Source organism: Blautia sp. DFI.6.71, from assembly GCF_020593585.1.
GTDB lineage: Bacteria > Bacillota > Clostridia > Lachnospirales > Lachnospiraceae > Blautia_A > Blautia_A wexlerae.
This window is the reverse complement of record NZ_JAJDMJ010000031.1, coordinates 1-44,808: the sequence shown is the minus strand read 5'-3', so window position 1 is coordinate 44,808 and position 44,808 is coordinate 1. Positions and strand designations below refer to the sequence as shown.

50 protein-coding genes and 1 pseudogene are annotated in these 44,808 nt (G+C 45.1%); 47 read left to right on the top strand and 4 right to left on the bottom strand.

The features are described from left to right. Positions 1-848, top strand: an 848-nt coding sequence (locus LJE12_RS13080) for a rhamnulokinase (protein WP_255610841.1), incomplete at its 5' end; no start/stop codon positions are given. A 177-nt stretch (positions 849-1,025) separates the two neighbouring features. Here the strand turns inward: LJE12_RS13080 and LJE12_RS13075 are convergent. After that, positions 1,026-1,271, bottom strand: a complete 246-nt coding sequence (locus LJE12_RS13075) for a helix-turn-helix transcriptional regulator (protein WP_227226734.1) — start codon at positions 1,269-1,271, stop codon at positions 1,026-1,028. On the opposite strand from LJE12_RS13075, the pseudogene LJE12_RS13070 reads away from it, so the two are divergent. From LJE12_RS13070 to LJE12_RS12990, 17 genes and pseudogenes are all read left to right on the top strand, one after another. Continuing rightward, positions 1,258-1,335: pseudogene (locus LJE12_RS13070) on the top strand (Maff2 family mobile element protein); the annotation flags it as partial. The gene LJE12_RS13075 and the pseudogene LJE12_RS13070 overlap by 14 nt on opposite strands. 11 nt (positions 1,336-1,346) lie before the next feature. Further along, complete coding sequence (locus tag LJE12_RS13065) at positions 1,347-2,213, top strand: VirB6/TrbL-like conjugal transfer protein, CD1112 family (protein WP_173758476.1); 867 nt, start codon at positions 1,347-1,349, stop codon at positions 2,211-2,213. A gap of 15 nt (positions 2,214-2,228) precedes the next feature. Continuing rightward, positions 2,229-2,960, top strand: a complete 732-nt coding sequence (locus LJE12_RS13060; protein ID WP_227226705.1) for a septation protein SpoVG family protein — start codon at positions 2,229-2,231, stop codon at positions 2,958-2,960. Then, entirely contained in the window at positions 2,950-3,729 is a 780-nt protein-coding gene (locus LJE12_RS13055) for a DNA-methyltransferase (RefSeq protein WP_120041463.1), read from the top strand. Before LJE12_RS13060 ends, LJE12_RS13055 begins: the two co-directional genes overlap by 11 nt. 2 nt (positions 3,730-3,731) lie before the next feature. After that, positions 3,732-4,301 carry an MT-A70 family methyltransferase gene (locus tag LJE12_RS13050; RefSeq protein ID WP_330416877.1) on the top strand — a complete coding sequence of 190 codons (570 nt, stop codon included), beginning with the start codon at positions 3,732-3,734 and terminating at the stop codon, positions 4,299-4,301. Positions 4,302-4,304: 3 nt separating this feature from the next. Then, complete coding sequence (locus LJE12_RS13045; RefSeq protein ID WP_227226706.1) at positions 4,305-4,694, top strand: PrgI family protein; 390 nt, start codon at positions 4,305-4,307, stop codon at positions 4,692-4,694. Then, positions 4,651-7,011 carry a VirB4-like conjugal transfer ATPase, CD1110 family gene (locus LJE12_RS13040; protein ID WP_331466168.1) on the top strand — a complete coding sequence of 787 codons (2,361 nt, stop codon included), beginning with the start codon at positions 4,651-4,653 and terminating at the stop codon, positions 7,009-7,011. Before LJE12_RS13045 ends, LJE12_RS13040 begins: the two co-directional genes overlap by 44 nt. Continuing rightward, a complete protein-coding gene (locus LJE12_RS13035; protein ID WP_227226707.1) occupies positions 6,992-8,710 on the top strand; it encodes a C40 family peptidase in 1,719 nt (572 codons plus the stop codon). The genes LJE12_RS13040 and LJE12_RS13035 overlap by 20 nt, the downstream gene beginning before the upstream one ends. A 14-nt stretch (positions 8,711-8,724) precedes the next feature. Then, a complete protein-coding gene (locus LJE12_RS13030) occupies positions 8,725-8,976 on the top strand; it encodes a DUF4315 family protein (RefSeq protein WP_015563850.1) in 252 nt (83 codons plus the stop codon). Positions 8,977-8,978: 2 nt separating this feature from the next. Beyond that, positions 8,979-9,728 (top strand): DUF4366 domain-containing protein, encoded by a 750-nt coding sequence (locus LJE12_RS13025; protein ID WP_227226708.1) that lies wholly within the window; start codon positions 8,979-8,981, stop codon positions 9,726-9,728. Between the two features lie 29 nt (positions 9,729-9,757). Further along, positions 9,758-9,901, top strand: a complete 144-nt coding sequence (locus LJE12_RS13020) for a hypothetical protein (protein WP_187016090.1) — start codon at positions 9,758-9,760, stop codon at positions 9,899-9,901. A 4-nt stretch (positions 9,902-9,905) separates the two neighbouring features. Beyond that, positions 9,906-10,259: a cysteine-rich VLP domain-containing protein gene (locus LJE12_RS13015; RefSeq protein WP_110104192.1), complete on the top strand. Its 354-nt coding sequence runs from the start codon at positions 9,906-9,908 to the stop codon at positions 10,257-10,259. A 179-nt stretch (positions 10,260-10,438) separates the two neighbouring features. Continuing rightward, complete coding sequence (locus LJE12_RS13010; protein ID WP_227226709.1) at positions 10,439-11,398, top strand: hypothetical protein; 960 nt, start codon at positions 10,439-10,441, stop codon at positions 11,396-11,398. Between the two features lie 13 nt (positions 11,399-11,411). Beyond that, on the top strand, positions 11,412-11,996 hold the full coding sequence (locus LJE12_RS13005; protein WP_227226710.1) for a hypothetical protein: 585 nt from the start codon (positions 11,412-11,414) through the stop codon (positions 11,994-11,996). A gap of 12 nt (positions 11,997-12,008) precedes the next feature. After that, positions 12,009-12,173, top strand: a complete 165-nt coding sequence (locus LJE12_RS13000) for a hypothetical protein (protein WP_014080207.1) — start codon at positions 12,009-12,011, stop codon at positions 12,171-12,173. Continuing rightward, positions 12,170-12,517 carry a plasmid mobilization protein gene (locus LJE12_RS12995; RefSeq protein ID WP_227226711.1) on the top strand — a complete coding sequence of 116 codons (348 nt, stop codon included), beginning with the start codon at positions 12,170-12,172 and terminating at the stop codon, positions 12,515-12,517. The genes LJE12_RS13000 and LJE12_RS12995 overlap by 4 nt, the downstream gene beginning before the upstream one ends. Positions 12,518-12,675: 158 nt before the next feature. Next, complete coding sequence (locus LJE12_RS12990) at positions 12,676-14,022, top strand: relaxase/mobilization nuclease domain-containing protein (protein ID WP_227226735.1); 1,347 nt, start codon at positions 12,676-12,678, stop codon at positions 14,020-14,022. A 201-nt stretch (positions 14,023-14,223) separates the two neighbouring features. Here the strand turns inward: LJE12_RS12990 and LJE12_RS12985 are convergent, their stop codons facing one another. Then, the gene (locus LJE12_RS12985; protein WP_054754179.1) at positions 14,224-14,583 is read right to left on the bottom strand and encodes a helix-turn-helix domain-containing protein; all 360 of its coding nucleotides are present in this window, start codon (positions 14,581-14,583) and stop codon (positions 14,224-14,226) included. A gap of 150 nt (positions 14,584-14,733) precedes the next feature. Between LJE12_RS12985 and LJE12_RS12980 the strand changes: the two genes are divergently transcribed. The 16 genes from LJE12_RS12980 (at position 14,734) to LJE12_RS12905 (ending at position 32,955) form a co-directional block, all read left to right on the top strand. Next, positions 14,734-14,922, top strand: a complete 189-nt coding sequence (locus LJE12_RS12980; protein WP_015560012.1) for a helix-turn-helix domain-containing protein — start codon at positions 14,734-14,736, stop codon at positions 14,920-14,922. After that, positions 14,915-15,613, top strand: coding sequence for a response regulator transcription factor (locus LJE12_RS12975; protein ID WP_012741667.1), 699 nt, complete (start codon positions 14,915-14,917; stop codon positions 15,611-15,613). Before LJE12_RS12980 ends, LJE12_RS12975 begins: the two co-directional genes overlap by 8 nt. After that, complete coding sequence (locus tag LJE12_RS12970) at positions 15,610-16,839, top strand: sensor histidine kinase (RefSeq protein ID WP_155175846.1); 1,230 nt, start codon at positions 15,610-15,612, stop codon at positions 16,837-16,839. Before LJE12_RS12975 ends, LJE12_RS12970 begins: the two co-directional genes overlap by 4 nt. A gap of 64 nt (positions 16,840-16,903) precedes the next feature. Then, a complete protein-coding gene (locus LJE12_RS12965; RefSeq protein WP_041254460.1) occupies positions 16,904-17,599 on the top strand; it encodes an ABC transporter ATP-binding protein in 696 nt (231 codons plus the stop codon). Beyond that, positions 17,583-19,943 (top strand): ABC transporter permease, encoded by a 2,361-nt coding sequence (locus LJE12_RS12960; protein WP_227226712.1) that lies wholly within the window; start codon positions 17,583-17,585, stop codon positions 19,941-19,943. Before LJE12_RS12965 ends, LJE12_RS12960 begins: the two co-directional genes overlap by 17 nt. A 122-nt stretch (positions 19,944-20,065) precedes the next feature. After that, positions 20,066-20,932: a metallophosphoesterase gene (locus LJE12_RS12955; protein WP_155175850.1), complete on the top strand. Its 867-nt coding sequence runs from the start codon at positions 20,066-20,068 to the stop codon at positions 20,930-20,932. A gap of 459 nt (positions 20,933-21,391) precedes the next feature. After that, entirely contained in the window at positions 21,392-21,802 is a 411-nt protein-coding gene (locus tag LJE12_RS12950; RefSeq protein WP_015560007.1) for a sigma-70 family RNA polymerase sigma factor, read from the top strand. A 596-nt stretch (positions 21,803-22,398) separates the two neighbouring features. Continuing rightward, on the top strand, positions 22,399-22,665 hold the full coding sequence (locus LJE12_RS12945; RefSeq protein ID WP_007884026.1) for a DUF6870 family protein: 267 nt from the start codon (positions 22,399-22,401) through the stop codon (positions 22,663-22,665). A gap of 118 nt (positions 22,666-22,783) precedes the next feature. Further along, positions 22,784-24,466: a recombinase family protein gene (locus tag LJE12_RS12940; protein WP_227226713.1), complete on the top strand. Its 1,683-nt coding sequence runs from the start codon at positions 22,784-22,786 to the stop codon at positions 24,464-24,466. Between the two features lie 162 nt (positions 24,467-24,628). Further along, positions 24,629-26,008: a hypothetical protein gene (locus LJE12_RS12935; protein WP_227226714.1), complete on the top strand. Its 1,380-nt coding sequence runs from the start codon at positions 24,629-24,631 to the stop codon at positions 26,006-26,008. An 18-nt stretch (positions 26,009-26,026) separates the two neighbouring features. Further along, positions 26,027-26,941, top strand: coding sequence for an ABC transporter permease subunit (locus LJE12_RS12930; protein WP_118411225.1), 915 nt, complete (start codon positions 26,027-26,029; stop codon positions 26,939-26,941). A gap of 13 nt (positions 26,942-26,954) precedes the next feature. Further along, complete coding sequence (locus LJE12_RS12925; RefSeq protein WP_118411193.1) at positions 26,955-27,866, top strand: carbohydrate ABC transporter permease; 912 nt, start codon at positions 26,955-26,957, stop codon at positions 27,864-27,866. A gap of 173 nt (positions 27,867-28,039) precedes the next feature. Further along, a complete protein-coding gene (locus LJE12_RS12920; protein WP_118411192.1) occupies positions 28,040-28,495 on the top strand; it encodes a hypothetical protein in 456 nt (151 codons plus the stop codon). After that, a complete protein-coding gene (locus LJE12_RS12915; RefSeq protein WP_227226715.1) occupies positions 28,455-29,750 on the top strand; it encodes a right-handed parallel beta-helix repeat-containing protein in 1,296 nt (431 codons plus the stop codon). The genes LJE12_RS12920 and LJE12_RS12915 overlap by 41 nt, the downstream gene beginning before the upstream one ends. A gap of 11 nt (positions 29,751-29,761) precedes the next feature. After that, positions 29,762-32,011, top strand: a complete 2,250-nt coding sequence (locus LJE12_RS12910; protein WP_227226716.1) for a glycoside hydrolase family 95 protein — start codon at positions 29,762-29,764, stop codon at positions 32,009-32,011. Between the two features lie 311 nt (positions 32,012-32,322). After that, positions 32,323-32,955, top strand: coding sequence for a PBECR4 domain-containing protein (locus tag LJE12_RS12905; protein WP_227226717.1), 633 nt, complete (start codon positions 32,323-32,325; stop codon positions 32,953-32,955). Positions 32,956-33,091: 136 nt separating this feature from the next. On the opposite strand, the gene LJE12_RS12900 is transcribed toward LJE12_RS12905, so the two are convergent. Both LJE12_RS12900 and LJE12_RS20295 read right to left on the bottom strand, forming a co-directional pair. Next, complete coding sequence (locus LJE12_RS12900; RefSeq protein WP_227226718.1) at positions 33,092-34,621, bottom strand: response regulator transcription factor; 1,530 nt, start codon at positions 34,619-34,621, stop codon at positions 33,092-33,094. Then, on the bottom strand, positions 34,618-35,769 hold the full coding sequence (locus LJE12_RS20295; protein WP_227226719.1) for a sensor histidine kinase: 1,152 nt from the start codon (positions 35,767-35,769) through the stop codon (positions 34,618-34,620). The genes LJE12_RS12900 and LJE12_RS20295 overlap by 4 nt, the downstream gene beginning before the upstream one ends. 79 nt (positions 35,770-35,848) lie before the next feature. Between LJE12_RS20295 and LJE12_RS12890 the strand changes: the two genes are divergently transcribed. The 13 genes from LJE12_RS12890 (at position 35,849) to LJE12_RS12830 (ending at position 44,568) form a co-directional block, all read left to right on the top strand. Then, positions 35,849-36,409 (top strand): hypothetical protein, encoded by a 561-nt coding sequence (locus LJE12_RS12890; protein ID WP_227226720.1) that lies wholly within the window; start codon positions 35,849-35,851, stop codon positions 36,407-36,409. Positions 36,410-36,502: 93 nt separating this feature from the next. Then, complete coding sequence (locus LJE12_RS12885) at positions 36,503-36,907, top strand: hypothetical protein (RefSeq protein ID WP_227226721.1); 405 nt, start codon at positions 36,503-36,505, stop codon at positions 36,905-36,907. A gap of 380 nt (positions 36,908-37,287) precedes the next feature. Then, positions 37,288-37,620, top strand: coding sequence for a DUF3784 domain-containing protein (locus LJE12_RS12880; protein ID WP_227226722.1), 333 nt, complete (start codon positions 37,288-37,290; stop codon positions 37,618-37,620). Positions 37,621-37,720: 100 nt separating this feature from the next. After that, entirely contained in the window at positions 37,721-37,924 is a 204-nt protein-coding gene (locus LJE12_RS12875; protein ID WP_227226723.1) for a PF20097 family protein, read from the top strand. Positions 37,925-38,009: 85 nt separating this feature from the next. Then, on the top strand, positions 38,010-38,990 hold the full coding sequence (locus LJE12_RS12870; protein WP_227226724.1) for a hypothetical protein: 981 nt from the start codon (positions 38,010-38,012) through the stop codon (positions 38,988-38,990). A gap of 58 nt (positions 38,991-39,048) precedes the next feature. Next, a complete protein-coding gene (locus LJE12_RS12865; RefSeq protein ID WP_227226725.1) occupies positions 39,049-39,237 on the top strand; it encodes a hypothetical protein in 189 nt (62 codons plus the stop codon). 59 nt (positions 39,238-39,296) lie between these two features. Continuing rightward, positions 39,297-39,578 (top strand): DUF1648 domain-containing protein, encoded by a 282-nt coding sequence (locus tag LJE12_RS12860; RefSeq protein WP_227226726.1) that lies wholly within the window; start codon positions 39,297-39,299, stop codon positions 39,576-39,578. Positions 39,579-40,010: 432 nt separating this feature from the next. Further along, entirely contained in the window at positions 40,011-40,391 is a 381-nt protein-coding gene (locus tag LJE12_RS12855) for a DUF4825 domain-containing protein (protein WP_227226727.1), read from the top strand. 280 nt (positions 40,392-40,671) lie between these two features. Continuing rightward, the gene (locus LJE12_RS12850) at positions 40,672-41,151 is read left to right on the top strand and encodes a hypothetical protein (RefSeq protein WP_227226728.1); all 480 of its coding nucleotides are present in this window, start codon (positions 40,672-40,674) and stop codon (positions 41,149-41,151) included. 623 nt (positions 41,152-41,774) lie between these two features. Next, positions 41,775-42,125 (top strand): DUF2500 domain-containing protein, encoded by a 351-nt coding sequence (locus LJE12_RS12845; RefSeq protein WP_227226729.1) that lies wholly within the window; start codon positions 41,775-41,777, stop codon positions 42,123-42,125. Then, positions 42,119-43,609 (top strand): UDP-glucose--hexose-1-phosphate uridylyltransferase, encoded by a 1,491-nt coding sequence (gene galT / locus LJE12_RS12840; RefSeq protein ID WP_227226730.1) that lies wholly within the window; start codon positions 42,119-42,121, stop codon positions 43,607-43,609. Before LJE12_RS12845 ends, galT begins: the two co-directional genes overlap by 7 nt. Positions 43,610-43,899: 290 nt before the next feature. After that, entirely contained in the window at positions 43,900-44,013 is a 114-nt protein-coding gene (locus LJE12_RS12835; RefSeq protein WP_227226731.1) for a helix-turn-helix domain-containing protein, read from the top strand. Between the two features lie 102 nt (positions 44,014-44,115). Next, positions 44,116-44,568 carry a hypothetical protein gene (locus LJE12_RS12830; protein WP_227226732.1) on the top strand — a complete coding sequence of 151 codons (453 nt, stop codon included), beginning with the start codon at positions 44,116-44,118 and terminating at the stop codon, positions 44,566-44,568. Positions 44,569-44,808 lie beyond the last annotated feature (240 nt).

The following is a 44,808-nucleotide window of genomic DNA, read 5'->3' as shown; positions in this document are numbered from 1 at the left end:
CTAAGGACTGGGATTATGAACTGATCGATATGCTCGGTTATCCGAGAAAAATGTTCCAGAAGCTGATCATGCCTGGCACAGGCATCGGACATCTGTCAGATAAGATCAGGGAAGAAGTGGGATTTGATGTGGAAGTAGTTGTACCTGCAACACATGATACAGGATCTGCTGTACTGGCAGTTCCTGCAAATGATGATGACTTTATCTACATCAGTTCCGGAACATGGTCACTGATGGGTATTGAAAGAAAAGAAGCAGACTGTTCTGAGAAAAGCTGTGAGATGAACTTCACAAATGAAGGCGGTTATGCAGGCCGTTTCCGTTATCTGAAGAATATCATGGGACTCTGGATGATCCAGTCTGTACGTCATGAAGTGAATGATGCATACAGTTTCGCAGAAATCTGTGCAATGGCAGAGAAAGCAAAGGATTTCCCGTCAAGAGTAGACGCAAATGATGAGTGTTTCCTTTCTCCTGACAATATGACACAGGAAGTTAAGGATTACTGCCGCAGAACAGGACAGAAAGTTCCGGAAACTCTGGGAGAGATTGCAACAGTTATCTACACAAGTCTTGCAGAATGCTATGCAAAGACAGCAAAAGAGCTGGAAGAGATGACCGGCAGGACTTACACCCGTATTCATATCATAGGCGGCGGTTCCAATGCAGGATATCTCAATGAGCTGACTGCAAAGGCAACAAAGAAAGAAATCCATGCAGGTCCAGGAGAGGCAACTGCAATCGGAAATATCACAGCACAGATGCTGAAAGCAGAAGAGTTTAAAACAGTCGAAGAGGCTCGTGCTATCATTCATGAGTCCTTCGGTGTAAAAGTCCATAAAGAATAGAAACTGTCTCAGATATATTATTTAAAAGAATTGCAATAGAAAAAGAATCCTGGAATTTTCAGGATTCTTTTTTGCAAAAAAATAAATACATTTAGAGTGCCGCTGGCAGTAGCGTCCACATTTCGATTATAACAGTTAAAAACTACAGGAGATAAAGCTGATAGAGAAGACGCCGTTTTACTGAAAGTGCTCTGTATTCAGTACCAGCTGTTTGCGGAACTGCGAAGGTGACATGCCACACTGTTTCCGGAAAAATCTACTGAAATACAATGGGTTTTCATACCCGATCAGATTGGATATTTCCGTAATATTATAACTGGTTGTTTCCAGAAGCATTTTTGCATTGGTAACTCTTAATGACTGGATATACTGAGCTGGTGTGGTATTGGCATATTGACGAAAGTTTTGTATGAACCAGCTCATGGCGGGTGGCGGCATCATCGTCATTGGCACTACACTGATCCCGCTGCTGTCTGGCCTGTTTTAAGGTAGGCGCTTATGGATTTTCTCACCGACTGGCTCACAAACTGGCTCAAAGAGCTTCTGATTGGCGGGATCATGGGAAACCTCGAAGGTCTTTTTGATACCGTCAATACCCAGGTCGGAGAGATTGCGGCACAGGTAGGGACTACCCCGGCGGCGTGGCACGCCGGGGTTTTCTCCCTGATCCGACAGCTTTCCGAAACGGTGATCCTGCCGATTGCCGGAATGGTGCTGACCTTTGTTGCCACTTATGAGCTCATACAGATGCTTTTGGAAAAGAACAATATGCACGAGGTTGACGTTGCGAACCTCTATAAATGGATGTTCAAAACAGCCTGTGCAATCTTAATCCTGTCAAATACATTCAATATCGTCATGGCTGTGTTCGATGTGTCGCAGAGCGTTATCGCGCAGGCAGGCGGGCTCATTCAAGGTTCTACCGATGTTTCGGCGGATATGCTTGCCGAACTGGAAACCTCGCTGGAGACGATGGACTTAGGGCCGCTGTTGGGGCTGTGGCTGCAGTCTGCGCTCATTGGCTTCACAATGAAGGCGATGGGAATTATCATTTTCATTTTGGTGTATGGCAGGATGCTGGAAATCTATCTGCTGACCAGTCTGGCCCCCATCCCCGTTGCTACGCTTTCCAACCGGGAGCTTGGCGGCACCGGACAGAACTACATCAAGTCCCTGTTTGCCGTGGGCTTTCAAGGGCTGCTGATTCTTGTATGTGTTGCAATTTACGCGGTGCTCATTCAAGGCATCGCAACAAGCGGCGATCCCATTGGGGCGATTTGGGGAACTGTGGGCTACACGGTTCTGCTTTGCTTCATGCTCTTTAAGACCGGGAGCATTGCCCAGCGTATCTTTGGCGCTCATTAACAGGAGGAGGTGCTTATGCCGAGAAGATACGGGGCGGATGGAACGCGCTTATGGAATGGAAAAACGCCGGAGGAGTTTACTGAAGCGGACGCTTACCGCTTTATGGCGGAAACGGAGGCCGTCCTGCAAAAAAAAGAGCTGATGGACGACCCCGCCCAGCCTGCTCCGGCAAGCGGAAAGGAGGAATTTTATCTGAGTAAGAAAGACGATGTATTGCTGACCCCGGAGCAGATTGCTGCGGAGGAGCGGCGCTGGCTGTTTGATGCTCCCATCGCGGAGCTTGCAGAAGTCAAGGGCGTTAGCATTGATGAGGCAGTAAAAATGCGGACAGATGCTGTCTTGCAGGAGGCGGTTGTTCCGATCACGGTATCTGTCCGTCCGATTGAGCCGCAGGGTAAACTGATCGGCTTCGCCAGCGTCAATTTTGGCGGTGTGGTCATCGACGATTTTAAGGTTGTGGACGGGAAAAATGGGATTTTCCTCGGCGCTCCCTCTAAACCTGATCCTGCCAGCCGGACGGGATACCGGGCTACGGTTCGGATTCCTGACCGCGCCACACAGGAACGGATCAATGCGGCTGGTGTGGAGGCGTATCATGCGGCGGTGGAACAGCTTGTTGCACGGGCCCAGGCGGTACGGCCTGCCCCGATCAAGGAGCAGATGGCCGAGGCCGCGAAACAAGCTGGAAAAGAAAATGCCGCCCGACCTGCACCTGCCAAAGCAAAGGAGGCCCGCAATGACCGATAGCCGCACTTTGGGACAACGTGTCCCGAAGGAGGGCTTGTTTCTCATGGACGGCATCGAGGGCTTGCGTTCTTTGCCAAAACATAGCGTGGATATGCTGCTGACTGATCCGCCCTACGGTACAACCCGGAATTATTGGGATGTGCCCCTGCCGCTCCCGGAGCTGTGGGAGGCGGTGAAATGGGCAGTCAAGCCGAATGGCGCAGTGCTGTTTTTCGCACAGTGCCCCTTTGACAAGGTGCTGGGCGCATCCAACCTCGCCATGCTCCGCTATGAGTGGATTTGGTACAAGGAGCGCGGAACGGGCTTTCTCAATGCAAACCGGGCTCCACTGAAAAAGTCCGAGAATATCTTGGTGTTTTACCAGAAGTCCCCGGTCTACAATCCGCAGTTTACTTATGGCAAGCCTTATGCCCGCGTTCATTCCCGAAGCGGTACAAGCTCCAACTATGGGAAATTTGAACGGCAGGGATCGGAGTCCAACGATGGCCGCCGCTATCCCGGAAATGTACTTTTTGTGCCTACGGTGTCCGGCGGCATCCACCCCACGCAGAAGCCCGTGGAGCTCTGCGAGTATCTGATCCGCACCTATACCCACCCCGGAGAACTGGTCGCGGACATTTGCGTTGGCTCCGGCACAACCGCGATTGCAGCCATCAACACAGAACGCCGCTTTGTATGCTTTGAAACGGCCCCGTCCTTTTATGCCGCCGCCAGTGAGCGCATCCGTGCGGCGCAGGCAGTAAAAAGCTCCGGCGAGAAAGGAGTGTAATTATCCAGCAGTATTCTATCATTTACGCCGATCCCCCTTGGCGCTACTCGGCTAAGAAAGTACAGGGCGCGGCGGAAAATCATTATCCCACTATGAGCATTGAGGATTTATGTGCGTTGCCTGTGGCTGATCTTGCAGCCCCGGACAGCGCACTCTTTTTATGGGCCACTTTCCCGCAGCTCCCGGAGGCGCTCCGGCTGATCGAGGCTTGGGGCTTCACCTACAAAAGCGTTGCTTTCGTCTGGCTGAAAAAGAACAAGAAAGCGGATAGCTGGTTCTATGGCCTTGGCTTCTGGACAAGGGGCAACGCGGAAATCTGCCTGCTGGCTACCAAGGGACACCCGAAGCGGCAGGCTGCCAATATCCATCAATTTATCATTTCCCCGATTGAGGCCCACAGCAAAAAGCCGGACGAGGCCCGCGACAAGATTCTTTCCCTGATGGGCGATCTGCCCCGCGTGGAGCTCTTTGCCAGGCAGACCCCGCCCGGCTGGGCTGTATGGGGAAATGAAGTAACACCAACCATCCCGGACTTTGGGACACATTGTCCCGAAGTACAGAAAGGAGTGTGATCTATGCCCTATGTAAACGTACCAAACGATTTATCCAAAATCAAAACAAAGATGGCTTTCAACCTCACCAAACGCCAGCTTGTCTGCTTCGGCAGCGCGGGCGCAGTGGGGATTCCGGCCTATCTGCTGACCCGTGGCACCCTCGGCAATACCGGGGCGATGTTTCTCATGCTGGGAATTATGCTCCCGGCGTTCCTGCTGGCCATGTATGAAAAGGACGGCTTACCCTTTGAAAAGGTTGTGCGGAACATCATCCGGGCCAAGTTTCTAAGGCCGGGGATCAGGGCCTACCGAACCGAAAACATTTATGCGCCCTTTGCCGGGCCGGGCGCTGGAAAGGAGGATGTGATTGAAAAACACAAAGAAAAAAACCGGAGCCGCCGCCAAGGGTAAAGGCCGGGCGGCCCTGTCTGCCCAACAGACAATCCCGTATCTGTCCATGCACCCGGACGGTGTGTGCAAGCTCCCGGGTGGGCTCTATACAAAAACCGTGGAATATGAGGACATCAATTACTCCGTGGCATCCACCGAGGATCAGACCGCCATATTCAGCGGATGGAGCTCATTCCTCAACTATTTTGACAGTTCGCTGCCGTTCCAGCTTTCCTTTATCAACCGCCGTTCCCATTCCCGCAGCCGCTATCAGGTCAATATCCCGAAAGCGGATGACAACTATAACAGTGTCCGGGACGAGTTTACCGGGATGCTGAAAAATCAGATTGCCAAAAGCAATAACGGCATTGAACGCTCAAAGTACATCACCTTTGGCATACCCGCCGAGGGGATTGCGGAGGCTCGGCCCCGTCTGGAGCGTGTGGAGGCCGATGTCATGGGGAACTTTAAGCGGCTGGGCGTTCCCTCGGAGCCTATGGACGGGCGGGCCCGCCTTGCGCTGCTTCATAGCCAGATGCATCCGGGGAGCCGCGAAGCGTTCCGCTTTTCGTGGAAAGACATCCCGCAGACCGGGCTTGGCACAAAAGACTTTATTGCCCCGGACAGTCTCGACTTCCGCCAGTCCCGCACATTCCGCATCGGCCAGTATTGGGGTGCGGTGTCCTACTTGCAGATTATGGCATCAGAGCTTTCGGATAAGCTGCTGGCGGAAATCTTGGAACTGGATGCGGAAATGACCGTGACCATGCACATTCAGACCGTGGATCAGCTCAAGGCAATCAAGACCATCAAGGGGAAAATCTCTGACATCGGAAAAATGAAGGTGGAGGAACAGAGAAAGGCTGTGCGCTCCGGCTATGACCCGGATATTCTTCCCCCTGACCTGATCACATTCAGCAAGGACGCGGCGGAGCTTCTTGCCGATCTGCAGTCCCGCAATGAGCGAATGTTTCTGCTGACCTTTACGGTGGTAAACCTTGCGCCTACCCGCCAGCGGTTGGAAAATGATGTGTTTACCGTGGGCGGTATCGCACAGAAATACAACTGCGCTCTGCGCCGTCTGGACTGGCAACAGGAACAGGGCTTTGTTTCCTCGTTAGCTCTTGGCTACAACGAGGTAGAAATCCAGCGCGGTATGACAACCAGCTCCACCGCCATCTTTATCCCCTTTATGACAAGGGAGCTCCGCATGGCTGGGCAGGCCCTCTACTATGGCATGAACGCACTTTCCCACAATGTCATCATGGCTGACCGCAAAAAGCTGAAATCGGCAAACGGGATGTACTTGGGCTCTACGGGCTCCGGAAAGAGCTTTGCCGCAAAGCGCGAGCTCTTGAATGTGTTTCTCACCATCCCGCAGGATCGGATCATCGTGGTTGACCCGATGGGCGAATACGCGCCGCTGGTGCGAAGGCTGGGCGGTCAGGTGATCGAGATTGCCCCGGACAGCCCGCACCATCTCAATCCGATGGATGTGGAGCTCAATATGGCTGCCGGAGAAAGCCCGCTTTCCATGAAGGCGGATTTTCTTTTGTCCCTGTGCGAGCTGGTGGTCGGCGGCAAGGAAGGCTTGCAGCCCATTGAAAAGACGGTCATTGACCGCTGTGTGCGTTTGGTGTACCGGGAGCAGGCGCTCGGATTGGAAACCGCAAAAACGCCGCTGTTGCAGGATTTGTACGAAGAGCTCTTACGCCAGCCGGAGCCCGAGGCCCGGCGCGTGGCAACTGCCTTAGAGCTTTATTGTACAGGCTCCCTCAATCTTTTTAACCATCCTACCAACGTCAAGACGGACAGCCGTGTGGTGTGCATCGTTCTGAAAAACATGGGCGAAAACCTTAGAAAGATTGCAATGCACATCACAAACGAGTTTGTTTCGCAGGCGGTGGATCAGAACTTCCACGAGGGCGCGGCAACTTGGTGCTACTTTGACGAGTTTCACATTCTGCTCCGTGATCCACTGACAGCCAGCTACTTTGTGGCGGTCTGGAAAATGCTGCGTAAAAAAGGATGTGTGCCGTCTGCTTTGACGCAGAACGTCAAAGACCTTTTGGCAAGCCGTGAAATCGAGAACATTCTGGACAACACGGATTTTATGATTCTGCTTTCGCAGGCGCAGAGTGACCGTACCATTTTGGCAAAACAGCTCGGTATTTCCGAGCACCAGCTTTCCTATATCACACACAGCAATTCCGGCGAGGGGCTGTTGTTCTATGGAAATGTGACCATCCCGTTTGTGGATCGGTTCCCTCGCGGAGAAATCTATGACCTGCTGACTACCCGCCCGGAGGATATGAAGAATGAAACGAAAAACGAATAAGGCCAAGGAGGAGGCTTGGTCGCAGACCGCCCACGCCCCTGACGAGGAGCAGTCCGGGCCGGAGGCTTCCGACACTTCGGGACAAAGTGTCCCAAAGTCCAAGTTCCGCAAAAAGAGCCAGCAAGAACAGGCTGCGGCAGCAAAGCTCCGTATGGAGTCCCAAGGCGAAAAGCTGGAACAGGCCCAGGAGAAGCTGGCAAAACAAAAGCCGCCGAAAAAGCCCGGCCCGGTAAAACGCATAGGCCGTGTTGCCAGTGGTTCCGTTCACAGCTTCGTGCATGGCAAGATTTTTGAAGTGGAACAGGAAAATGTCGGCACAGAAGGCGCACACCGTTCTGAGCTTGTGGGAGAAACCGCACTGCGGCATGGCTCCCGCTTTGTGCGCCGTAAAGTCCGGGAACATCCGGCAAAAGTGGTACGCAAGGCCGAGGCCCGCTATACCAAGCACACGGCGGACTACCATTTTCACACCGCCGCACAGGAGCACCCGGAGCTGACGAAAAATGCGCTTACCCGCTACTGGCAGAAGCAACGGCTCCGCAGGCAATATCGCAAGCAGGCAAAGGAGGCTGCAAAGCAGGGCGCAGCTGCGGCGGGGAAAACTGCCACAGCCACAGAACGCCTGACCGCCCGGGCAGTGGAATTTGTCAAAAGTCATCCCGCAGGTGCCGTGGTTGCGGTGCTCTGTGTGTTACTCCTGTTTGCTATGCAGTCCTGTTCCTCTACCATGCTTATGCTGGGGAACGCCGGGGCCGGTGCATTAGGGGCCAGCACCTATCCTTGCGAGGATCGGGATATGCTGGCCGCCGAAGCTGCCTACTGTGCGCTGGAAGAAGATTTGCAGCATTATCTGGACACCTATGAAAGCACCCATGACTATGACGAATACCACTTCGATCTGGACGAAATCGAACATGACCCCTATGTGCTGCTTTCTCTTTTGTGTGCGCTCCATGAGGGACAATGGACAATAGACGAAGTCCAGGGAACGCTGCAAATGCTGTTTGACCGCCAGTACATTCTCACGGAGGATGTGGTGGTGGAAACCCGGTATCGCACAGAAACCGACACATGGACGGACGAGGACGGCAACTCCCATACAGACACCTATCAGGTGCCTTACGACTATTACATCTGTACGGTCACGCTGGAGAACTTTGATTTATCCCATGTACCCGTGTATGTCATGGGCGAGGATCAGCTTTCCCGGTATGCCATCTATATGGCAACGCTGGGAAACCGCCCCGATCTGTTCCCGGATTCTCCCTATGTGAACAAGTACATTACCGGGAAACCCGGTGACTACGAAGTGCCCGGAGAATATCTGGACGATGAAACCTTTGCTGCAATGCTTGCTGAAGCGCAGAAATACATCGGCTATCCCTATGTGTGGGGAGGCAGTTCTCCTGCCACTTCCTTTGATTGCTCTGGCTACGTTTCGTGGGTCATCAATCACTCCGGCTGGAATGTGGGCAGGCTGGGAGCCCAGGGGCTCTATAACATCTGTACGCCGACCAGCTCTCACAAACCCGGTGATCTGGTGTTCTTCAAAGGCACCTATGATACGCCAGGCGTGAGTCATTGCGGGATTTATGTCGGTGATGGAAAAATGCTGCATTGCGGAGATCCCATCGGCTACGCAAATTTGAATACAAGCTACTGGCAATCTCATTTTTACGCCTACGGGCGTTTACCGTGACAGGAGGTTTTGAAATGGCAACTACCAAAAGCATGAAAATTCAGGCCGAGATTGATAAGGTCAAGGCCAAAATCAGTGAACAGCAGGCCCGGCTCAAGGAGCTGGAGCAGAAAAAGCTGGAGGCGGAAAACAGCGAGATCGTGGACATTGTGCGTGGTATGAGCATTTCCCTTACGGAGCTCCCGCTGCTGTTTGAAAAGCTGAAGGATGGAGGTACTTTGGGACAAAGTGTCCCGAAGTCCGAAGAAGAAAAGGAGGAAAACTGAATATGAAACACATTCGTATGTTGGCGGCGGGGCTTTGCTCCGCCGTTCTTTTATGCGGCTTTGCAATCCCGGCCTACGCCTATTCGGACAGCGGAAATGAGGAACCGCCTGTTGTGGAAGAAACTCCGGCCCCGGAACCTGCACCCACCATTACCCCGGGCGAGGGCTTTTCGGAGGATGGAAACCTTGTGACCCGCGATCTGCTCTATGATGCTGCAACCAACAAGCAGTTCATCACGGTGGAAACCAGCGGCGGCAACACCTTTTACATTGTCATTGACTATGACAAGCCTGTGGACGAGGACGGCGAACAGTATCACACCTACTTTTTGAACATGGTGGATGAGGCCGATCTGCTGGCGGCACTGGAGGCCGCTGGCGGAGAACTTCCGGCCTGCTCCTGCACAGAAAAATGTGCGCCCGGAGCCATCCATACGGATTGCGAGGTCTGCGCGGTCAACATGACCGAGTGTGCTGGCACAGCTCTCGAACCCGCTCCGGTGACGGAACCTGCGGAGGAGCCGGAACCCGAACCCCAGCAAAAAAGCAATACTGGGACACTTCTGCTGATTTTAGCAGTGGCTGTTCTGGGCAGCGGTGCAGGCTGGTACTTCAAAATCTACCGCCCGAAGCATGAAAAAGCTGCTGTACCCGAGGAGGATTACAGCGAGGAACTGGCCGATTATGACGATCCCGAGGACGATGGGCCGCCTTGGGACGAGGACGATACCGAAAGCGAGGATAATGAATGAGATTTACAAATAACCCCTATGAGGGATTTATGAAAGAAAAAAGCTACTTCAAGGGTGTGCCGCCCAGCCTGCCGCCGAAGGGCTCCCGCTGTGATGGCTGCCCTTACTGGCGCGGGATCGGCTGCGTGTTCTGCTACCGGGAGCAGCTCAAACCACCGGGCAACGGGAGGTGATGCTGTGGGCCGAGAACTGACCCGGACAGAAAAAGCGGCAATCCGCAGGCTGGTGTCAAAATGGTGTGCCAACTATGACCGGGACTGCGGCTGCCTGCCGCTGGATTGCGAGTGCTATATGTTTGGGAAATGCTGGACGGGGGCTTATTGCCGCTACTTCCGCGAGGCTGTTCTGCCCCTTGATCCGGCGCTGGAGGCTGCGTTGCTGACAGAGGGGCCAAGGCCGGATTTCAAGGCTTGCCCGGTATGTGGCAGAGCCGTGGCTCCTGATGGACGGCAAACCTATTGTTCGGCGGCCTGTGCAAAGGTGGCACACCGCAGACAGCAGCGGGAATATATGCGAAAAAAGCGGGGCTGATGTGTTGACAATTAGGACACCCAAAACCCGCTTGTGACAAGGCTTTTTAAGGCCCTTTTCTGCGGGAGGCGTATGTTTCTACGTCCGGCCCTGTTTCCGTGAGATGCTGTCAACATTTTAGCTGCCGGGGCTTTGGGACAATTTGTCCCAAAGTTCCGGCTTTTGTGGAAGGAGGTACTATGCCGAAATATTATCCGATCAATGAAGAAGCCGCAAAGCGGGCAAAGGATATGAACAGCTTTTCCGACTATCAGCCGGGCTCCGCTACGGCGAGCTACCGGGCAATGGTCGATGAAGCGTATGCAGCGGCGGAACGCCAGAAAGCCCGTGTCGATCCCATGTACCATGATAAGATTGACACACTGGTGGATCGCTATGCCCGGAAACTTGCCGAAAATCTGAATGAACGCAATGTGATTGATGCCCGTGTACCCTCTATTCTGATCTCCGGGGGCGGTAATTTCCCTGTGGCAAAGAAGCACAAGCAGAACGCCGCCCGGGATCGCAACTATGGAGAGTATGCGGAGATCTCAAAACTGCTTGATAAAATCCGCTCTGTTGGTATGGGCGGGATCAGCGCAGACGATGATCTGGCCGTGGAAAAGCTGACAAAAAAGCTGGAGGGGCTGGAGTTCCAGCAGGCCACCATGAAGGCGGTCAATGCGTATTTTCGGAAACACAAAACGCTGGACGGCTGCCCGGAGCTTACGCCGGAGCAGGCAGAAAAGCTCAAAGCAGATATGGCGCAGTCATGGCACTTGGATAAAAGCAAGCCGTACCCCGCCTATCTGCTTTCCAACAACAACGCCAACATCCGCCGTGTACGCCAGCGCATTGAGGAACTGAGCAGCCGCTCCGAGTTTGCTGGCTGGACATTCCCCGGAGGCGAGGCAAAAATCAACGAGGCTGAAAACCGTTTGCAGATTATTTTCGAGGAAAAGCCCGATGCCGATCAGCGGCAGGAACTGAAAAGCAACGGCTTTAAGTGGGCTCCCAGCCAAGGGGCATGGCAGCGGCAGCTTAACCAGAACGCCATCCGTGCTGCGGCCCGGATAGACTTTCTGCGACCCGAGGACGGTACAAGCCCCTATCAGCTCCAGCCGTTTGTGAAAAGAGAAAACAAAGAAATGTCTCGATGATGGGAGGTGTACTATGGACAAAAATCAAGGCTATGCTATTTTGAAGGCGGTCATGCTGGAAAATGGGCGGGGATTTGCATTGGGCGAGCATCCCACCGCGCCATCCCGCTATGTCACATGGGCCTGCTATGATGACAAGGACGGCCAGCGGCAGTATGAATGGGGTCACTATGGAAATGACCGCACCGCGATGGAACAGGATTTCACAGACCGGGTGCAGGACTATCAGCGTATTTATAACGTCGGGATCAGGCAGACCGAGGCTCCCGGCCTTTACAAGTATTATTCGACCCAGCGGCCTGTGGACATCGGGACATTCCCGAAGCCGCCCTATAACAAGCCGGATGAAATTTTCAATTATGATCAGCGCGTCCCGGTGGAAAATGGCTCGTTCTTGGCTTGGGGCTATCTTACCTATACCCGCCCGCTAACGGAAAAACAGGCATCCTACTATGAGCTGCGTCCTGCGCCTGATAATCCCGACAGGCCCCGTCCGATTGCCGAGCAGATGAAAAATGCGGCAAAGTTGGCGGAGGCAGATCGCGGCTCGGAGGCTCCGGCTCCCCAACGGAGGCAGCCTGACCGTGGCGATAGATAAGGAGGTGCGTATATGGAAAAGAAACGTGAACAGGAATTGTCTGTACTGGAGGTGCTGCGCCTGCACCGTGAATTTCATTTGCCGCACCCTGTTCCGGCAGACGAACAGGAAAAGCCGCTGGATAAGGTAAAGGAGCCGCCCCGCGCCTGCCGCAGCCGGGAGCGTGAGGAGCGATGACAAAGAAACGCCGCCGTCCGATCCATCTTCATGTGATGGTGTCGGAGGCGGAGCAGGCTCTGATTCAAGAACGTATGGCGGAGGCTGGCATCCGTAATATGGGAGCCTATATGCGGAAAATGGCCCTGAGTGGGTATGTGCTTCATGTTGACCTTTCGCCTGTTCGTGAGCTGGTTTCGCTCCAGCGGCGCTGCTCCAACAATCTGAACCAAGTGGCAATTCAAGCCAACACCTACGGCGCGATTTATCCCGAAGAACTCGCGGCCTTGCAGCGGGACTATGCCGCTTTGTGGAGGCCGCTGTCTGATCTCTTGAAACAGCTCTCCGCGCTGGTAGAGCTCTGACTCATCCGGGGAGTGGTTGATACCGCTCCCCGGCTTTTTCTACTTCGGGACAAAGTGTCCCAAAGTAAAAATACTGTTTGCCGGAAGGAGGGATTTTTACGGCGACCACCTACATCCGCCCTTATAAAACAGCGGCGGGAAAAAGTGCAATTCAAACGATGGAGGATCGTTTCACCTATGGCCTGAACCCGGAAAAGCTGGGAGCCGTATCTTCCTATCTCTGCGATCCGAACACGGCTCCCGCCGAGTTTCTTCTGGTAAAAAGTCAATACCTTGCAGAGACAGGCCGGGCCGTATCTCGCGGGGCACTGTTCTTTCAGATCCGGCAGGCGTTTCTGCCCGGGGAGGTTACGGCGGAAGAAGCAAACCGTATTGGTTATGAAACGGCGATGCGCTGGACAAAGGGAAAGCATCAATTCTTTGTCTGTACGCATACCGATAAGGCCCATATCCACAATCACATTTATTTTAATGCAACGGCCTTTGACCGCTCCCGGAAATTTCATAATTTTATTGGTTCGTCCTTTGCCCTGCGGCGGCTCTCTGACCGCGTGTGCATTGAACATGAATTGTCTGTTATCCAAAATCCGCGCCAGCACAGCAAGGGCCGCTTTCTTCACTATGGCCAGTGGATCGGGGAAAAGCCGCCCTCTGCCAAGCAGCGGGTGCGGCTGGCTGTTCTCGCCGCTTTGGAGAAAAAGCCCACGGACTTTGCCGACTTTCTTCGTCTCATGGAGGAGTCCGGCTTTGCCGTAAAACAGGGGCGCGGCGGTGTCATCTCATTCCTTGCGCCCGGACAGGAAAAACCGACCCGGCTCCGGGCTTCCACACTTGGAGCCGGATTTGACCCGGAGGACATCAAGGCGGTAATTGCTGGGGAACGTCCGCTCCCTGAACTACCAGAGGAGCCCACGGTTCCGCCACGGCGAGTTAATCTTATCATCGACATTCAAGAGCGTATGGCCCAGGGCAAAGGCCCGGCCTATGAACGATGGGCCAAGGTCTACAACCTAAAACAGATGGCTGCCGCGCTCCAGTATTTGCAGGAGCATCATCTGACAGACTATGCGGCGCTGACGGCCCGCACCGAGGCTGCTGTGGATCACTTTCACAAGCTGTCTGACGAGCTCCGCACAACGGAGGAGGCTCTTTCCAAAACCTCGGAGCTGATGGCTGCCACGGTGGACTATGCCAAGACCCGCCCGGTGTTCGATGGGTACAAGGCTGCGCGGTACAGCAAAAAGTATCTGGCCCAGCACGAAGCGGAGCTTGCCACTTACCGGGCGGCAAAGGATACTATGAACACCATACTGAACGGCGCAAAACTCCCTAAGATTGAAGCACTAAAAAAATCCCGCCGTGAGCTGGCGGGACAAAAGAAAGCGCTTTATGCAGAATACCGGGAGGCCCAGCGGCAAATGCGGGAGGCCGTGGCAATAAAAGCGAACATTGATCATCTGCTCGGCATAACAGACGAGCGTGAAAATAAGGCCCAGGAACGATAGTGACGGGCCGCAGACTACGGTGCAACGCACCGGGACTTTGGGACAATTTGTCCCGAAGTACAGCGGGTTTGGGGAGCTCCCCAACAAGCATTTTTGCGGGCCCTGCGCCCTGCAAAAATTTCGGAGTGTGGCCACACCCGAATTGCTTGCCAAAACGCGCAACCCGCAACATGGCGCAAAAAACGGAGGTTACGCTTTCTTTTACGTTTCCTCCGTTTCTTTCGATGCTTTCATCGCTTGGATTGTAGCTTCAACGATTTTCAATTCTCTTTCGTCCAAAGCGTTCAACATGGCATCAATCCGCTTCCTGCACTCGCTCCCGCTATTCTGGGACGGGTAAAAGTATTGATCCACCGATATATCAAACATTGTGACCATCTGATAAAAGGTGTTGAAGCTTGGATGCTGACCATCATTTTCATTATACATAATGGTACGTGGAGCGCGGTCAACAATATAGGCCAGTTGCTCCTGTGTCATGCCGCTGGCTTCTCTTGCACGCTTGATGGCGAGCCCTATATCGTGAAAATCAAAGCGTCTTTCATCTCGTTCTATCTTCATAACATCACCTGATATGATTTTACATTTCATGTGATATTATTTGAACGATTATGTATTTCATGCTACTGACTATTTAATTTCACATTCCTTTCTTCCAAAACTTGTATTGTTCGAGTCGAAGAACTATAATATACTCTATGGAGGTGCAGAATGGATTATATGACACTAAAAGAGGCCGCCGAAAAATGGGGCGTGACACCTCGTAGAGTAAATTACTATTGTGCTGCCGGGCGTATTCCCGGCGCTGTGAAGATGGCTGGTGTTTGGCTGATCCCAAAGAACGCAGAAAAGCCGATTGACGGAAGGACAAAACAAGGAAAGGAATTAAAACATGAATAGAATATTGCTATTGGAGGATGATGTCAGTCTAATAGATGGCTTGGTCTACTCTTTGAAAAAGAATGAATTTGATGTTGAAGTTGCCCGTACAGTATGTGAAGCAAAACAATACTTATCCGAACTCGACCGATACGATTTATTGATTTTGGATGTTACTCTGCCAGATGGAACAGGATTTGACGTATGCGAAAGAGTAAGAAAAGAAAATCAGCAGATACCGATTATATTCCTGACTGCATCGGATGAAGAAGTCAGCATAATTCGTGGATTAGATAGCGGTGGGGACGATTATATCACCAAGCCTTTCAAACTGGGGGAATTGTGTTCCCGCATCCGGGCGCTGTTGCGTCGGGCCGGAGTTTCCAAAAGCGAAAAAAACACTTCTATGGAATGTGGCGACATTACCATTGATCTGTTGGGTAGCCGTGCAACCTTAAAGGGAAAAGCATTGGATTTGACAAGCGCCGAATATCGTTTGCTTTGTCTGCTGGTAAGAAACGCAAATCGCGTTGTGACAAGGGACATCATTCTAAATGAGCTGTGGGATGATACAGGAAATTTTGTTGATGATAATACCCTGTCCGTCTATGTACGGCGGCTTCGTGAAAAAGTGGAAACCAATCCGTCCCATCCAGAACACCTTATAACCATTCGTGGGTTCGGCTACCAATGGAAAGAGGTGTCTATATGAGTTTGTACCAAGATAGACAGATTAAAGGGTTCCTGCTATTTTTGACTTTGTTTGCTCTGCTGTTTGTAGGTACAGCAACCGTTTTGACTATTTATCAGGTGAACGATGCGGAAGTCCTATGGCTCAAACATGATGAAGCGGTTTCATCCTCACTTTTGGAACAGGGTGTTCCGAAAGAAGTGGTTGCAGTTGCCTTTACGAACACAGACATCAGTGACGATGGTAGGTCATTATTAGCGGCTGCGGGTTTGGGAAAACAGTCAGAAAGCAGTATGCGGCCTTATTTCAATCAATTTCAGCGTTCCGCTTTCTGCACCATGCTATGCACTGTGCTATTTTTTCTCTTTGTGCTTGCCATAGGAATATTTATTTTTTTCTGGAAAAGGAAGCGATTGTATCAACAGGCCGACAAAATATTGCTAAATTACATCAACGGGGATTACTCTTGTCATTTACCGCAGAATTATGAGGGGGCTATCTACCAAGTGTTTTCTTCGATAGAACAGCTTGCAACTATGCTCCAATCCAAAAATGAAACAGAACGTAAAGCAAAAGAGTTTTTGAAAGACACCATATCCGATATATCTCACCAGCTCAAAACGCCTCTGGCAGCCCTCACTATGTATCAGGAGATCATTGAAAGTGAGCCAGAAAATGCAGAAACGGTCAAACAGTTTGCGGCGAAGATGGGTATTTCTCTAAAGCGTATGGAGCAGTTAATCTTATCCATGTTGAAGATAACCCGACTGGATACGGGAAACATCATTTTTGAGAAAAAAAGTTGCCGTGTGTCCGAGCTGATAGCTCATTCAGTCAATGACCTAACCACAAGGGCTAAAAGCGAAAGCAAGCAGATTCAGATAGATGGCGATGGTGAACAGCAGCTTATTTGTGACATGGAATGGACAGGTGAAGCGATTGGAAACATTGTAAAAAATGCACTGGATCACACGCAAGCTGGCGGTATTGTCCGTATTACATGGGAGCGCACTCCTGCTATGTTTCGGATTTTTATTTCTGATAATGGTAACGGCATAGTCCCGGAAGATATTTACCATATCTTTAAACGCTTTTATCGCAGCAAACATTCCCTTGATACACAAGGAATCGGGCTGGGGCTTCCCCTTGCCAAGTCCATTATTGAGGGTCAAAACGGTGTTATCTCCGTACAAAGTGAAGTCGGAAAAGGTACGCTGTTTACACTATCTTTCCTTACGGATCTGTAAGGTCAAATTCACCTGCTTGTAAGCTGTTTTTGCTATCCTTTTGAGAAAGGAGGTACTGATGACTATGGAAATATTGAAAGTACAAGATTTATGTAAAACTTATGGCAAGGGTGAGGCGAAAGTCGAAGCGTTGAAGAAGGTTTCCTTCTCCCTGGATAAAGGCGAATTTGCTGCCGTTGTGGGTGAATCCGGTTCTGGCAAAAGCACATTACTGAACTGTATTGGAGCTTTGGATACCCCTACTTCCGGCCACATTTGGATTGATGAACAAGACCTGTTTTCCATGAAAGAGGAACAGCGCACGATTTTCCGCCGTCGTAATATCGGCTTTATCTTCCAATCCTTTCAGTTGGTTTCCGAGCTGAATGTGGAGCAGAATATCATGTTTCCGCTTCTTTTGGACTATCGCAAACCAGACCCGGCAGCAGTGGAAGAAATTTTGGAACTCTTGGGACTTACCGAGCGTCGACATCACCTGCCGAGCCAACTATCCGGCGGACAGCAGCAGCGTGTTGCCATTGGCCGGGCGTTAATCACAAAGCCCAAACTGATTCTGGCAGATGAACCTACTGGCAATCTGGACAGCAAGAATAGTCAGGATGTTATCGCCCTGCTTACGCAGGCGTCCCGTCGCTATCAGCAAACAATCCTGATGATTACCCACAATAAGGATTTGACTGCATCCGTTGATCGGGTGTTCCGGGTATCAGATGGCGTTTTGACGGATTTGGGAGGAAAAACAAATGAAGCATTATCTTGACCTTGTTCCCATATCCGCAAAAATCCACAAGAAGCAAAGCAGAATGTCTATTTTCTGCATTGTGCTGGCGGTATTTCTGGTTACAACTATTTTTGGAATGGCAGATATGTTCATCCGCAGCCAGATTTTGCAGGCACAGCAGGAGTCTGGGAATTGGCATATTGCCATTAAGAATATCAGCAATGAAGAAGCAGCAATTATTGCTTCACGCCCTGATATTGAAGTATTTTCACCGTATGGCGTACTCAATTATCGTGGAGATTTAGGCTACACTTTGGGTGGAAAAGATGTAGCGATATGCGGTTGTGATGAAAGCTATATAACTGAAATCTGGACTGACCAAATTGAAGAAGGTGTTTTTCCACAGACAAGTAATGAAGCGTTGGTGACTGAAAATGCAAAGCAGATAATGGGTGTTGCGATTGGTGATCCCATTGCCGTAGAAACTCCTGATGGCGATAAACTGAATTTTACCATATCAGGATTTATGAATAATACCGCCTCGATCATGAGTGGCGACTCCTACGGCATCATTTTGAACACAGAGGATTACTGCGCGATTTATCCGAATGTATCAGACGGGGAGCCGAATGATTACGGCATTATGTTTTTTACTCAATTTGCAAACACAAGAAATATACAAGGGAAAATTGCAGATTTGAAAGAACAATGCAATTTATCGAATGAACAAATATCTTCCAACAACAATCTGCTTGGATTGCTTGGACAAAGCCGCGTTCCCTTTTTGTTACAGGTTTACTTGGCTGCGGCTGTATTGTTTGTACTGGTAATGTTAGCTGGTATTATGATGATTGCAAGCAGCCTGAACAGCAATGTAGCCCAGCGTACCGAATTTTTCGGCCTTATGCGCTGTATCGGTGCAACCCCAAAACAGGTTATGCGCTTAGTACGGAAAGAGGCGCTTAGTTGGTGCCGTTTGGCAATCCCTGTGGGTATTTCCATCGGTATAGTTGTCATTTGGGTCTTATGTGCGATTTTGCGTTTCCTAAGTCCGGAATTTTTCAAAGCGATGCCTACATTCGGATTTAGCGTACCAAGCATTCTTGCAGGAATCGTTGTGGGCTTGGTAACGGTTTTGTTCGCTGCCTATTCTCCGGCAAAGAAAGCAGCAAAAGTATCTCCGTTGGCAGCGGTTTCCGGTAATGCAAACGACTTGGAGCCTGCAAGAAATGCTGCTAATACACAACTGCTTAAGATTGATACAGCACTTGGAATTTATCATGCAAAAGCAAATCGGAAAAATCTGTTTTTGATGACAAGCTCATTTGCTCTCAGTATTATCCTTTTCCTTTCATTCTCTGTAACAGTTGAGTTCATGCAGCATACCTTAACACCGCTCCAACCTTGGACAGCAGATTTATCTATCATAAGCCCTGATAACGTCTGTGCTATTGACAAAGCATTACTTGATGATCTAAAGGAAAATCCTGTTGTGGATTTAGCGTATGGAAGAAAATTTGCATACGAGGTTCCGTCTGTCACAAACGGTATTGAAAAAAAGATGGATTTAATCTCTTATGAGCAGTATCAATTTGATTGGGCAAAGGACTATTTATTAGAGGGTTCTCTGGAATCTGTGCAAACTGATTTAGGGACGGGCTTAATTGTTTATAATTCGCAGAACACAATACAAATAGGCGATACTGTATCGTTGAATACAAACGGACAAAGTAAAGAAATCCAAATCGTGGGAATGTTGTCCGACTGTCCGTTTTACAGTGCCGCCGGTGTTGGAACAATTATTTGTTCAGAGGATACATTTGAACAAATTACTGGCGAGTCGAAATATACGGTTATTGATGTGCAGTTAGTGAAAGGCACAACAGACGAAGATGTTTATGTGATCCGCCAAATGGTAGATTCCTCATTTACTTTCGCTGATGAACGCATGGGTAACAGCAGTACCATGGGAACTTACTATTGTTTTTGGCTGTTCATCTATGGATTCCTCGTCCTAATTGCAATGATTACAATTTTTAACATAATCAATAGTATTTCCATGAGTGTGTCTGCACGGTTGAAACAGTATGGCGCTTTCCGTGCCATCGGCGTTAGCATGGGACAGCTAAGTAAAATGATTGTTGCAGAAGCCTTCACCTATACCATAATCGGCGGTGTAGTTGGTACGGTGTTGGGACTGTTTTGTAACAAGCTATTGTTTGGAATGTTGATAAGTTATAGATGGGGGGATGCTTGGACTCCTCCATTACCAGAGGTAGCTGTTATTCTGTTAATTGTCGTAAGCTCTGTAATTCTGGCTGTGCATGGGCCAATCAAGAGAATACGCAATATGTCCATTGTTGATACAATCAGCGCACAGTAATTCTACTTTTGAAGCGGGTGGCTTTAGAAGCCGCCCACTTTTGTCTTACAAATTCGTAAGTTGAAATTCACCTGTTTGTAAGCTGATTTTTTTATAATTAAGTTGATGAAAGAGAGGAAAAAATGAAAAAAATCCTTTCCACCAGAGTATTGGTGAAGATTTGTGTATTAACAACTATACTGCTGGTTTTGATAATCTATACTATATGGGGCAATTCAGCATTGATGGTAAGTATGGTTAATATCTCCAGCGATCGCATACCATCTGCCTTTTCTAATTTTCGGATTGCACAAGTGTCCGACTTGCATAATGCTGAATTTGGAGAAAGCAATACAGAATTGATAGAATTGCTGTCTGAACACGAACCGGATATTATTGTGATAACTGGAGATTTAATCGATGCTGGACATACAGACATTGAGATTGCGTTTGATTTTATAAAACAAGCTGTTCAAATAGCCCCTGTCTACTTTGTAACTGGAAACCACGAAGCTAACTTCTCACATTATGATCAATTCAAAACAGGGCTTGAAGCGTCTGGCGTAACTGTCCTTGAAGATGAAGCAATACAGTTAGTGCATAACAACGAAATGATTACCCTTATCGGGCTTTCTGATTCTGACTTTACGATTAAGGGCGATATGTTTAATGAAGCGCCAGCCATGGTCAACACAAAATTGAATAGCCTTATTGATGACGAAAACAGTTACACTATACTGCTATCACATCGGCCAGAGTTATTTGAAACCTATGTATGCTGTGGTGTTGATTTGGTTTTATGTGGTCATGCACACGGAGGGCAGTTTCGATTACCTTTTATTGGGGGGCTCGTTGCCCCCAATCAAGGGCTGTTTCCTAAATATGATTCCGGCCTTTATACAGACGGAAAGACAAATATGGTTGTTAGCCGCGGCCTTGGAAATAGTATTATTCCATTCCGATTTAATAATCGTCCAGAGGTTGTATTAGTAGAACTTAACACCGAATAACGATACTTCAACCGAATATTGAAATGATCTGCCGCACGACGGCAAAAGAAAAAAAGCCGTCGTAGAGCAGACAATTTGACACGCCCATTTGAAACGGCGGCTTTGATTTTCAGAGCCGCCGTTTCTTTGCGTCTACACAAACCAATGACGACTTGCAGGGACACGGTAGCCGATTGGAGGTTATTTTCCGTGTCCTTTTCTCTTTTTCGCAGTATCCATGATCTGCACCAGTTAAAAAAAGCATAGCCCCTCCATCGAAGCAGTCCGGCTTTGAATGTGAAATTAAACAGTACATAACCGATAATATATTTTCGTGCGCTTGTGTGGCCTTGTGTCGCGCAGGCGTATTTTGCTTTCCAGACTTCGAGACAAAGTGTCCCGAGGTGCGGTGCCGTTCTCCGCCATTACTCCATTTCGTTTCCGACCAACCCCGAACAAACTGAAATGGAGGATTTTACGATGACTACTATCAATCTGAAAGATCTTTATTATTGGTACACGCAGGATCAGCTTATCGAAGTTTCTGACGAGGTTGCCGAGGTATTCAAGGCCGATGCCCGTTATGAAATGGCCTACCAGCGGCGGCTCTCCCGGCACAAGGCGCAGTATTCTCTGGACTGCGATGACGGGATTGAGTATTCCGCTTGCCTGCATGAGCCGACCCCGCAGGAGCTCCTTGAACGGATGGAAACCTTTCTTCGTCTGTGGAACGCTCTCAATTCTCTGCCGGAGATCCAAGGCCGTAGAATTGACGCACATATCATTCTTGGCAAGTCGATTAAGGAAATTGCCGAGGCCGAGGGCGTACATGAGGAGTCTATTCGCCAGTCGATCAAGCGTGGCCTTGAACGCATGAAAAAAACTTTTTGATTTTTTCTTCTTAACCCACTTGGAATTGATGAAAAAATGTCTCGGTTTATGAGAGGAGGTTTTCTTCCTAACGCAAGGGAATAACGGCAACCCTGAGTAAGTACGTGGAGCCAGACGGTGGGTGCGCGGTGACATTTCCCAAAAGAGATTGAGCGAACAACACCAACACTGTAAATGGGCCCGGCCATCCCAAGGCCATGATCCGGTGCTGAACAGGTTGGCTGCCTGTTCCTCCGGGCTTGTCGCTTTACTTGCGGTGAGAGCGCCGCACAGAAAATAACGATTGTCTTTGGACAGGCCAAGTAAATATGTGCGGCACTCTCTAATATTCAAAAACTATAATAAACCTCGAGACAAAGTGGTTTTCTAAAAAAACCGTCTTGAAAAAAGTTCAGGAAAAAGCCGTTTCTGCCATAAAATCGACAAAGACCGGGCAGAAAAATCAAAGCCTTTTTTCAAAATAGGCGTTTGTCAACGGCTCCAAAGTGTCCCAAGGTGGAGTAAGGCAACAGGCCAGCATCCCGGTGGTGCTGGCCTGTTGCGTTTCCCCACCAAACAGCGGGAGGCGTTCTATCAATCTGCGAAGGAGGTTTACCGTGAAATTAACTACACAGGAACTTGAACAAATGAGAAGCGTTGACATTGGCGCAGTGGCTGCCGAGTCCCTGCCTGATGTGAGCGGTATGACCTTTGACAATGCGCTTTCCCGAAAGGAGCGCATCTCTCGATTTTTGCAGACTGTCAAAAATCCATACTGCTTTTGCATCGGTGGTGTTGGCGTGAAAATTGAATTTGCTGAAAGCGGGCCATCTCTCCAAGATAAGCTGACGGATTTCCTGCTGCGGCAAAGAAGCGGGCTGTAACTTCGGTTACAGCTCGTTTTGCTTCTTCGAGACAAAGTGTCCCGAAGTGGAGGCATCCTTGTTGTCCTCCCCGGACAGAGTTATAATATAAGTGTAATGTGATAGGGAAGGAGGAACAATGGCACGAGCAAAAAACAGAGGGTATCAGCAGAGTTTCTCTCCCTCTTACACAATCCGCCGCTGGCGGCTGGGCATCTATATCCGGCTTTCAAAGGAAGATTTGAAAAAAGGAAAAGACGATAGCAACAGCGTAAAGAACCAGCGTGACCTACTGAACGATTTTTACCGACGCAACATTGACGAGTTTGAAAGCATCACGGAATATGTGGATGATGGTCATACTGGAACGGACGCCAACCGTGAAGATTTTCAACGGCTCTTGGCGGATGTCATGAGTGGTAAAATCAACTGCGTTATAGTAAAAGACCTGTCCCGCTTCGCACGAAATTATAGCGATGCCGGAAGTTTGATCGATAACCTGTTTGTTCAAATGGGTGTTCGCTTTATTAGCCTTGCTGAGAATGTGGACAGCTACAAGAACCCCGACAGCGTTTCAAATATCATCGTTCCCATTACAAACGTGATGAACGATAATTACTGCTATCAGACTTCCAAAAAGATCCGGCAGGTATTTGATTACAAACGGCGCAACGGCCAGTATATCGGAGCATTTGCTCCTTACGGCTATGTAAAGCACCCAAAGGACAAGCACAGGCTGATTGTTGATCCCGATGCTGCTGAAAATGTCAAACTCATTTTCACAATGCTTATTCAAGGGTCATCAAAACGTGCTATCGCGCTGTACCTGAACGAACACGGCGTACCGAGCCCCTCGGCTTACAAGGTACAAAAGGGCTTGCCTGTTTCGACAAGAGGGTATGACGATCCTATGTGGGGAGTCCGCATGATCCACTCCATTCTTACCAATCCGACCTACACCGGGGATTTAGCCCAAGGCCGAAGCCGGGTGAAAAGCTACAAGGTACACCAGATTGAAGCTGTTCCACGCGAGGAATGGGTGGAAGTGGCTGGAACGCATGAGGCCATTATCGACTATGAAACTTTCGACAAGGTACAGGCTCTCTTACAGCGTGATACCCGTACTTCCCCGAAAGGCCGTGAGGTACATTTATTCAGCGGCTTTCTGAAATGTGCCGATTGCGGGCGGGCCATTACCCGATGCGTTGGCAAGAACAACAATGTATATTATTCTTGCTCAACCTACAAGAACCGTTCCCGGACAGCCTGCACCATGCACTCAATCAAGCATGAACGGCTGGAGGCTGCTGTTTTGTTCGCTGTACAGCATCAGGTACATTTGGCTGTTTCCTACTCGGAAATCGTCACGCAGATCAATTCCGCTCCAATCAAAAAAAGCCAGTCTTACCGACTGGACGATCTGATAGCTGCAAAAGAGCGGGAACTGACAAAGATAACACGCTACAAGCAATCTCTTTATCAGGACTGGAAAGACGGTGAAATCACCCAGCAGGAATACCGGGATATGAAGGCTGACTATGAACGGCAGACTTCTGATATTTCCGCGGTGCTTACCCGGCTGAACACTGAACGCGCAGAACTGGCAAACGGTGTGGACAACGAGCATCCTGCACTGGTAGCCTTTATGAAGTATCAGAACATTGAAGCCCTCAACCGTGAAATCTTGGTTGAACTTGTGGACTATATCAAGGTCTATGAAAACGGCAATATCAGCGTGAAATTCAAATTTGCTGACGAACTCCGCAAGATTGCCGAGTACATTGAAATCAACACTACGGAAGATACCGCAGTAGCGGGCTAACCCCCGCTACGAACCCCTTTGACAGTGTGTTTTCCTAATAGGCGCTAATCATATGATCAGGAGAGCCTGAACCTTGATCTGTCCGGTGGAAATACCACAGACATTGTACAAATTGCAGATGCAAATATTGAGGGTGTCTTAAAAGGAAAACATGCGGTAAATTTGCTGGATTATAAAAATATTGCACCAAATATCTTTTCAGATGATATGAATTACAGAAATACAATCATGCAGAACTTTAAGAGTGATGACAAAGACACACAGTATTTTGTTACTCCTCATGTAGTTTCTGAAAATGCTGAGAAAAAATATGGTTCTGTAGTTCCGACAGGGTATGTAGTTCGTTGGGATTTATATAAGCAGATTGGATGCCCGGAAATTAACAATGATGATGATTATATTAAGGCATTAAAAGCGATGAAAGAAATCTATCCAAAAACAGAGGACGGATTAGAAACCTATGCAATGAGTGCCTATAATGATAATGATCTTCATACTTACTTCTTTAAAGGATGTCTGGGAGAAGGATATGTAAACCTTGAGGATGGTCTGTACGTTCAGGATGCAAAAACCAATGATTTAGTAGTGGACATTTATGATAAAGATGAAGATGTAAAAACTCCATTCTGGTCAGGTGTGGAATTTTATAACAAACTCTACAGAGAAGGTTTATTGGATCCGGATAATTTCATCACCCAGGGTGAGGATCTTACAGAAAAATATACAAAAGGTCAGTATCTTGGTGGAACTGTAAACTGGTTCTATGGAACATATAATACAAATAACAAGGGAACAGACAAGGAATACATTGCGTTACCATCTAAATTGGGTTGGGTTAATGAACCAAACAGAGCCGGATGGACAGGAAAATATATGTTCGTTTCTTCTCATTCCCCAAATATTGAAAGAGCAGTCATGGTGCTTGACTATCTTCAGAGCAGTGAGTTTGCCAGAAGTGCAGAATCTGGTATTGAAGGACGCTGGGAAAAGGGCGACGATGGAAAACCTCATTTGACAGATGATACAATGAGTATGAAGAACGACAGCAGCCGTGTAGACGAATGGAAAGCAAGTGGTATCAGTGATAGTGGTACAGACAATCTTGTTGGCTGGGATTACAACAATGTATTATCAGATGGTGGACTTGTAAATCTCTGGAATGATGAGGATGTCATGAAAGCAAATCTTACCACAGCTGAACAGGATCTCTGCAAACAGTTTAATATTGATTTACCAAGTGATCTTCTGAAGAATCGTATTGAAGATGGCACAAGTATGGATCTCAGCGAGGTTAACCCAACTATTCGTATGTGTCTTGAGATAACACCAAAGAACATCACTCGTATAGACAGTAACTGTATTGAAATTACTGAAAATGCTTTGCCAGGTCTTGTACAGGCAGAATCAGATGAAGCTTTCAAATCTGCAAAGGAAGCATTATTACAGCAGCTTGCGGATGCGGGTGTCGAAGAGTCTGTCGAATGGTGGCAGAATGCATGGGAGACTTCAAAGAGTGCAATTGACAAATTAGAAAGCAAATAAAGAGAAAGGAGCATGCTTATGAACCGGAAAAAGGCATTGGTGACAAAGACACCAAAAGATTACAAATTGCTTTGGATGGCAATGCCATTTATCGTAATAGTCTTTTTGTTTAGCTATGTTCCTATATTTGGATGGATTTACTCATTTTTTGATTATGTACCAGGGGTAAGTATTTTTAACTGTGACTTTGTAGGATTGGATTATTTTAAACTTATTTTCAGAGATGACAATATATTAAGATCATTAAAAAATACATTCATTTTTGCAATCATCAATATCTGTTTAACACCATTACCTATGTTTATGGCTATTCTGCTTAATGAACTCAGGAATGGTCCGATCAAGAAATTTACACAGACCTTTACAACCCTCCCAAATTTCATCAGCTGGGTTATTATCTTTTCTCTTGCTACAGCATTATTTGCCTCTGATGGAATTGTAACAGGTTTGGCAACAGCAATGGGACTTGGAGATGCCTCCAATTCCCTGCTGGGCTCAAATGAAGCAGTATACTGGTTCCAGTCTTTCCTGTTGCAATGGAAGACCCTGGGGTGGAACTCGATCATCTATATGGCAGCTATTTCAGGAATCGATCAGGAACAGTATGAGGCAGCGAGAGTGGACGGGGCAGGATATTTCCAGTGTGCTCTTCATGTAACACTGCCTGCAATGATGGAAACCTTTGTTGTATTGTTTATCCTGAATATTGGTAACTTCTTAAATACAGGATATGAGCAGTATCTTCTGTTTAAGAATTCACTGACAGCGACAAACATTGAAGTTCTGGATCTTTATACTTATAGAATAGGTCTTCAGAATATGGACTATTCTTATGGCGTGGCCATCAGTGTTGTGAAATCACTTGTAAGTATCACCTTAGTTGTGGTGGCAAATCTGGTTGCAAAAAAAATCAGAGGTAGAGCAGTTATCTAAAGGAGAGAAAATTATGGGCGAAATGAAAATTAAAAGTTCTCCATCAAGAAAAGCATTTCTTGTGTTTGATACTTTACTGATGATACTGCTTGCGTTGATCTGTATTTATCCTTTCTGGTATGTATTATGCTATTCTTTCAGTGATACAACAGCGGCATCTGTAAATCCTCCGGTAATACATCCGGCCGGATTTACACTCAGTAACTATAAAGAAATTCTTACGTTAAAAGGTTTCTTCCCGGCATTAGGGATGTCCGTGCTGAGAACAGTGGTAGGAACAGGATTATCCGTATTCTGCTGTTCATTCCTTGCCTATCTTTTTACAAAAGATAAAATGCCGGCAAGAAAGATATTATATCGATTTGTTGTATTTACCATGTATATCAGTGGTGGTATGATCGCGACTTATATTGTTATGAAATCATATGGATTGTTAAACAATTTCTGGGTATATATTCTGCCTACAATGATTTCCGCTTACAATATGATACTGATCAAAACATACATAGAACAGCTTCCGCCGGCACTGGAAGAATCTGCTTCCCTGGATGGAGCCGGATATATAACCTGCTTTTTCAAAATTATACTTCCGCTGTGCAAACCAATTATTGCAACAGTTGTAGTCTTTGTCGCTGTAGGACAGTGGAACTCATGGTTTGATAATCATATTTATACCCGTGCCAATGAATCACTGACAACATTACAGTACTTATTGTATAATTACCTCAATGAGGCACAAAGGCTGGCAGAACAGTTAAAGACTGCATCAAGTGGAGCTGATATGACGCAGGCAATGGCGGCTATTTCTCCAAAAGGAATTCGTATGACAATAACTGTCCTGGCTTCCTTACCAATTTTTGCATTATATCCATTTATGCAGAAATATTTCTCTAAAGGTATTATGGTCGGAGCAGTTAAAGGCTGATCATTAAAATCCCTGGCACTCGGCTTATAACGGATGTCAGGGATTTTTATTTTATGAAAGCTTAAGAAGAACATTGATATTGTCAAGTCAGCATTTTCTTATAAATATTACAGAAAGCTGAGATTCGCAGAATCAGACTCTTCAACAGGCAGATAATGGGAGATTACAGAATAATGACAAATAAATATGGCTTTATGAATGAGGAAGAAATGAAATATGTGCAGGCATGCCTTGAATTTGCCGTACAACTGGGGCAGATCGCTGATGGCAGTCTGGAAGCAGCAGAACGCAGACGCATATTGGAAAACGAAAAAAGAAAAGAACTTCTTGAACAAGGAATTACTGTATATGGTCTGAGCAATTTTTCAGTGCCTGCATATATACAGTATGAGCTGACAAGATTCCGACTGGATTTTGTTTCAGAGAAACCTTTGATTAAAAGAAGTTATAATTATTCAACGATTACTTCTAAAGATATGGTTTCATTTTGGAACGGGCATCGGGAACTGTTTACCCGATATCAGGGTGACAGCTTTTCTTATGATGAAGTAGCTACAGTAATAAAAAAACGGATACGGGAGAAGGAATATGAGCAGGAAATTCAAAACATATTACGTAAGCAGCATTAATGGAGATGACTGCAACAATGGTGAAGCACCGGAAACAGCATTTGGATCCCTGGACAGGATTAATAATCTGGAATTAAATCCAGGTGATCGTGTTTTGCTGGAGAGAGGATCTGTTTTTGAAAACCAGTACCTGCATATAAAGGGCAGGGGAACCAGGTCTGACAAAATTGAAATCGGTGCCTATGGAGAAGGTACCATGCCGTGCATTCATTCAAACGGCACCGGAATATGGTATCAGGATTATGGAGCACCGTTGGACTCGCCATCTCATGTATATAAAGGAGAGGTATCCTCTGCCTTACTTCTTTATGATGTGGAATATATTTTGGTTCATGATCTGATCATAATAAACTCATCTCCATACACAACTATGGAAGAATATGCGGCACCACACAAAATGGACAGAACCGGTATTGCTGTAGTGGCGAAAAACGGAGGGACACTTCATGATATCACCATACGGGATGTATGGGTTCATGATGTTACAGGAAACGTTTATAACAAGCATATGAACAATGGCGGTATTTATATGACTGCCTTAACACCGGACAATGAAGAAAAAACAGGGGTCGCAAGATATGACGGGGTTACTGTAGAGAATTGTACTGTGTGGAGAGTCAGCCGGTGGGGAATTGCCGTGGGATATACTTATCAGCATCAGAAGTTTTCCGGGGTAGAGCTTGATGAAGAAACTTTCAGGAAATACGGACATGAGAATATAATCATCCGCAATTGTTATGTCAGTCAGGCAGGAGGAGATGCAATTACTCCTATGTATTCCCTTGAGCCATTGACAGAACATAATATTGCAGATAGCTGTGCAAAAGAGATGAATGATTCTGTGTATCGATACCCGGAAGACAGAATGGGAAAGGTAGCGGCTGCCATATGGCCATGGAAATGTAAAAATGCCAGGTTCTGTTACAATGAAGTTACAGATACCAGACTAAACCAGGATGGTATGGCATATGATGCAGATTCTGGAGATGGCACCTTATATGAGTATAATTACAGCCGGTTAAACGAGGGCGGCTGCATCATGTTCTGTATGGAGGAAGCTGTTCATAATATCTTCCGCAAAAATATCAGTTATGATGATCTGGGAGGGCTTATCAGTCCTGCATGTAATCCTGATGCCCTTGTGACTGAAAATGAATTCCACATGAGACGTGAAGTTCCACTGATAAGGGAAAGTATGCAGGATGGGACAGTTACTTTAAAAAACAATAAAATTATAATTCTGAATGGTGAATAAAGAGGATAAAAATGGATCGTTGGATATTAAGTTACAAAAAACCGGCGGAAGCCTGGAATGAGGCTCTGCCGCTGGGAAACGGAACTCTTGGGGTGATGTCCTATGGCCGTCTGGAAAATGAAACGCTTGAATTGAATCTTGATACTTTATGGTCCGGTGACGGCAGTTCAAAGCTGAATAAAAACGGTCATGCTGACCTTGGGCATCTGCGAAAGCTGCTTGAGAACCAGAAGCATCAGGAGGCAGAAGATTATTGCAGGAAACATATCCTGGGTGACTGGACGGACAGTTACCTCCCGGCTGGCAGACTCAATATGAGTCTGCAGATGTCCGGACAGGCACCCGGCGGATATGTGCGTCAGCTCTCTTTAAACCATGCGGTGGAAACAGTGGCATCTGCAGGGTATAAAAGGGAGCTGTTTGTGAGCATGGCAGATCCTCTGCTGGCAGTCCATTTCCAGGCAGCCCCTGAACAGAAACTTCATCTTGGGATTTCACTGGAAAGTGAGATTAGATATGAGAAAATAAAAAACTGTGAAGATACCGTTTTACTTTCCGGACGGGCACCCTCTTATGTGGCACCGCCATACTATGACTGCCCGGAACCGGTTGTTTATGAGGACGGAAAAGGAATCCGGTTTACCCTGGCTGTAAAGGCAGTGGCACCAGGGGGAAGTATAAAATGCTGTGATGGTAAGCTCCTGATCGAAGGAGAACAGGACATATTTGTCTATTTTACAGGAAATACAGATTTTGGACGGAATGCAGATGCACCACAGCTGGAAAAAGAGTGTATGGAAGTATTGGAAGATCCGGATTATGAGCAGCTGAAGAAAAGGCATCTGGGAGAATACCATAAATATTTTAACCGTATGGAATTATCACTGAACGACACCAGGGAAAACCGTTTGGCAGAGATGATGTTCCATTATGCCAGATACCTGATGATCTGTTCCTCCAGGCCGGGAAGCCAGTGTGCAAACCTCCAGGGGATCTGGAACAACAGGATGCGTGCTCCCTGGAGCAGTAATTATACGGTTAATATCAACACGGAGATGAATTACTGGATGGCTGAGAGGTGCAACCTGGGTGAATGCCAGGAACCGCTCTTTGACCTGATCTGCCGGACAGCAGAGGATGGAAAGGAGACAGCCAGAGAGGTCTATGGACTTTCCGGATGGGTGAGCCACCACAACCTGGATATCTGGGGACATTCCGGACCTGTAGGATATTTCGGGCAGGATGAGGATCCCTGTTCTTATTCTATGTGGCCTATGAGTTCCGGATGGCTCTGCCGGCATCTCTGGGAACATTACTGCTATACAGAAGACCTGGATTTCCTGAAAGACAGGGCATATCCGGTGATCGAGGGAGCCGTAAAGTTCTACCTTGGGTTCCTGTTCCCGTATGGGGAATACTATGTTACCGGACCTTCCACTTCCCCGGAGAACCGTTTCTGTGGAGAAGATGGAAAATCCCACAGTGTAGGAATGGCATCCACCATGGATATCAGCATCCTGAAAGAACTGTTTGGATACTACCTGAAAATATGTAACATCCTGGGCATAGAGGGAGAGACTGTGGATGTAAAACGGGTACTTTCAAAACTGCCGCCATTTAAGACGGGAAGCTTTGGACAGATCCGGGAATGGTTTCTGGATTATCCGGAAACAGAGATCCATCACCGTCATGTATCCCATCTGTATGGCCTTTATCCAGGAAAACTGATCACAGAAAACACCCCGGAGCTTCTGGAAGCCTGCCGGGTGGCTCTGGAAAGGCGCGGGGACGAAGGGACCGGATGGTGCATGGCATGGAAGGCCTGCCTCTGGGCCAGACTCCGGGACGGGGAACATGCACTGGGGCTTTTGAAAAACCAGCTCCGTTATACCAGGGAGGAAAACATTTCCTGTGTGGGAGGCGGCATTTATCCCAACATGCTGTGTGCACACCCGCCATTCCAGATCGATGGGAATTTTGGCTTTGCAGCTGCAGTTGCAGAGATGCTTATCCAGAGCAGGAAAGGGCATATCCTGTTGCTTCCGGCACTTCCGGATGAATGGAAGGATGGAAAAGTCCGGGGAATGAAGGCACAGGGTGACATCACAGTTGATTTTGAATGGAGAGAGGGCAGGATACACAGGGTTCGTCTTTCTTCTCCCCATGAGCAGAAATTAACGCTGGAATGCAATGAAATTTCGAAAACAGTATTTTTAAAACCTGATGGGACAGAGGATATGATTTTTGACGGAAACTATTGATATTTCTTAGGGTATCGCATATAATATAGTTAAACCAAAAGGTTTCGTGTAGCGGCACGTAAAAGCTGTACTGTGCCTGGGCAGGGTAATGACCGGGACTATCTGATACTCGGAAGGGTATTACGCCCACACCAGGGAGATACGGTGAGTCCGCGCCGGGGACTTAATGATACCGGTGACATTTTAGGCGTTCGGAAGGATGTCGCGGCTGACAGCCAGCATAAAACCGCTTTTTAAGATTATGGGCACCGGATAACAAAAAAGTTGTCCGGTGCTGTTTTTATATTATAGTGATGATTGGGAAAAGATAGATGGGAAAACAACAGGATAGAGAGAAAATCGTACAGGAGATTAAAATAGCTGCTGATCTGTACAGGAAGCATCTGGTAGGTAAAAGGTTTCTATATGTATTTGAAGGCAGATATATTGAGGTGCTTTATAAAGCTGCCAATTTCAGGCATTTAACAGGTGTGGCTACGAACCTTTCCGCGAAAAAATTTTATAGTTACGCAGCAAAAAAGATGCTTCAGGCTTCGCAGATATTTTTTACACCGCAGCACCCTTTTTCATTGTGTAAGCGTAAGATTAAGCATATCGGACAGATTGCAATGCTGGCTGGCTCAGAAGGCTTTATGTTGGAAGAGATTGTTACAGATACGAGAACTTATAAGTTTGGCACAACAGATCTTAATTTTACTCTATGCTTAAATAAAGAGTATGATGATCAGGGACAGCAAAAAGGCGATTGCTTCGTAGTAGAATCACTGCGAGATGAAGATTGTTTTTCTAAAAGTAGAACAGCATATACAGTAACTCATATTTTCTCAGCACCGAATGATGCGAAAAAATATACAACTTTACTGTTTTTGGATGAAAATGCAACGATAGACAGTCTTCCGAATGAAATTAAAAACATGCTGGACCAAACTTTATTACATAAATAAAAATGGAGAGTCTTAGTGTGGCAATTTAATTAATCTATCCTGAGGGTATGGAAATTATTGACAGCCGTATCATGTAAAAACACATGGTACGGCTGTTTTAATTGTAGTATTTTGTAAAAAGAACCAACGGTTCACTTTATTCTGTTTCCGGTGCAGAATCGGTATTGGAGATTGATTTAATATACTGACTCGGTGTGATGCCCTCATGGGATTTAAATACACGGCTGAAATAGAAATAATCGGTAAATCCAACCAGTTCAGCAACATCTTTCACCCGGATTTCCGGATTGTTCTGCATGAGATTTTTTGCCATGTTCAGGCGAAGCTCTCCCACATATCTGCTGGGAGTGATATTGTATTCTGCTTTGAACAGGGTGGATATATATTTCTCGTTCAGATTGAAAAGATCCTGAAATATCTTATATGTAATCTGTGTGGTAAAGTTCTCATCTAGCCATTCTTTGACCTGCTTTGCCAGGGTCTGCTGATCCCGTCTGGCAAAATCATCCGCATACCCCAGATACTGGTTTACTTCGTCCAGGATTGTTTTTTCCAGGTCGGAGTATGTCTGGCAGGAGCCGATAATTTCATCAATATTGGATATAAGCTGTCCATGAGACTGAATGGGAAGCTGTTCCAGAGTACTGAAAAAATAGTGAAGATCTGTAACAAGCTGGAATTGTGTGACTTTGTTTTTATTCCAGAAACCTGTCATGGATCGGAGGCAGTCGGAGATCTTCTGTCTTTTGATGTATTCACCAAGGTTAGAACAGATCTGTCTGATCTCAGGGGAAGGTGCAATATTCGTATCGGTTTCAGATTTGATATGGAATATTCTGCTGCAACCGAACCGGATATGGAACAGGGCATAAAGGTATGCTTCCTGGCGGATAGAAAAAAGCTCTCGGCCATCTGTACAGGTATTGGAGATTACCAGATTTAATGTTTCTTCGCTGTTATCATGGAGTGAATAGATATTTTGGGCAATGTCATCCAGATCCATAGTGGAAGAACAAGGGGCGATTACAGCATAAATGCATTCGTTGTAATGTCTTCCTGCCAGCACAATAATTGAAACCTGGAACGTGTTCTCCAGCTTCTGAATCTGTTCACGGCTTGCTGGCTGCAGGGGACTGTGCAAAATGGTTTCTGTATATATATTGTTGCACAGTGATCCTGTAAACAGGATCATAAAAGTACAGTTACAGGCAAGTAATGGATTTTTATCGGAAGTTTCGCGATTGTTAAAAGATATTATCCTTTTCAGATAGTCTTCCTGAAGAATCCTGGTAGTTTTGCTGATCTGTTTCTGGCTGGAGTCTATGATTTTTCTGAGTGGTTCTATGGAAATTGGTTTCAAAAGATAATCCTTGACTCCAAGATTCATGGTAGTGCGTGCATATTCAAATTCCGCATAAACAGTTAATATTACAAACTGAGGAAAGAAATTCTTTTCATGGATCTGACGGATCATTTCTAATCCGTCCATGACTGGCATACGGATATCTGTAAAAACAAGGTCTGGTTGGTTCTTTAAAATGCTCATCATTCCCTCACTGCCATTCAGGCAGACATCCAGGATTATTATATCTTTGTAAGTAATCGTTAAAAGTTTTGCAATTCCTCTTGCGATAGCCGGTTCATCTTCTACTATTATGATCTTCATGTTAATTCCTCCGTGTTATTCTGTACTGCGGAAGATCCCAAAGGACCTCCGATTGTTATTGTTACCCAGTCATTATCATTTGTAACATTAAAATAAGCGTTTCCTTTATAAAAAATACTCAGACGCAAGACCGTATTTTCCAGACCATATCCCTGACGTTCGGGAAGAGTGGGGGAGACAGTGGTATCGGCTGCTGCTTTAAAATGTTGGATACGCTTTTGCAGGTTGTTGAATACTTCCATATCAAAAGAATTTCCATTGTCACTGATAGAAAGATACCAGTTTGCATCATCGCACCAGGAGTGTACCCTTATTTTCCATGGTGGTGAAATCTCACATCCGGCTTTGCGGAATCCATGCTGGAAGCAGTTCTCTATGACTGGCTGAACGATTAATTTTGGTACATGGAGTTTTTCAATAGAAGAATCCAGTTCCCATGTACATATAAAATCATTCTCATAGCGTATCTTCATGATGTATAGATAGCTTTTGGCGTTGGCAATTTCCTGTCCCAGTTCAACTGCCTGGCCCGTAAATGACAGAGAATAGCGCAGAAGGCTTGCCAGTTCGCTGCACATCTGAAAAACCGTAGTATCCCCGCTGTTGAGACCGGTCATTCCGATCACGGACAGGGTATTATAGAGAAAATGGGGATTCAACTGTGCTTCCATAGCCTCATAATGAGCCTGAAACTCCCTGCGACGAGATTCGTTCAGCAATACAGTCTTATTATAAATTTCAGCAAGATAACTCTGAATTGTCTGGGTCAGTAATACAATCTCGTTCGTAGAACTTGCTGAAGTCGGTTTCAGCTGAATGTTGGAATCGGGATCAATACTTTCTAACTGATGAACCAGCTCGTTCATTGGGCGGACTAACATACGTGTCAGTATAAACAGGAAAGAAGACATAACAATTCCCAATATGAAGAAAAGCAGGGCACTGGTTAAAATCAGGTTTTTCATACTGCTCATATAAGTAGCGGTACTGCTTGTGAGGATAAATGTCCAGCCGGTAAGTGGGGATACCGTATAACAGCTTAAACTCATATCTTCAAATGAAAAAACATGGCTGGAATTATCTTTAGTGCATTTTAAGTATGTCTGATAGAGACGGCTGGTATCTGTCTGCGGATCACTGTTATACACCAGTTTTTGGTCTTGGTCAAGGATTGCGATGGAATGGTCTTCTGGCTGATTAAACTCATTTTGTGTTGATGCTGTTCAGGTGGAGGACAATCTGCAGCTGCTTGGTCAGAATAATGTGCCGGAAGAATGGACTGATGCAGTTGGAACTGATGGAAATTTAGTAAATAATACGCTGTCTTATATTAAGTCCGGTAATGGCATTGATTCAGTGGACGAGATTGTAAAAACAGAAAGTGTGAAACAAAAGCTCGTCTATGCGACAGTTACTTATACCAATAAGTCAGATGAAGAAATTAACCATATGCTTTATATTGGTACATTGCTGTTGATGGACCATGAAGATGGATCATATCAAATTTACGATCCGACAGAACCGTCCGGAGATGATTACGATCGTGTTATATGGGATGGTGTTGCACGTACAGCTGAAATGACATACAACAGTATATCAGAGGATTATGGAAATGGAGGAAACTATATTTCTTCATTAAAACCTGGTGAGAGTATACAGGTGAATATGGCATGGATCGTAAATGAGAATGACTTGAATAATATGTATCTGAATCTTAACGGTGATGGAGCTGCATATGAGTTTTCAGATTCAATGTTAAAAACAGGATTGGTGGACATATATCAGTAATGAAAATCTTATTATAGAGAAGAGGCTGTCCGTAGTGGGCAGCATCTTTTAGATGCAGCGTTCGGGACGGATTGCTTAAAAACATCATTCCAGATGCTATACTCTACCATTAACCTGCCAAACATCAATCTGGGACAGTTGCAGATAATTCTTGCCGCAGCAGGCTTGCTCTCCGTATTAGCAACGGTTAGCTGTACGCTATTCCTGTCTGCGAAGTTTAAAGATACCTTGACGGTTTTGCTGATCTCTATTGTGGTTCTTTTCATGCCGCTTTTTGCTTATGTGGCGATGGGAGCAACATGGTTCTCCACCATACTTCCATCTGCCGGAATTGGTATGCAGAACAATTTCCTTTATCAGCTTGCAGATTTCAATTATCTGAATATCGGTGGAATGAGTTTCTGGACACCGCAGATTATTTTGCTTTCGGCAGGAATTGGATTATTTATGTTTACATTCTTGGCGATTCATTCCTATTACAGACATCAGGTAGCATAAAAGAAGTTCAAAATAGAATGAATTGGTTATCTGCCGCATGACGGCAAAAGAAAAACCAGACAATTTAGAACGGCGGCTTTGATTTTCAGAGCCAGCGTTTCTTTGTGGCAACACAAACCTATGATAAATTTTCCAGAAATATTGTAGCTAATAGCATTGTTTATGCGTTGAAAATATCTGAAAAATTGATGATAGTAGAAATATAATATTAAAATAAAAAATAATATAAAAAATTGTTTTACTATAGAGGGATATATAGTATAATACAACCATAAGGAGTGATAAAAAAATAACAAGTTGACCTAGCCAAACATAATAAGTTTTACTTTTGTGTTTGGCTTTTTTATTTGATGGCCAAAGTGGGAAGTGAGGTGTCTGCAATGGGATTCTGTGTTATCTTTGATTTGGGAATGGCAGTGATTATGTTTTTATTTGGAATCAGCTTTGTAAAATCAAATGGAAAGGCAGCTGCTTTTCTGTCTGGCTATAATATGAAATCTACGGAAGAACGAAAACAGTATGATGAAAAAGAAATGTGCAGAGTATATGGAAATCGGATGATGTGGATGGCACTGCCGTTTGTAGCCGGTGCAGCCATAGATTTATTATACAGTGGAATCGGGTGTTTTGCAGCATGGGTAATATGGACCGTTCAATTTGTTTTATTGATGAAAGAATGTATGAAACGAGAAAAAATAGAAAAGAACATTTAGACGAAAGACATATGCGAAAGGAGATATACAATCTATCCAGGAACAGGATAATACTCGGTAACAAGAGGAACTTTAACTACTTAAAGGAGATGACGTGAATATGAGATGTCCATATTGTGAAGGAAAAATGCGAAAGGGTCAGTTGCATGCGGTTGGTGCAGGGGCAGGACTGGAGTGGAAAGAAGGCTCTGAGAGTTTGCGGTTAAATACGGATCTAGAGTTGGCAGCAAGGATATCTGGAGACCGCATAGCTGCCTATAATTGTGATTTTTGCAGAAAGATTATTGTCTCTTATGAATATTGAGATTTTCAATTCTTTGAAAAATATGCTTTATGTAGAGATGGGAACCAATTGAATTCGAATACGATTAATTGCGAGGAATTAGGCGATGAAGATAAAACGTGGAGATATTTATCAGATAAAATTGTATCTGGAACCTGAAAAAATTTCTGATCATAATAGAAGAGACAATGGAACTTTGTCATTTACCGGGGTAGAACTAATAGATGCTATTGTGTCGGTTGGGATGCCAGATGTATATTTGACCGAGAAAAAGATAATAGACCGTAAAGAAGAAATATATTTCAAAATTAGATTATTTGAAACATTTGTTTCTTTATTGCCAAAGGGAGAACTTTCATTTGATTTAGCAAGAAAAGATTATTTGGATAGTACAGAAGTTGGTGCAATTAATTACTGGCTTGGGATGATACTTACTACAGTACTTGGAAAGAAAAAGTACTCTTATGAGTATATGGTTCACTTATCAATGGTATTAAAACTCAGTTCACAGCCGCCCATAGAAAAATATCAATTTCTTTCAGCTAATGGTAAAACTACATACAAATCACCGGACTTAATAGCAATGAACAATTTGGGCGGCTACTATGGTGTTTTTGAATCAAAAGGATGTAGTGAGTATAAAAAAGAAACGATGGAAAAAGGCTTTGTTCAAGCAAAGTCAATAGAGAAGATAAATACAGAATCTCCGAAAAACTCTTTAGTTGTAATGACCGTAACGGGAAAGGATAAAATAGAGATAATAGAAAAAGATCCAGAGGGCGAGGAAGGCCGGATAAAAGTTAATTTAAGTTTCCTACAAATGTGTCATTATTTGCCGATTGTTGAGTTGATCGTGGAATTAGGCCCAGAGGAACAGGAAGACTGGACATTTGGTTCTCTCGTATATGAGGAAGAAAAGTATTCTATTGGAATTCCTACGGTTTTGTATAAGGAACTTCTGCCAATAGCAGAAGATAAGGAAGAAAATTTACTGGACGAGTTTCTTGAAAAAATTTCTTCTAAGGAAACATATTTATTAGATATCGTTCCGGATGAGGCATGGCAGCATATTCTTCATGTAAAATAGAAATATGGAACCTTAAATTTTTATCAATAAATTAATGTAGATGTGGGAGGAAAGGGATATGAAAAAAGAATATAAGATACTTATTTGTATTCTGGCTTTGATATTCAGCATAGGTGCGACTTGCATAGGTTTTGGATTGATTGGGAGCTCTTCTATGAAATTTGGAATGAAATATGTGTGTGATTTCGTTTTTCTGATGCAAACAATAGCTACATGCTGGGTTGTTATAGAATTGCTCAAAAAGTAAGCTTATTAGAGGGCTTTGAGTAAGTACCAGTATCTGACATATGAGAGGAAGGCACTGTTATGGATGGTATAAGCAGCAGGAAATTAACATGGGGAATTTGCATCGCTGGCATTGCGATTGCAATAATAAGCTTCTTTTTCTTACCGGAGATTATTCCCGTTCACTTTGCTGGGAATGGAGTCGCAGATGACTTTGGTAATAAGATAGAAATTTTTTTAACCGAATCAAGTAAGTCCCCTGCTTCAATTGTGAAAAGCAATAAGCAGTGGGTGGGGACTTGCTTGTATCAGGAGGAGTGCAAACTCCTTCTGATAAACTGCGGAGCAGTTATTCGGTTATGAGCAAGTAGCGAAGCGGATTGCGAATATCCGTTTGATTGCCGATACTCCTTCTGGTTGTTACAATCTTGAGTGGTATAAAAAGTGTAAAGTATGTTCTGATGCATTCGAAGACCTGGCTAACGGATGGTCAATATAACCTGATGATTGATTGTGTTTTAGGAATTATTTTGATTGCAGAAATTTTTATGATTTATGTTTCGTTTATCTAAATGACTACTTGAGTATAGCGAAAACAAGGACTAAAAATGGAAAGCGCAAAATGTCGTAAAAAACAGTAGAACCTGTGTAAAAAGATGAAAGAGGAGCATTGTTACTGTAAATATCAGCCTTTGCGGTCAGAAGACTTGCTTATAAATAAAGAAGCAGATATATGGCAGTTTCTGGTTCATTGGGCAGGCTGTTTTATATCAAAGTGTGAAGAGGAGCTGGTTCATGATGAAAAAAGTAATGCCAATTATTTTATTTACGGTATCAGCAATATTGCTTTCCGCATGTGGCAGAAAAGAAGAACTGTACGAGATTCCTGACCTGTCACAGTACAAGACAGATTATATAGGAGATTCTTCGAATGTTATAAATATTGTAAGTGGGCAAGAGTATCCGGAAGGATATTCTTATGATAGCATACAGATACAGTCTGAAACGAAGCCTTATGGATTAACAGTATTTCTAAAAGTTGAGCCGTCTGCAGTTAAGATTGAAGATGAATTGCAAGTTAATGCGGATATGACATTTGATTTGATTGGTAATTTGGAAACACTTGATTATAAAATAGCGGATAGTAAGGAAATCATTGCATCGTATGAACGGTAGATCATTCGGTGATTAATAATTTGTCTGCTATTATATAATAATAAGAATAGAAAAGCGCATCATATATGTGGCGGGACAAGTTTGAAACAAAGAAGTAGAGGTTACCCGAGAAAATAGAGCATAACAAATAAACCATTCCGGGACGGGCGGCTTTGCCGCACAAAAATATTCATCAGCCTTATAAAGAATAATACCAGAGGGAAAATGTATTAGATAGCGAAAGGCAATGCATATGTTTCATGACGCATTGGTGTCTTTCGCAGAAAGACGGGGAATAAATATGAAAAAACTTAACTATACAGAAGATTTATTGAGAGTTATCTTCTTTTGGATAGGAATATTCTTTCTTGTTTCCGGTGTCTTAAGTTTTCTTGGGATATTAAAACCAGCAGTAAACTCAGGCATTCAGAATCCAGATATGTTGGGAACTGTGTTTTCTATAACGGGAGTGCTTTTGTGTATAATAAGTGCTGCTCTGGGAATTTATACTGCAAAGCTTGATAAATTACATTTACAATTAATCGAAAATGGTACAAAAGTGAAGGGCTTGGTAGAAAAAGTATATTTGCAAAAATACACAAGATATAGAAGACAGATTCCATACAGGATTTTATATAGTTTTACATATCATGATAAAGTGTATTATCATAAAAGCCGTTTGGTATGGGAAAAGCCGAATCTTAAGAAAGGCGACTTGATTACCGTATATGCAAATAATCTTGGTAAATCAACAGTTCATAATTGCAATGAAGCAGTCTGATATCTTGCCTCTATATTTCGGAAAAATACTGCACGATCTGTGGTTTACAGAAGAGCAGCTTCAAAGAATGCTGAGGATGAAAAATGCAAATCCATCAGATGTATGGAAATTCAGAGATTATTAATTAGATAAATTGAAAGCCGAAAGGAAAACGGTCTATCCGTTTTCAGCATTGGCAGATCCGTCTGCTAATAAGTGGTTTACAAATAAAAAAACGTGGTAAGAGTATTTTCATAATTCTGTTCAATTTTGTCTATGTTTTCGAGAATCCTGTTCATGTACAAATGCAACTAAATTAGAGTATAATAAGGGAAACCATTGAAACTGGGTTTCCGTATTGGACATTCCTGTGATGGCAGGAGTGTCCTTTACATATAGCGGTAAATTCTGAAGTAGTTGGCATAGAAGTTCATAAGGTAGTTGATGTATGCTTTAAATCTTTTCATTTCTTTTTTCTCCTTTCTTTATCTTACAAGCACATTATAATATCAGAAGACGTATATTACTTGCCAAATGGGAAGAAAAAGTAGACAAAACTTGCAGGAGATTAATTGGAATGTACTGGTAAGAGCATCACAGACATTTGCATGGATGCAGGATTTGAGGTCTAAAGGAGAAATAGGATGGCATTTATAATCTGTATAGCAGCACTCATAATCATGATGTTTGTATTTACCAAAATGTTGTTAAGTTTTGGCAATAACAGCAGTGCGGCAGTTGAATCTGTTGATGCGACTGTAGTTGAAAAGAAGCAAGGAATCTATACCCATATGCAGTCTGAAGCACATGTACCTTGGTTTCGCGTTGTATTTGAGATGACAGATGGAAGTTTGATGGAATTTCAAATGCAACAGGGAGATTTTCGTGAATTGGAAAAAGGCGATCAAGGTATGCTAACTTATCAGGGAAATCGGTATATATGTTACCAAAAATATAAATTTAAAAGTGAAGCACAGGAGGAAGAAAAATGTTAAGTGAAAGCATTGCAAAACTGGTACAGTATGGGATTACAACAGGTCTGATACCAGAATGTGAAAGAAATTACACAACAAATCTTCTGCTGGACGTTTTTCATGAGGATGACTATGAGAAACCGGACAACATTGAGGAACCTGTTAATCTTGAAGCAACATTGGGCGAATTGCTGGACGAAGCCGTAAAAAGAGGACTGATCGAAGACAGTATTGTATACCGGGATCTATTTGATACCAGATTAATGAACTGTCTGATGCCGCGTCCGGGCCAGGTGCAAAAAGAATTCTGGGATAAATATAAAGAAAGCCCAAAGGAAGCAACCGATTATTTTTATAAACTGAGTCAGGACAGCAATTATATCCGCAGATATCGCGTAGAGAAGGATCAAAAGTGGAAGGTAGACAGTCCATACGGTGAGATTGATATTACCATCAATTTGTCCAAACCGGAAAAAGATCCAAAAGCAATTGCCGCGGCAAGGAATGTAAAATCCGGAAGCTATCCGAAATGTCTTCTTTGCCCGGAAAATGAAGGATATGCGGGACGTGTTAATCATCCGGCAAGGCAGAATCACAGGATTATTCCGATCACAATCAATGATACTCCTTGGGGATTCCAGTATTCTCCGTATGTATATTACAATGAGCATTGTATTGTATTTAATTGCCAGCATACTCCAATGAAAATCGAGAGAAATGCATTCATTAAACTGTTTGATTTTGTAAAACTGTTTCCGCATTATTTCCTTGGATCTAATGCAGATCTGCCGATCGTAGGCGGCTCGATCTTAAGCCATGATCATTTCCAGGGTGGACATTATACATTTGCAATGGCAAAAGCACCAATTGAGCAGCACGTGGTACTTCCGGGATTTGAAGATGTAGAGGCTGGAATTGTAAAATGGCCGTTATCTGTACTTCGTATTCGTCATAAAGATTCTAACCGTTTGGTAGATCTGGCAACACATGTGCTGGAAGTATGGAGAGGTTATACTGACGAAGCAGCATTTATTTATGCTGAAACCAATGGAGAGCCTCATAATACAATTACACCAATTGCACGTAAAGTAGGTGATACCTACGAACTGGATCTGACATTAAGGAACAACATCACAACAGAAGAACATCCGCTGGGAGTGTACCATCCGCATGCAGAATATCATCATATTAAGAAAGAAAATATCGGTCTGATCGAAGTTATGGGACTTGCAGTTCTTCCGGCCAGATTAAAAGGTGAGATGGAACTTTTGGAAGAGTATATTCTCGAAGGCAAAGATATTTCTTCAAATGAACAGATTGAAAAACATGCAGAGTGGGTTAAGAAGTTCCTTCCGAAATATCCGGAAATCACAAAAGAAAACATCCATGGCATTCTTCAGAAAGAGATTGGAATCGTATTTACCCATGTTCTGGAAGATGCAGGAGTATACAAATGTACGACCGAGGGAAGAGAAGCATTCATGCGTTTTCTTGAAACATTATAATAATTGAAATAAAAGGATTCTTTGCAGGAAATGATTGCAGGAGTACAGATAAACCAGGAATCGGATGTTTAATTGCATGTGCGATATGGTTTATTATGTTTATTCTGTTGCTTATGGAGAGACATAAAAGAGAAAGATAATTTATAGAAAAATAGAATGTTTTCGGGGTGAAAATGCTGTTTATTTGTTTTAGACATACGATGTCCGGTTGAAAATTAGCGGATTCTCGTTTTATGTCGTGGTAATTTTGTCACATATTGGTAAGCTGTAAGTGGAAGAGAGGTAGAGACATGGACACAAAAAAGATTGGAGCTTTTTTAAAGCAATGTCGTAAAGAAAAGAATCTTACACAAGAGCAGCTTGCCGAGAAGTTTGAAGTATCTGCAAGAACAGTTTCCAGATAGGAAACAGGAATAAATATGCCAGATCTCAGTATACTTGTTCAACTTGCGGAGTATTACGATGTTGAGATAAGAGAGCTCCTGGACGGAGAAAGGAGCCAGACTATGAATAAAGAGATGAAAGAAACACTGGACAAAGTTGCGGTGTATGAAGAATGGGTGAAACAAAAAGCATTAAAGGCTGGAAATGTTGCATTTGCATCAATGTTTGTGATTAGTGTGTTAGCGATTATTATTCAAATGTTATTAACGGTGGATATTCGTTTGATTTTAGGAGAGACAGTAGCTGCTTTAGTAGGAGGAATCCTGTATGCCTCTATTATGGTGCACAATGGAATATGGGATAAATGTTTGCCAAAAAGTGCTGCTATATGGCAAAATTTTCTCACCAGTGTAATATGTGCAGGAATTTTTACAGTCATCTATGGTATATGTTTATTTAGAATGGGAGCTACAGAAACACAGGTAACACGATTAGCATTGGGATTTTTGACTGGTATTACTATTGTGTCATTTATTATTCTTAGGATCTTAGCATTTATTAATCGAAAACCGTGATGAGTTAGACGCGCAAATTTTTTACCCAAAGGAAAACGTATGTTTATTTTTAGCGCTATATGTGCTAAAATATAGCCATGGATAGTAGAAAAAACAACAGAATCTGAGAAAAGAGTTATCAGGGAGAAATAAAAATGCAGATAATATCCAGTTATGGTGTGGAATTACGAAAACAGAATATCCCGATCCGCCAGACACTGGAGATCTACCGTTCTGCTGTCAGCTATCTGATTGGGATTT

Coding starts and splice junctions, on each gene's coding strand:
- LJE12_RS13075 (WP_227226734.1), bottom strand. CDS start 1,271: ATGAGCTGGTTCATACAAAACTTTCGTCAATATGCCAATACCACACCA.
- LJE12_RS13065 (WP_173758476.1), top strand. CDS start 1,347: ATGGATTTTCTCACCGACTGGCTCACAAACTGGCTCAAAGAGCTTCTG.
- LJE12_RS13060 (WP_227226705.1), top strand. CDS start 2,229: ATGCCGAGAAGATACGGGGCGGATGGAACGCGCTTATGGAATGGAAAA.
- LJE12_RS13055 (WP_120041463.1), top strand. CDS start 2,950: ATGACCGATAGCCGCACTTTGGGACAACGTGTCCCGAAGGAGGGCTTG.
- LJE12_RS13045 (WP_227226706.1), top strand. CDS start 4,305: ATGCCCTATGTAAACGTACCAAACGATTTATCCAAAATCAAAACAAAG.
- LJE12_RS13035 (WP_227226707.1), top strand. CDS start 6,992: ATGAAACGAAAAACGAATAAGGCCAAGGAGGAGGCTTGGTCGCAGACC.
- LJE12_RS13030 (WP_015563850.1), top strand. CDS start 8,725: ATGGCAACTACCAAAAGCATGAAAATTCAGGCCGAGATTGATAAGGTC.
- LJE12_RS13025 (WP_227226708.1), top strand. CDS start 8,979: ATGAAACACATTCGTATGTTGGCGGCGGGGCTTTGCTCCGCCGTTCTT.
- LJE12_RS13020 (WP_187016090.1), top strand. CDS start 9,758: ATGAAAGAAAAAAGCTACTTCAAGGGTGTGCCGCCCAGCCTGCCGCCG.
- LJE12_RS13010 (WP_227226709.1), top strand. CDS start 10,439: ATGCCGAAATATTATCCGATCAATGAAGAAGCCGCAAAGCGGGCAAAG.
- LJE12_RS13005 (WP_227226710.1), top strand. CDS start 11,412: ATGGACAAAAATCAAGGCTATGCTATTTTGAAGGCGGTCATGCTGGAA.
- LJE12_RS13000 (WP_014080207.1), top strand. CDS start 12,009: ATGGAAAAGAAACGTGAACAGGAATTGTCTGTACTGGAGGTGCTGCGC.
- LJE12_RS12995 (WP_227226711.1), top strand. CDS start 12,170: ATGACAAAGAAACGCCGCCGTCCGATCCATCTTCATGTGATGGTGTCG.
- LJE12_RS12990 (WP_227226735.1), top strand. CDS start 12,676: ATGGAGGATCGTTTCACCTATGGCCTGAACCCGGAAAAGCTGGGAGCC.
- LJE12_RS12985 (WP_054754179.1), bottom strand. CDS start 14,583: ATGAAGATAGAACGAGATGAAAGACGCTTTGATTTTCACGATATAGGG.
- LJE12_RS12980 (WP_015560012.1), top strand. CDS start 14,734: ATGGATTATATGACACTAAAAGAGGCCGCCGAAAAATGGGGCGTGACA.
- LJE12_RS12975 (WP_012741667.1), top strand. CDS start 14,915: ATGAATAGAATATTGCTATTGGAGGATGATGTCAGTCTAATAGATGGC.
- LJE12_RS12970 (WP_155175846.1), top strand. CDS start 15,610: ATGAGTTTGTACCAAGATAGACAGATTAAAGGGTTCCTGCTATTTTTG.
- LJE12_RS12965 (WP_041254460.1), top strand. CDS start 16,904: ATGGAAATATTGAAAGTACAAGATTTATGTAAAACTTATGGCAAGGGT.
- LJE12_RS12960 (WP_227226712.1), top strand. CDS start 17,583: ATGAAGCATTATCTTGACCTTGTTCCCATATCCGCAAAAATCCACAAG.
- LJE12_RS12955 (WP_155175850.1), top strand. CDS start 20,066: ATGAAAAAAATCCTTTCCACCAGAGTATTGGTGAAGATTTGTGTATTA.
- LJE12_RS12950 (WP_015560007.1), top strand. CDS start 21,392: ATGACTACTATCAATCTGAAAGATCTTTATTATTGGTACACGCAGGAT.
- LJE12_RS12940 (WP_227226713.1), top strand. CDS start 22,784: ATGGCACGAGCAAAAAACAGAGGGTATCAGCAGAGTTTCTCTCCCTCT.
- LJE12_RS12930 (WP_118411225.1), top strand. CDS start 26,027: ATGAACCGGAAAAAGGCATTGGTGACAAAGACACCAAAAGATTACAAA.
- LJE12_RS12925 (WP_118411193.1), top strand. CDS start 26,955: ATGGGCGAAATGAAAATTAAAAGTTCTCCATCAAGAAAAGCATTTCTT.
- LJE12_RS12920 (WP_118411192.1), top strand. CDS start 28,040: ATGACAAATAAATATGGCTTTATGAATGAGGAAGAAATGAAATATGTG.
- LJE12_RS12915 (WP_227226715.1), top strand. CDS start 28,455: ATGAGCAGGAAATTCAAAACATATTACGTAAGCAGCATTAATGGAGAT.
- LJE12_RS12910 (WP_227226716.1), top strand. CDS start 29,762: ATGGATCGTTGGATATTAAGTTACAAAAAACCGGCGGAAGCCTGGAAT.
- LJE12_RS12905 (WP_227226717.1), top strand. CDS start 32,323: ATGGGAAAACAACAGGATAGAGAGAAAATCGTACAGGAGATTAAAATA.
- LJE12_RS12900 (WP_227226718.1), bottom strand. CDS start 34,621: ATGAAGATCATAATAGTAGAAGATGAACCGGCTATCGCAAGAGGAATT.
- LJE12_RS12885 (WP_227226721.1), top strand. CDS start 36,503: ATGCTATACTCTACCATTAACCTGCCAAACATCAATCTGGGACAGTTG.
- LJE12_RS12880 (WP_227226722.1), top strand. CDS start 37,288: ATGGGATTCTGTGTTATCTTTGATTTGGGAATGGCAGTGATTATGTTT.
- LJE12_RS12875 (WP_227226723.1), top strand. CDS start 37,721: ATGAGATGTCCATATTGTGAAGGAAAAATGCGAAAGGGTCAGTTGCAT.
- LJE12_RS12870 (WP_227226724.1), top strand. CDS start 38,010: ATGAAGATAAAACGTGGAGATATTTATCAGATAAAATTGTATCTGGAA.
- LJE12_RS12865 (WP_227226725.1), top strand. CDS start 39,049: ATGAAAAAAGAATATAAGATACTTATTTGTATTCTGGCTTTGATATTC.
- LJE12_RS12860 (WP_227226726.1), top strand. CDS start 39,297: ATGGATGGTATAAGCAGCAGGAAATTAACATGGGGAATTTGCATCGCT.
- LJE12_RS12855 (WP_227226727.1), top strand. CDS start 40,011: ATGATGAAAAAAGTAATGCCAATTATTTTATTTACGGTATCAGCAATA.
- LJE12_RS12850 (WP_227226728.1), top strand. CDS start 40,672: ATGAAAAAACTTAACTATACAGAAGATTTATTGAGAGTTATCTTCTTT.
- LJE12_RS12845 (WP_227226729.1), top strand. CDS start 41,775: ATGGCATTTATAATCTGTATAGCAGCACTCATAATCATGATGTTTGTA.
- galT (WP_227226730.1), top strand. CDS start 42,119: ATGTTAAGTGAAAGCATTGCAAAACTGGTACAGTATGGGATTACAACA.
- LJE12_RS12835 (WP_227226731.1), top strand. CDS start 43,900: ATGGACACAAAAAAGATTGGAGCTTTTTTAAAGCAATGTCGTAAAGAA.
- LJE12_RS12830 (WP_227226732.1), top strand. CDS start 44,116: ATGAATAAAGAGATGAAAGAAACACTGGACAAAGTTGCGGTGTATGAA.